Origin of the sequence: Nocardia sp. XZ_19_369 (assembly GCF_015355715.1) — a bacterium.
Taxonomy (GTDB): Bacteria; Actinomycetota; Actinomycetes; order Mycobacteriales; family Mycobacteriaceae; genus Nocardia.
The window spans coordinates 515176-572846 of sequence record NZ_JACVED010000004.1; the positions used below are offsets into that span (position 1 = coordinate 515176).

Here is a 57671-nt window from a genome sequence, read left to right on the forward strand (position 1 = left end):
CTGGCCATTTTCACCGGCTGCGTTGCCATCCAACGGCTTCGGCGGTCCGAAGGTCGGATCGACCGCGCCGCCGCGTTGGTCCTCGACGCGATGCGCGCCACCCCGGTCGTAACGAATCGCTCGGCGGACGCTGATATGCGTAACGAATCAGCGGATAGTAACGAAACCGGCGAGCCGCATTGCCCGGTATGCGACGCGCAGGTTCGGCACACCGGAACCGGCCGCCGCCCCCGCTACTGCTCGGCGGCGTGCCGCCAAAAAGCGCACCGCCAACGCGCCGCCGCCCGCCGGCCATGATCGACGGGACATAGCGGCGGGCCGAGCGGCTTGTCACCGACGCTATGTCCCGTTGATCGTGAAGGGATACCGGGGCTGTGATTTGAATCGCTTTGTCTGGGGACGGGACCGGATGGCACATAAGTGACACGTGCCATCAGCGGTCGTGGCCCGGATGGGCGGGCTTACAAGAGGTCGCTGACGTCGTTGGGGACGTCTACTGCGTACTTACGCAGGATGTCCATCGAGATCACTTCCAGGGCGTTTTCGTGCGTGGCGGCCAGCACTACGGGTGCGGCGACACCGTCCTCATGCGCGTGTAGCCACCGCACGGCCACCACGCACCACCGGTCTCCTGGCTGCAAGCCCGGAAAGTTGTTCTCCGGGCGCGGCGTACTCAGATCGTTGCCGATAGAGGCCTGGTGCTCCAGGAATTCGGCCGTGACGACGGTGCACACGGTGTGGCTACCGAGATCCTCCGGCCCGGTGCTGCAGCAGCCGTCCCGGTAGAAGCCGGTGAGAGGATCGGTGCCGCACTCTTCCAGCGGCCCCCCAAGCACGTTTCGATCGGTCACGTCGCCGATCCTATTGCCACCTCGCGAGAAGTTCCGCAGGACAAGAAATCTCGGGGGTTGTGTCTCTGCGCCGGGGCGGCGTGGTAAAGCGGGTCGGTCCGTTCTGCAAGGATGGGCGCGTGAGTGCCGAAGCCTGGATCCTGATCGCCGTGGCCGCTGCCCTGCTGCTCGTGGTGCTTGTCGTCGGTTTTGTCCGATACAAGCGCTCGCGGGTGTCACTGACGCCGCCAGCCGCCGACAAAGAGCTGACCGACAAGTCGGGTGGCTATGCGGCGCCCGGTGGATTCAGTTTCAGTCAGGGTGGCACCGCGACCAAGCCCGAGCCGTTGCCGGTCGAGCGGACCGACACCGACGGCCAGCCGCACATCGGTGACGACGCGGCCATCCCGCGGGACGCGCCGAAGCGGGGGATCACCAATGTTCCGCTGCCGGAGGCCGACATTGTCGAGGCGCCGGAAACCGAGTCGGCCGCCGATGCCGCAGCGGACACGGAAACCGCGCCGCAGGGGACAGCCGGTTCGGTGGACGCCGGCACGGTCGAACCCGAAACCGCACCGGCCGAGCCGAGTGCTGCGTCCGCAGGTTCGAGCCCTGCGGCTGCCGAATCTGACACCGCGTCTACAGCGGCCGAAGCCGAGGCCGAAACCGCCGCCGCTGAATCCGGCACCGTGCCTGTCGAATCCGGCACGGCGCCTGCTGAGCCGGGCGCCGCCCCCGCCGCACCCGACACCGCCGCCGGTGCCGAATCCCCCATCCCGCTCGAAGACATCGACCCCACCGCAGGCCGCCTCGTCCGCCTGCGCGGCCGCCTGTCCCGCTCCCAGAACGCGGTCGGCAAGAGCCTGCTCGGCCTGCTCGGCGGCGGCGACCTCGACGACGAGTCGTGGGAAGAGGTCGAGGACACCCTGGTGCTCGCCGACCTCGGCACCGCGAGCACGGCCGCCGTGGTGGCCCGGCTGCGCGCCGAGATGGCCTCCCGCAGTGTCCGCACCCCCGAGGCGGCCCGCGCGGTGCTGCGCGACGTGTTGATCGAGGCGCTGCGCCCCGAACTCGACCGCTCGATCCGTGCCCTGCCGCACGCCGACCACCCGTCGATCCTGCTCGTCGTCGGCGTGAACGGCACCGGAAAGACCACCACCACCGGCAAACTCGCGCGTGTGCTCGTCGCCGACGGCCGTCGCGTGCTGCTCGGCGCGGCCGACACCTTCCGCGCCGCCGCCGCCGACCAACTGCAGACCTGGGGTGAGCGCGTCGGCGCCGACACCATCCGCGGCAAGGAATCCGCCGACCCGGCCGCCGTCGCCTTCGACGCGGTCACCGCGGGCATCGAGCGCGGCGTCGATGCCGTCCTCATCGATACCGCAGGCCGCCTGCACACCAAGACCGGCCTGATGGACGAGCTGGGCAAGGTCAAGCGCGTCGTAGAGAAGAAGGCCGCCGTCGACGAGGTGCTGCTCGTGCTCGACGCGACCGTCGGCCAGAACGGCCTGATGCAGGCCCGCGTCTTCGCCGAGGTGGTCGACATCACCGGCGTGGTGCTCACCAAGCTCGACGGCACCGCCAAGGGCGGCATCGTCTTCCAGGTCCAGCACGAGCTCGGTGTCCCGGTGAAACTGGTCGGCCTGGGCGAGGGCGCCGACGACTTGGCCCCCTTCGAACCCGGCGCGTTCGTGGACGCACTGCTCGGCTGAGTCACGCTGTCAGCGCCCGGTAGGGGAGCCCGCTCTCTCCACTACCGGGCGCCGTCGCGATCCTGCGTGAGAGTTCCGCCGTAATCCACCCTCGGCGCAGCGAATCGTCGGATGACCCGCACCCGCGACGAAATACTTCTCCGCGCCCGTGGTGTTTGCGGCGAAACGCATCGAAAACGGAATGTTTGCTAGCTCTACTCGCCAGTAGCCGCAAATCCCTTTTGTCCGGAGTCGCCTTCCGACCGGCGCGAAAACTTGCCCGGTAAACCACGAAACGTGGAAGCAACACAACTGGCCCATCCGTTCACGCAGGCGAAACACGCCAGCTCTGTGGATGAAACACCAAGTGAGGACCCTTCTGTGCAGGTCCATTTGCCGGAGTCGGCAGGGCCCGAGATGAGGAGGACTTCAAGGTGGCATTTCCCCTTACCGGTGCACCGGACACCGGTGACACCGCATGGATGCTGGCGAGCTCAGCGCTCGTATTGTTGATGACGCCCGGTCTGGCATTCTTCTACGGCGGCATGGTCCGTTCGAAGAACGTGCTGAACATGATCATGATGAGCGTCAGCGCCATGGGCCTCGTCGGCGTGCTCTGGTCGCTGTACGGATACTCGATGGCATTCGGTGACAACAAGTTCGGCGTTATCGGCGATCCCGCGCAGTTCTTCGGACTGAAGGGACTCATCGGTGGTAACGCGGTAGCGGAGGTCAAGGACGCCAGTGGCACCGTCACCACGGCGGCCACCGACATCCCGCTGCTCGGCACGATTCCGATGACGGTGTTCGTCGCGTTCCAGCTGATGTTCGCCATCATCACGGTTGCCCTCATCTCGGGCGCGGTCGCCGACCGCCTGAAGTTCGGTTCCTGGCTGCTGTTCGCCGGCATCTGGGTCACCGTCGTCTACTTCCCGGTCGCGCACTGGGTGTTCGACTTCGACGCCAAGGACGCCGATGGCAACGTCATCCACGAGGGCGGCTGGATCGCCAACAAGCTGATGGCGGTCGACTTCGCCGGTGGTACCGCGGTGCACATCAACGCCGGTGCCGCCGCGCTCGCCCTGGTGCTGGTGCTCGGCAAGCGCAAGGGCTGGCCGACCACCCCGTTCCGCCCGCACAACCTGCCGTTCGTCATGCTCGGCGCAGGTCTGCTGTGGTTCGGCTGGTTCGGCTTCAACGCCGGCTCCGCGCTCACCTCGGGCGGCCTGGCCGGCTCCACCTTCGTCATCACCGCCATCGCGACGGCGGCGGGCCTGCTGGCCTGGATCCTGGTGGAGAAGTTCCGCGACGGTAAGCCGACCTCGCTCGGCGCGGCCTCGGGCATCGTGGCCGGTCTGGTCGCGATCACCCCGGCCTGCTCCTCGGTGAACGTGCTCGGCGCGCTCGCCATCGGTGGCGTCGCCGGCGCGCTGTGTGCCCTCGCGGTGGGCCTGAAGTACAAGTTCGGCTTCGACGACTCGCTCGACGTGGTCGGCGTGCACCTGGTCGGCGGCATCGTCGGCACCTTGATGATCGGCCTGGTCGCCGCGCCCGAGACCGGTGCGGCCAAGACCGGCCTGTTCTACGGCGGCGGCATCGACCAGCTGTGGCGTCAGGCGGTGGGCGCCGGTGTGGTGCTTGCCTTCTCCTTCATCGCCAGCCTGATCATTGCCTATATCGTGAAGTTCACCATTGGGCTGCGCGCGAGCGACGAAGCCGAGTCGGTGGGCTTGGACGAGTCCGAGCACGCGGAAACCGCCTACGATTTCGCCGCTGTGGGCAACACGGCACGTTCGGCCGTCAAGGAGGCATGACGAACATGAAACTGATCACCGCAATCGTCAAACCGTTCACACTCGAGGACGTCAAGACCGGGCTCGAGCAGGCGGGCGTGCTCGGCATGACTGTCAGCGAAGTCCAGGGTTACGGCCGCCAGAAGGGCCATACCGAGGTCTACCGCGGTGCGGAGTACTCCGTGGATTTCGTGCCCAAGGTGCGGGTCGAGGTGGTCGTCGACGACGCGTCTGTGGAGAAGGTCGTCGAGGTGATCGTGGAGGCCTCGCGCACCGGCAAGATCGGTGACGGCAAGGTCTGGGTGACGCCGGTCGACACGATCATCCGAGTGCGGACCGGCGAACGCGGTACCGACGCTCTGTAGGACAGATATCGATCGAGCGGCGGCCCCGCCTCCCACCGGCGTACCGGTCGGGGCGGGGCCGCAGCGCATGGATGGGCGGTGGGTTGTGGGTAGTGACGAGCACGGCGGTGACCGAACGGTGGCCGGGGACGGCAACGGCGGCAAGGTATCCAATGGAGCGGCCGATCTGGTCCGCGCTCGAACCCAACTGCTCGACGGCGGCATGCCACGCAATCCGCGCCTCGATGCCGAGTCCCTGCGGCAAGCCCTGGTCGACCTCTACGAACTGTGGCTGACCAGTAAAGGCACCGAACTCGGCATCACCAGGGACAGCGGCCTCGCCGTCGTCGCGGTGGGCGGGCTCGGCCGCCGGGAGATGCTGCCGTACTCCGATCTGGACCTGGTGCTGCTGCACGACGACGTGGACCCGGCCAGGGTCGCCGAGGTCGCCGATCAGCTCTGGTATCCGCTGTGGGACGCCCACATCAAGCTCGATCACAGCGTGCGGACCGTCCCGCAGGCGCTGCGGGTGGCGTCCGACGATCTCATCGCCGCGCTCGGCATGCTGGAGGCCAGGCACATCGTCGGCGACCAGGATCTGAGCGATCTGCTGATCGGCGGGGTGCGCCGGGAATGGCGGACCGGCATCCGCACCCGCTTCGACGATCTGATCGCCCAGGCCGAGGCGCGCTGGCAGCGCAGCGGCGAGATCGCGCACCGCGCCGAACCCGACCTGAAGAACGGGCGCGGCGGCCTGCGCGACATCCAGCTGCTCGATGCCCTCGCCATCGCCCAATTGACCGATGCCATGCCGGGACTCGGCCCCGAGGTGCCCGGTGGTGGTCTGCGCCAAGCACATCGGCGTTTGCTGGATGTTCGCACCGAGCTGCACCGAGTGGCCGGTCGAGCCCGCGACCAGCTGCGCGCCCAGGATGCCGACGAGATCGGCGCGGCGCTGCGCATCGGCGACCGATTCGATCTGGCGCGCACGCTCAGCGACTCCGCGCGCACGGTGAGCTACTCGGTGGACGTCGGATTGCGTACTGCGGCAAACGCTTTGCCGCGCCGCGGTCTGGCCCGGCTGCGCCGCATGCCGGTGCGCCGACCACTCGATGAGGGGGTGGTCGAGCACGCGGGCGAGGTGGTGCTGGCCAGGGACGCGCGGCCGCAGCGCGACCCCGGGCTCATCCTGCGGGTGGCGTCCGCCTCGGCGCAGACCGGGCTGCCGATGTCGGCGACCACGCTGAACCGGCTCTCCGAAGACGCCCCCGAACTGCGCGAGCCGTGGCCCAAGGACGCCCTCAACGACCTGCTGGTGCTGCTCGGCGCGGGCCGCGGCGCCATCGACGCGATCGAGGCGCTCGACCGAACGGGCTTGTGGGGCAGGCTGCTTCCGGAATGGGGTGCCGTCCGCGACCTGCCGCCACGCGACGCGCTGCACACCTGGACCGTCGACCGTCATCTGATGGAGACGGTGTCCTACGCCAGCGCGATGAGCACCCGCGTCGCCCGGCCGGACCTGCTCGCCCTCGGCGCGCTGCTGCACGACATCGGCAAGGGCCGCGCGGGCGACCACAGCGTCGTCGGCGCGGAACTGGCCACCCACATCGGCCGCCGGCTCGGCCTCTGGCCGTCGGATGTGCGCACGCTGAGCGCCATGGTGCGCCATCACCTGCTGCTCCCGGACACCGCGACCCGCCGCGACCTGGCCGACCCGGCCACCGTCCAGCGCGTGGTCGACCTGCTCGACGGCGACCCGGAACTGCTGGAACTGCTGCACACCCTCGCCGAGGCGGATTCGCTGGCCACCGGCCCCGGTGTCTGGGGCGACTGGAAGGCCTCGCTCATCGGCGACCTCGTGCGCCGCTGCCGCCTGGTGATGGCAGGCGGCGAGCTACCCGAGCCCGAACCGATCGCGCCGGAACTGGTCGCCAAGGCCGCGTCGGGCGGCGTGCACGTCGAATTGAAGCCGGGGGAGGGCAAGTACATCTACACGGTCACGGTGATCGCGCCGGACGCCGCGGGCCTGCTTTCCGACGCCGCCGGGGTGCTCGCGCTGCACTCGCTGCGGGTGCTCTCAGCCTCGCTCGGCGTCGAAGGTGCTTCCGCCATCGACACCTTCGTGGTGTCGCCGAAGTTCGGTGACCCGCCGGATGCCGGACTGTTGCGCCAGGAACTCATTCGCGCCATCGCCGGTGACCTGGACGTCGCGGCGGTGCTGACGAAGCGCGAGCGCGAGGCCGGTGGCATCGGACCCGGCCAGTACGCCCAGGCACAACCGAGGGTGCTCTGGTCCGGCACCTCAGTGCCCGGTCAGGTGCTGCTCGAGCTGCGCGCCGAGGACCGGATCGGCGTATTGAGCAGGCTCGCCGCCGCATTGGAGGCCTGCGGAGCCGATGTGCGCTGGGCAAAGGTGGTGACGATGGGCTCGGCGGTCGTCGACACCTTCTGCGTCGACCTCGGCAGCGAGGACACCCCGGATCGCCGTGCGGCCATCGAGAAGGCGATGCTCGCGGTCGTGCCGCGGCCCGCGCCGAAGAAGCCGGAGAACGGAATGCCGGGTCCGGAGATCATCGGTTCCTGACCGGTACCTGCGGTAACCAATCTGTTGCACGTGATTTGCTGGAACCCATATCTCGAGGCCCCCTCACGTTCTAGTATCAGAGCGTCTGGCTATCGCTAGCATGAGGGGAGCACGTCGGTGGCAATTGAAGTTGTTTCGGCGTCGATGATGACGAGCGACGAGACCACGCATATGGCGCGGTGCGTCGGCGGAGATCGCTGGGTGGTTTCCTGGCTACCGGGTCGCACATTGTCCGGACAACAGGCTGTGACCGCCATGACCATCGCCTCCACGGTCGCCAACTCACGAATCCCCACGACCACGGAATGGGCCATTCTCGACGACCTGGCCCTCGAACTGGGATTGACCGCCCGCGAGGCGGTCTACATGGTGGCCCAGGAAAATCACGACTATCGCAAGACCGTCAAACCGCGTCGCCGTTCCCTCGAATAGGCACGCCGCTCGAGTGGGAATCATCTCGACCGGGAAGCGAAGCGGCCCGGTCGATTTCTCGCGTGTTCACGCAGAGCGCGAATGCGCGGGACCGCCCCGTGCGCGGCCAGGCCGGTGATCCCATTACCCTGGGAGACAATTGACGTCCCCCGAGATCAGGAGCGCGATCGGTGTTCGAATCCCTGTCCGACCGGCTTACCGGTGCCCTCAAGGATCTGCGCGGTAAGGGGCGTCTGTCACCGGCCGACATCGACGCCACCTGTCGCGAGATCCGGCTAGCCCTGCTCGAAGCCGACGTCGCGCTGCCGGTGGTGCGCGGTTTCATCGCCCGGATCAAGGAGCGGGCCAAGGGCGCCGAGGTCTCCGCGGCGCTGAATCCGGCCCAGCAGGTCGTCAAGATCGTCAACGAGGAACTCGTCGGGATCCTCGGCGGCGAGACCCGGCGGATCACCCTGGCGAAGACCCCGCCGACCGTGATCATGCTCGCCGGTCTGCAGGGTGCCGGTAAGACGACCCTCGCGGGCAAGCTCGCCAAATGGCTGAAGGGACAAGGACATCAGCCGTTGCTGGTGGCCTGCGACCTGCAGCGTCCCGGCGCCGTCACGCAGCTGCAGGTGGTCGGTGAGCGCGCGGGCGTGCCCGTGTTCGCCCCGCACGGCGGCACCTCCATCGGCGGTGGCGACAACGCGCTCGGCGTCAGCGCCGCCGATCCGGTCGTGGTCGCCCGCGACGGTATCGAAGAGGCCCGCGCCAAGCAGTACGACGTGGTCATCGTCGACACCGCCGGTCGTCTCGGCATCGACGAAGAACTGATGCGCCAGGCCGCGGGCATCCGCGACGCCGTGCAGCCGGACGAGACGCTGTTCGTGCTCGACGCGATGATCGGTCAGGACGCGGTCAGCACCGCCGAGGCCTTCCGCGACGGCGTCGGCTTCACCGGTGTCGTGCTCACCAAGCTCGACGGCGACGCCCGCGGTGGCGCCGCGCTGTCGGTGCGCGAGGTGACCGGCGCGCCGATCATGTTCGCCTCCACCGGTGAGAAGCTCGAGGACTTCGACGTCTTCCACCCGGACCGGATGGCCAGCCGCATCCTCGGCATGGGCGACGTCCTCAGCCTGATCGAGCACGCCGAGCAGATCTACGACCAGGAACAGGCCGAGGAAGCCGCCCGCAAGATCGGCAGCGGCGAGATGACGCTCGAGGACTTCCTCGATCAGATGCTCGCCATCCGCAAGATGGGCCCGATCGGCAACCTGCTCGGCATGCTGCCCGGTGCGGGCCAGATGAAGGACGCGCTCGCCGCCGTCGACGACAAGTCGCTGGACCGGGTGCAGGCCATCATCCGCGGCATGACCCCGGCCGAACGGGCCAACCCGAAGATCATCAACGCCTCCCGCAGGCTGCGCATCGCCAACGGCTCCGGCGTGCAGGTCTCCGAGGTCAACCAGCTCGTCGACCGCTTCTTCGAGGCGAAGAAGATGATGGCGATGATGGGCCGTCAGATGGGCATGCCCGGCTCGCGGCGCGCCAACAACAAAAAAGGCAAGAAGGGCAAGAAGGGTGGCCGCGGCCCCACGCCGCCGAAGGTGCGCGGTGGTATGCCCGGCCTGCCCGCGGGAATGCCGGGGATGCCCGCCGGAATGCCGGACCTCTCCAACATGCCCGCCGGACTGGACCAGTTGCCGCCCGGACTCGAAGGGTTCGACTTGTCGAAGTTGAAGTTCCCGAAGAAGTAGATGTTTTTTCGCCGCCCCGCACCGAGATCGCCGGTGCGGGGCGGTGTTCTGTGCACGGCTCTGCCCGCGGTCGGATTCGATGCGTGACTGTCAGGGGGCGTGGACGTTAGGTTGGAGGCAGCCGACGTCGTCTGGAGGTTGCTGTGCATCTGCGAGGTGTGGTTCTCCCCGGGGAGGAAGTCCGCGATCTGTGGGTGCGGGACGGGCTGGTGTCGTTCGAACCGGTGCCCGGCGCTGAAACACTGTGCCGCACAGGGTGGATCGTGCCCGGCCTGGTCGACGCGCACTGCCACGTCGGGATCCGCTACGGCGGCGGCGACGAGGATCACGACGGCGCCATCGCACAGGCCGAGACCGAACGCGACGCCGGTGCGCTGCTGCTGCGCGACGCCGGCTCGCCCATCGATACCCGGTTCATCGATGAGCACGAGGAACTGCCGCGGATCATCCGCGCGGGCCGCCACATCGCCCGCCCGCGCCGCTACATCCGCGAGCTGGGCATCGAACTCGACGACGAGCGCGACCTGCCGGAGATCGTCGCCGAACAGGCCCGCTTCGGCGACGGCTGGGTGAAGATCGTCGGCGACTGGATCGATCGCTCCGTCGGCGACCTGCGTCCGCTGTGGAGCGACGCCATCCTCAAGGAGGCGATCGCCGCCGCCCATGCCAATGGTGCCCGCGTCACCGCCCACGTCTTCGGCGAGGACGCGCTACCCGGCCTGATCGACGCGGGCATCGACTGCCTCGAGCACGGCACCGGACTCACCGACGACACCATCGAGATGATGGTCGAGCACGGCACCGCGCTCGTGCCGACCCTCGTCAATATCGACACCTTCCCCGAAATCGCCGACAGCGCAGGCAAATTCCCCACCTACGCCGCGCACATGCGCGACCTGCACCGCCGGGTCCGCGGCACCGTGGCCAACGCCCACGACGCGGGCGTGCCGATCTTCGCGGGCACCGACGCGGGCGGATCGATCCGGCACGGTCGTATCGCCGACGAGATCACCGCCCTGTCCGGAGCCGGTCTGTCCGCGCACGACGCTCTCGGCGCCGCTTCCTGGAATGCCCGCACGTGGCTCGGTCGTCCCAGCATCGAACACGGTGCCCCCGCGGACTTCGTTGTCTACCAAGAGGATCCGCGCACCCACCCCGAAACCCTCACCACCCCGTATGCGGTAATCCTGCGCGGCCGCTTGTATGCCGACCACACGCCCGTCGCCGGCCACCGGTAGCCGACCGGAATCCCGCGGTGCGATTACCGCCACCATTTTCCCGTGATCATGATCGCGTCTCGGGTGCCCGCGTAGGGTCACGGGATATGAGCATTCGCCTCGGTTATCAGATGCCCAACTTCAGTTACGGCACGCCAGTTCGCGAGTTGTTCCCGACCGTTGTCGCGCAGGCCACGGAGGCGGAGGCGGCCGGGTTCGACACGGTGTTCGTGATGGACCATTTCTATCAGTTGCCCGGCCTCGGTGAACCGGAAGATCCGATGCTGGAGGCCTATACCGCGCTCGCCGGAATCGCCGCGGCGACGGAGCGAATTCAATTGTCCGCGTTGGTGACCGGCAATACCTACCGCAATCCGGCTTTGCTCGCGAAGACCGTCACCACGCTCGATCTGGTCAGTGCCGGTCGCGCGATTCTCGGCATCGGCGCGGGCTGGTTCGAGCTGGAGCACAAGTCCTATGGCTTCGAATTCGGTACCTTCACCGAGCGTTTCGAGCGGCTCGGCGAGGCGTTGCAGATCATCGAGCCGATGCTGCGCGGCAAGCGTTCCACCTTCGACGGCAAGTGGTATCGCACCGACGACGCCATCAACGAGCCGCGGCTGCGCGACGATCTACCGATCATGCTCGGCGGCGCGGGGGAGAAGAAGACCTTCGCGCTGGCCGCTCGCCATGCCGATCACCTCAACATCATCTGCAATGCCTCGGAGCTGCCGCGGAAGATGGCGGCGCTGCATCAGCGCTGCGCCGAGATCGGCCGTGATCCGGCCACGCTGGAGGTCAGTTACCTGTGCTTCCTGATGGTCGACGAGGACGGCGACCAGGCGCGCGAACAGCAACGGGACTTCTTGCGCAGCATCGATATCGATCTGTCCACGCTGTCCGAGGAGGAACGCGAGCAGACCGTCGCCGACCGTCAGTTCGTCGGCACCCCCGACGAGGTTGCCGAACAGTTGCAGGCCAGGGTGCTCGACCACGGGGTGCAGGGCATCATCGTGAACATGGTGACGAACGGCCACGAGCCCGGCGCGGTCGAACTCGCCGGACGCGCCCTTGCTCCGCTGGTCCGCTGAGTATCGAAGGCCCTGAAAAGCGTTGGGGCGCGAAAACTTTTCGGCTCGATAGAATTGGTCTTGTGACGACGACCACACCGCGGCGCGCGTCCTACGGCTTCGACGCGCCGCCGGTCATGCTCACGTTGGGTGTTCTCGCGGTCGGCTTCCTCGCGGCCGCCGTCGGCAACGCGGTGGTCGGCAATGCCGCACCGGCCTGGCTGACCCTGCTGGGCGGCCTCGCCATGGCCACGCAGTTCGCACTGTTCCTGCACGCGACCCGGCGCGGAAAGTTCCGCGCCTGGGAGCGCTTGCTCGACGATCTCCGGTTGCGCGGCGACGAGCGCCTGCTCGACCTGGGCTGCGGTCGCGGCGCGGTGCTGCTGGCCGCTGCCAAGCGCCTGCCGAAAGGTCGCGCGGTCGGCATCGACCTGTGGCGCTCGGTCGACCAGTCCGGCAACAGTCTCGCAACCACCGAGCGGAACGCCGTGGCCGAAAACGTCGCCGACCGCATCGAATTGCACACCGGTGACATGACCGCCCTGCCGTTCCGCGACGGCGAATTCGACGTGATCGTCTCCAGCCTCGCCATCCACAACATCAAAGCCCCCGCGCGCCGGGCCGCCGCCGTGCGCGAGGCACTGCGCGTGCTGCGCCCCGGCGGGCACCTCGTGCTGGTCGACATCGGCCGGACCGGCGAATACGAGTCCACGTTGTCTGCGAACGGGGCGGAGACGCTCACCGCGCGCACCCTCGGCTGGCAGCTGTGGTGGGGCGGGCCCTGGACGAAGACGCACGCGCTCACTGCCGAGGCGCCGCCCGCGACTTGAGCGCGAGGGACGGCGGAATTCCGCGGCACCGATGAATTCCGTTGGCGCGGCACGTCTTCAATAGAAGATGCATTCCCGACCGGCAGGAGCAGCGATGCGGGAGCTGATAGTGACCGAGAACATCACCCTGGACGGCGTGATCGAGGCCGCGGACTGGTTCGCCGTGGCCAACGCCGAAGGGGTGGATCAGTCCGACCTCACGGCGGTGCTGGGCACGCACATGGCGAACTCCGACGCGGTGCTGTTCGGCCGGGTCTCCTTCGAGGAGATGCGCGGGTACTGGCCGAAGCAGACCGACGACCCGACCGGTGTCACCGACCACCTGAACACAGCGACGAAATACGTCGTGTCCAGCACCCTGGAAGACCCCGAGTGGGAGAACACGGTGATCCTGCGCGGTGTGGCCGAGCTCCGCGCGGTGCGTGAGCAGCCGGGCAAGGACATCGTCGCGACCGGCAGCATCCAGCTGGTGCACACCCTCATCGCCGCTGATCTGGTCGACGAGTACCGTCTGTTCGTCTACCCGGTGGTCCAGGGCACGGGCCGGCGTTTGTTCGCCGATGCCGCGCGTATCCCGTCGTTGTGCCTCGTAGAGACGCACCCGTTCACATCCGGGGTGGTGCTGCTGCGTTACCGGCGGCCGTAGCGAGCCGGTGCCTCTCTCCAGGGTGCGATTTCTGGGGAGGATGACCCATCTGGCACAATGAACAACCGTCCTTCCGGACAAGTGTCAGCCCGTCTCCGGTTACGTACCGCGCGGCGGTCACACACTCCATGCGCTAAACCGGGCTCGCAGACCGTGCGGGTCGCTGAATTGCGCCGTGACCAACCTACGAAAGAGGCAGAACAAGCATGGCTGTTCGCATCAAGCTCACCCGCCTGGGCAAGATCCGCAACCCGCAGTACCGCATCGTCGTCGCCGACGCGCGCACCCGCCGGGACGGCCGGTCCATCGAGTCCATCGGCCTGTACCACCCGAAGGAAGAGCCGTCGCTCATCGAGATCGATTCCGAGCGCGCTCAGTACTGGCTGAGTGTCGGCGCGCAGCCGACCGAGCCCGTCCAGCGCCTGCTGGAGATCACCGGCGACTGGCAGAAGTTCAAGGGCCTGCCGGGCACCGAGGGCACCCTGAAGACCAAGGCCGAGAAGACGTCCAAGCTGGACCTGTTCAACGCCGCGCTGGCCGCCGCCGACAACGGCCCGACCAACGAGGCCGTCACCCCGAAGAAGAAGGCCGCCAAGAAGGAAGAGGCCGCTGAGGCCCCTGCCGCTACCGAGGCCTCCGAGTAATGAGCGCCGTCGTCGCCGATGCTGTCGAACATTTGGTTCGCGGCATCGTCGCCAATCCCGATGACGTCCGCGTCGAGCTGATCACCGGCCGCCGCGGACGCACCGTCGAGGTGCACGTGCACCCCGACGACCTGGGCAAGGTGATCGGTCGCGGCGGTCGTACCGCGACCGCGCTGCGCACCCTCGTCGCCGGCATCGGCGGCCGGGGCATCCGGGTCGACGTGGTCGACACCGATCAGTAGATGGAACTTGTCGTAGGACGGGTCGCCAAGTCGCACGGCGTGCGCGGTGAACTGGTCGTCGAGATACGCACCGATGATCCCGCGGCCCGGTTCGCGCCGGGCAGCACGCTGCGCGGTCGGCTGCCGCGATCCACGGAAGTCCGCGACTTCACCGTGGAGTCGGCCCGAGAGCACTCGGGCCGGCTTCTGGTGTTTCTCGCCGGTGTCGCCGACCGGGACGCGGCCGCCGCATTGCGCGGCACACTGTTCGTGGTGGACAGCGAAGAGCTGCCGCCGTCCGACGACCCGGACGAGTACTACGACCACGAACTCGAGGGGCTGACCGTCCAGCTCACCGACGAGACTGTGGTCGGCACCGTGCGCGAAGTACTGCATTCCGCTGCGGGAGAACTGCTTTCGGTGACCGCCGCGGAAGACGGCCGGGAGATCCTGATCCCCTTCGTCACCGCCATCGTGCCAACGGTGTCCCTCGCGGACCGGCTGATCGTCATCGATCCGCCCGAAGGACTCCTCGATCCGGAATGAGGTCGGCGTGAAACTCGATGTCGTCACGATCTTCCCGGAATACCTGGAGCCACTGCGAACGGCGTTGCTGGGCAAGGCAATCGACAAGGGCCTGCTCGCGCTGGACGTGCACGACCTGCGCCGATGGACCCACGACGTGCACAAGTCCGTCGACGATTCGCCCTATGGCGGCGGTCCGGGCATGGTCATGAAGCCGACCGTCTGGGGTGACGCCCTCGACGAGGTCTGCCCCGACGACGCGCTGCTGGTCGTCCCCACACCCGCCGGTGTGCCGTTCACCCAGGAGACCGCGCACCGCTGGGCCGCCGAAGACCACCTCGTTTTCGCCTGCGGCCGCTACGAAGGCATCGATCAGCGCGTCTTCGACGACGCCGCCCGCCGAGTCCGCGTCGAAGAGGTCAGCATCGGCGACTACGTCCTCATCGGTGGCGAGGCCGCCGTGCTCGTCATGGCCGAAGCCGTCGTCCGCCTGCTGCCGGGTGTTCTCGGCAATCAGCAATCCCACCAAGAGGATTCGTTCTCCGACGGCCTGCTCGAAGGCCCCAGCTATACCCGCCCCGTCGTCTGGCGCGACCTCGAGGTCCCCTCGGTGCTGCTGTCCGGCGACCACGCCAAGGTGGCCGCCTGGCGCCACGAGCAATCCGTCGAGCGCACCCGCGCCCGCCGCCCGGACCTGCTTCCCGGCACCGACTGAAGGTGCTCTCGCGTCGAGAGCACCTGTCTACGGCAGTAATCCGTGCCGACGTGCGGTGACCACGGCTTCGTGGCGGGTGTGCGCGTCCAGCTTGGTCATGGCGTTGCGGAGGTAGCTCTTGATGGTCTCCGGCCCGACCGAGAGGCGTTGGGCGGCTTCCTGATTGGTGCAGCCGAGCGCGATCTGGGCGAGCACGTCCAACTCCCGCCGAGACAGATGCGGTGCATCTGTGGCCGGGTCGCCGACCATCACGCGCGTCAAACGTTCGCAGACGGTGTGTAGACGATTGCGGAGGTGGTCGTCGGCCGAGTGGACCATGCCGCGCAGTTCGGCGTGGATGTCGCGCAGCTCCTCGGCCATGGCGGGTGCGGTGTCGGAGGCCGGGTTGGTCGCCTCGAGCAGCCGCAGGCGCCGGTCCACCTCATCGCGGATGGCGATCTCGGTGGCCAGCCGGCGACCGGCCTGCACGACGAGGTCGGCGGTGCGATCGCCCAGCGGGCTCGCGCCACGCGTCGCCGCGTAGAGCACCGCGCGCGAGCGCTGGCCGACCACCACCGGCACCGCGACGATCGAGCGCAGCCCTTCGCCGGAGACCGGTCCGTCGTAGTGGTGGGTGATGCTGGAGGTGTTGAAGTAATCCGAGACCGAGGCGGGGCGGCCGGAATCCATCACGCGCCCACCGAGACCCGAGGTGCGCAGCACCGAGAGTCCGCGCAGGCCGTTGGTCAGGGTGCCGACGAATTCTGATAGCAGCAGTGCATCACCGTGCACTTCGCCGCCGAACGCCACCGGCACCCGCGCCGTGCCCGCTACCCAGCGGATTTCGGCGCGCAAGGCGTCGGCGTCGCGTGGACGCAACAGTGAACTGTGGGTCATGGGACTCACCCCTTTTCGGGGGTAGTGGGTGATCGATGTGACCCACATCCTATTGGGTGAGCGGGATCATGATGAGGAGTGGCGGAAATGGGCACCGACCTGACTGCGCGGGTGCGCGAACTGCTGGACATGTACGACCGGCCCGACGCGTGCGCGGCGGACCTGCTGTGTGACCGGCATCCGGCGGATGCGATCGCCTTCACCATCGTCGATCGCGACCTGTCCTCGATCGATCTCACCTACGGCGAACTGCGTGAACGTTCAACGCGTTTCGCCACCGGCCTGGCCCAACTGGGGATCCAGCAGGGCGACCGGGTGGCGACATTGATGGGGAAATCCACCGATCTGGTGGTGGCATTGCTCGGGATCTGGCGTCGGGGTGCGGTGCATGTTCCGTTGTTCACCGCGTTCGCGCCGCCGGCGATCGCGTTCCGGCTGGAGGCGAGCGGCACCTCGATCGTCATCGCCGATGCCGATCAAGCGGCCAAACTGGCGCCCGGCCCCGACCTGCCCGCCGACCCGCCGTGGCAGCTCATCGTCAGCGGTGACGCGCCCGAGGGCACGCTGGGCATGCTGGATCTGCTCGCCGAAGACGCGCAGCACGAACCGGCGGCGGTGATCGGCGGCGACGGTCTGCTGGTCGAGCTGTTCACCAGCGGCACCACCGGAACGCCCAAGGGCGTGCCGATTCCGTTGCGCGCACTCGCGTCGTTCCAGGCGTATCAGGAGTTCGCGCTGGACGTGCGTGCGGACGACGTCTTCTGGAACGCGGCCGATCCGGGCTGGGCCTATGGCCTCTACTGGGCGATCATGGCGCCGCTGGCCAGCGGTGTGCGTGGCATCCTGTTGCACGCCGCGTTCTCGCCGACGCTCACCTGGCAGGTGCTGGGACGCTTCGGCGTCACCAACTTCACCGCCGCCCCGACGGTCTATCGCGCACTGCGCGCCGACAGCGCCGGGGCGTCGATGCATGCCGCACTGCGGCGCGCCTCGTCCGCCGGTGAACCGCTGACCCCCGAGGTGGTCGCGTGGTCGCAGGAGCATCTGGGTGTCGCGGTGCGCGACCATTACGGGCAGACCGAGCACGGCATGCTGATCTGCAACTCCTGGCACGAGGCGCTCGACGCCGAGGTCCCGGCCGGCTCGATGGGCCGGGCGCTGCCCGGGTGGACGTGTGCGGTGCTGTCCGATGACAGCGACACCATCGCGCCCACCGGCGAGCTCGGCCGGGTGGCCATCGACACCGAAAACAGCCCGCTGCTCTGGTTTCTCGGCTATCTCAACGCCCCGGAGCGCACCGCACAGCGCTACACCTCCGACGGTCGCTGGTACCTCACCGGCGACGCGGGCTCGCAGGATGAGAACGGTTTCTTCCGCTTCTCCGCGCGCGACGACGACGTGATCATCATGGCCGGTTACCGGATCGGCCCGTTCGAGGTGGAGAGCGTGCTGGTGTTGCACGACCAGGTCGCCGAGGCGGCGGTGGTCGGCATGCCCGACGAGCTGCGCGGTGAGGTGCTCGAGGCGTTCGTGGTGTTGCGCGACGGGTTCGCCGGTAGCGTCGAGCTGGAGGCCGAGCTGCAGGATCTGGTGAAGAAGAAGTTCGCCGCCCACGCCTACCCGCGCACGGTGCACTTCGTGGAGAGTCTGCCGAAGACGCCGAGCGGCAAGGTGCAGCGATATGTGCTGCGGCAGAAGGGAAACAAGTGATGGCGCTGCCGAGTTACGCGTCCGGCACCTCGGAGACCCCGCTGCTCGGTGACACCATCGGCGGCAATCTCGACCGCACCGTCGCCGCCTACCCGGACCGGGAAGCGTTGGTGGACAAGCCCACCGATCGGCGCTGGACCTACCGCGAGCTCGGCGCCGCGATCGACGCGCTGGCCAGCGGACTGGCCGCGCGCGGCATCGGCAAGGGCGACCGGGTCGGCATCTGGGCACCCAACTGCGCCGAATGGTTCTTCGTGCAGTACGCGACGGCGAAGATCGGCGCGATCCTGGTCAATATCAATCCCGCCTACCGCACCAGCGAGCTGGAATACGTGCTGTGCCAGGCGGGTGTGCGGGTACTGGTCGCGGCGCCGGAGTTCAAGACGTCGAACTATGTCGCGATGATCGAGGAGGTCCGGCCGAACTGCCCGGCACTGGAGCAGGTGCTGGTGCTCGGTACGCCGGAATGGGATGAGCTGGCCGGCACCGCGATCGACGCGGATCGGTTGGCCGTGCTGGGCGCGGAACTGTCCATCGACGATCCGATCAACATTCAATACACCTCGGGGACAACAGGTTTCCCCAAGGGCGCCACACTGAGCCACCACAACATCCTGAACAACGGCTTCTTCGTCGGCGAACTGTGCGGCTACACCGACCAGGACCGGATCTGCGTGCCGGTGCCGTTCTACCACTGCTTCGGCATGGTCATGGGCAATCTGGCCAGCACGAGTCACGGTGCGGCGGTGGTGATTCCGGCACCGGCGTTCGATCCGGTGGCGACCCTGGCCGCCGTCGAGTCCGAACGCTGCACCTCGCTCTACGGTGTGCCGACCATGTTCATCGCACTGCTCACCGAATTGGATTCCGCCACACCGGATCTGTCGAGCTTGCGCACCGGCATCATGGCGGGCTCGCCGTGTCCCGTCGAGGTGATGAAGCGGGTCATCGACCGGATGGGCATGCACGAGGTGTGCATCTGTTACGGCATGACCGAGACCTCGCCGGTGTCCACTCAGACCCGCCGCGACGACGGCATCGACCGCCGTACCGCGACCGTCGGCCGGGTCGGCCCGCACCTCGAGGTCAAGATCGTCGATCCGGCAACGGGTCTCACGGTGCCGCGCGGCGAGCCGGGCGAACTCTGCACCCGCGGCTACTCGGTGATGCTCGGCTACTGGAACGACCAGGCCAAGTCCACCGAGGCGATCGACACCGCCCGCTGGATGCACACCGGCGACATCGGCGTGATGGACGACGACGGCTATCTGGCGATCACCGGCCGCATCAAGGACATGGTCATCCGCGGCGGCGAGAACGTCTACCCGCGCGAGATCGAGGAGTTCCTCTACACCCATCCCGACATCCTGGATGCGCAGGTGATCGGCGTGCCCGACCCGAAATACGGTGAGGAGCTGATGGCTTGGGTCCGGATGCGCGACGGTGCGGCACCGTTGGACGCCGAGGCCGTGCGCGCGTTCTGCGCGGGCAAGCTGGCGCACTTCAAGATTCCGCGCTATGTGCACGTGGTCGAGGAGTTTCCGATGACCGTTACCGGCAAAATTCGCAAGGCGGAGATGCGTGAATTGTCACGTGGGCTCCTGGGTTTGCCACAGGAAGTCTGATATCGCTGCTGGTGAGAGACGTTAACGTAGCGGATGCCCCGAATTGTGTGGTCATGTGAGTTGCCGGTGATCCACATATGGTGGAACAAGGTCATTTTCGGGGATTGACAAATCTGATATCGAAAGGTCTTGCATGTCCATCAGTTCGTTATCACGTGTCCTGGCTGGCGTTTTCGTCGGCGCCGCACCACTGCTCATGGTCGCACCGGCCGCCTCCGCGGCGCCGAACAGCCCCTACGAATGCTCGGGTATTTACCTGACAAGTGATGGTTCCGCGGAAGTGGAGTCGTGCATTTATGCGGAGAACGGCGTGCCGAGGGCATTCGGTGGAATCACCTTCAAAAACGATTCCATCAATTCGAAGAATTGCACCATGGTGGTGACCGTCGTGGATAAAGACGCATACGCCAACGGGGGCACCGATGAGCACGTCGCCACCAGCGGGCCATTTCCTTGCACCAATGGCAGGTACCCCTCCCCGCCGTTGACCGTGGATCAGGCCCTGTCGAAGCCGGGACATCGGTATGTCAGCTTCACCGAGGTCACCAAGGACGGCAACGGGATCATCCGGATGTACAGCCCGGAATTGATCTTGCCGTAGGCAATTGGGTCCAGTTGCGCGAACCACCGAACCAGGCCGAGCGTGCTCGGCCTGGTTCGGTGCGTCGTGCCGAAGACCGGGACCAGCGGTGACACGGCACGTGCGACCCGGTTCCACTGGGTGCGGGCCCCGTGTCGGGTGGTCCCGGTAGTGTCTGCGGACGTGACGACAGCGCCCGAGACTGTAAGTGCAGAGTCCGACCCCGCCGTGCTCCCATCCGCGACGCCCCTCGGTGTCGCGAGCCAGGCGAGTGTGAACCGTCGTATCGCCGACGAACTCGCGGTGCGGGAGAGCCAGGTGCGTGCCACCGTCGAGCTACTCGACGCCGGCTCGACCGTGCCGTTCATCGCGCGATACCGCAAGGAAGTCACCGGCGGCCTCGACGATGCGCAGCTGCGCCTGCTCGACGAGCGTCTGCACTACATCCGCGAGCTCGACGAGCGCCGCGGCGCCATCCTCGAATCCATCCGCGGCCAGGGCAAACTCGACGACGCGCTGCACCAGCAGATCATGCTCGCCGAGACCAAGGCCCGGCTCGAGGACATCTACCTGCCGTACAAGCCGAAGCGGCGCACCAAGGCGCAGATCGCGCGCGAGGCGGGCCACGAGCCGGTCGCCGACGCGCTGATCAACGACCCGACCACCGATCCCGCGCAGTACAACGCCGAGCAGCTCGACGGCGCGCGGTCGATCCTGGTCGAGCGGTTCGCCGAAGACGCCGACCTGGTCGGTGAGCTGCGCGAGCTGATGTGGAACCGCGGCCAGGTCCGGTCGACCGTGCGCGCGGGCAAGGAGGAGGCCGGCGCCAAGTTCGCCGACTACTTCGAGTTCAACGAGCCGTTCACCAAGCTGCCCTCGCACCGCATCCTCGCGCTGCTGCGCGGTGAGAAGGAAGACGTGCTGTCGCTCCATCTCGAGCCGGACACCGAAGAACTCGAGCCGGGCGAACGCTCGATTTACGAGGGACGCATCGCCGTCAAGTTCGGCATCGCCGACAAGGGCCGCGCCGCCGACACGTGGCTGCTGGACACCGTGCGCTGGGCGTGGCGGACCAAACTGCAAGTGAGCCTTGGCATCGACACCAGGATGCGGCTGCGGCAGGCAGCCGAGAAGGACGCCGTCGACGTGTTCGCGGCGAACCTGCGCGACCTGCTGCTCGCCGCGCCGGCCGGCACCCGCACCACCATGGGTTTGGACCCCGGCTACCGGACCGGCGTGAAGGTGGCCGTCGTCGACGCCACCGGCAAGGCGGTCGCCACCGAGGTGATCTACCCGCACAAGCCGCAGGGGCAGACCGAGAAGTCCCTCGCCGTGCTCGGCGCGCTGGTCGCCCGCTTCGGGGTCGAGCTCATCGCCATCGGCAACGGCACCGCCTCGCGGGAGACCGATGCCCTTGCCACCGAACTCATTTCGCGCATTCCGGAGAACAAGCCGACCAAGATCGTGGTGTCCGAGGCGGGCGCGTCGGTGTACTCCGCCTCCGCCTACGCCACCCAGGAACTGCCCGACATGGACGTGTCGCTGCGCGGCGCGGTGTCGATCGCGCGCCGCCTGCAGGACCCGTTGGCCGAACTGGTGAAGATCGATCCGAAGTCGATCGGCGTCGGCCAGTACCAGCACGACGTGTCCGAGACGCTGCTGGCGCGTTCGCTGGGTGCGGTGGTCGAGGACGCGGTGAACGCGGTCGGCGTCGACGTGAACACCGCCTCGGTGCCGCTGCTGTCGCGGGTGTCCGGCATCGCCGGTTCGGTGGCGGAAAGCATTGTGGCGCACCGGGATCAGAACGGGCCGTTCCGTAGCCGGACCGCGCTGCTCGAGGTACCTCGGCTCGGGCCCAAGGCGTTCGAACAGTGCGCGGGCTTCCTGCGGATTCGCGGCGGTGACGACCCGCTGGACACCTCCGCGGTGCACCCCGAGGCGTACCCGGTGGTCCGGCGGATCATGGAGAAGACCAGCCGCGACATCACCGAGGTCATCGGCAACACGACCGTGCTGCGCTCGCTGCGCGCCGACGAGTTCACCGACGAACGCTTCGGTCTGCCGACCGTCACCGACATCATCAGCGAGCTCGAGAAGCCCGGCCGCGACCCGCGACCGGAGTTCAAGACCGCGGAATTCGCCGCGGGCGTGGAGAAGGTCGCCGACCTCGAGCCCGGCATGGTGCTCGAAGGGGTCGTCACGAACGTCGCCGCGTTCGGCGCGTTCGTCGACATCGGTGTGCACCAGGACGGGCTCGTGCACGTTTCGGCGATGTCGCACAACTTCATCAAGGATCCGCGCGAGGTGGTGAACACCGGTGACGTGGTCAAGGTGAAGGTGCTCGAGGTCGACGTCGCCAGGCAGCGCATCGGATTGTCGCTGCGGCTGGACGACGAGCCGGGCGTCGCCGCCAAGGGCGAACGAGGCGAGAACCGGCAGCGTGGCCAAGGTGAGCGCAAGGGTGGCGCGCCGGAGCGGCAGAATGGGCAGGGCAAGAACCAGCAGGGCCGCAATCAAGGTCAGCGGAACCAGGGCCAGGCTCGCGGCGGTGGCAATCAGCGCCGCAACGCGCCCGCGCCGACCGGTTCGATGGCGGATGCGTTGCGCCGGGCGGGTTTCGGGCAGTAGTTCGGACGGAGGATTCAGGCGGCCATGCGACGGTGGCTCAGTGAGGATGTGATCGCGCAGGGCAGGCTCCCGCTGCTGTGCTTCCTTCTAGGGTTCATCGTCGGCTTCCTGTTGATCCGGCTCAGCGTCCGGCTGATTCGGAAACAGGTGCGCTGGTGGCCGGGCAACGTGCGGTCCGGCGGGGTGCACATTCACCACATGGTGTTCGGGGTGATCCTGGTGCTGGCGTCCGGCGTCGGCATGGTCACCCAGTACCAGACCGCCGACACCACCACGGCCGCCGTGCTCGCCGCCGCCTTCGGTGTCGGTGCCGCGCTCACCCTCGACGAATTCGCGCTGATCTTCTATCTGCGCGACGTGTACTGGGAGGAGCAGGGACGCACCTCGGTCGACGCGGTGTTCGTCGCGCTCGCGGTAACCGGGTTGCTACTGCTGGGTTTTCACCCGCTGTGGTTGCTGGACATCAACGACTTCCGCAGCGACCCGAGCATCGAGGTCCGGGTGTTCGTGGTCGCCTTCGCCGTGGTGAACCTCGGGCTCGCGGCCATGGTCATCGCCAAGGGCAAGATCTGGACCGGCCTGTTCGGCATGTTCTTCCTGCCGTTGCTCGTGGTGGGTGCGCTCCGCCTCAGCAGGCCGGGCGCGCCCTGGGCCCGCTGGCGTTACGCCGACCGCCGGCGCCTCATGTACCGCGCCATCGTCCGCGAACGCCGCTACCGCCGCCCTGTCATCCGCGCCAAAATCTTCGTCCAAGACCTGGTCGCCGGTAAACCCGACGTCGAACATGTCCGCACCGCCGCCGAAGCCGAGCTGACCCGCACCGTGGTGCCCGCCCCACCCGCACCCCACCGCCACCACTTGTCCCTGTTCTCCTCGGACCATGAGCCGGTGGCGGACACACCTGACGCCGAGCCGGTGGTCCACGCGCCTGACCGTGAGTGAGTGCCGGTTACGACCTGATCCGGCCCGCTGAAGCCCGGCCATGGGGGCCGATTTTTCCGGCGACCCCCTGATCTGGCACAATACTCAGGTTGCCCTGGGTGATCGTGGACCAGGCGCATCCCCTTGAATCGGAGCATGAACCGGCCGAGCACGCGATGTGCCGCCAGGGTCCTCTGTTCGCGCGAACCCATAAGGATGGAAATGAACACCCTTGACTTCGTCGACGAGAAGTCGCTGCGCAGCGACGTCCCCGACTTCCGGCCGGGCGACACCCTCAATGTGCACGTAAAGGTCATCGAAGGCTCGAAGGAGCGCATCCAGGTCTTCAAGGGCGTCGTCATCCGACGCCAGGGCGGCGGCATCCGCGAGACCTTCACGGTCCGCAAGGTGTCGTTCGGTGTCGGCGTGGAGCGCACCTTCCCGGTGCACACCCCGAACATCGACCACATCGAGGTCGTCACCCGCGGTGACGTCCGTCGCGCCAAGCTGTACTACCTGCGCGATCTGCGCGGCAAGGCCGCCAAGATCAAGGAAAAGCGCTGAGCTGACCTGTCGCGCCCCGCGCGGCACGTCGTGGCTGTCGCCACGCAGAGCTATCTCGAATAGCCCGATATCTCCGGATGTCGGGCTATTCGCTTGTTCGGTGCCGGGTAATTCGGCCGAATTGCCGATGGTCGAATCGGAGCGGCCATATGCAGCGAATTGCTGATGGCATGGCACTCGTATTCGACGGCGCGGCGCTCCACTGCCGCACCCGTTCCGCGAATCGGCCCCGCCGTCGAATCGGCCACGGACTCGAAACGATCTTGCCAGGTAGCGGCCCTGAGCGGCGGCGTTCGTGCGGTCCACGCCGGTCGCGCCGGTTGACCGGACGCCGCCGGATGTGCTGAAATCCGTTCCGACGGAGCAGGACTGAGCCGTTCACCAGGGGGTGGGGGATTCGCATATCGCTGACGTCTCGACGCGTGAGCTCGATTCGTCGCAGTGCAATTCGGCTGTCGCTAGTGATCGATCAGTGCTGGATTCTGTCCAGGATCGGCAAACAAACAAGCCGAGACTGTCGAAGGTGAATTCAGGGAAGGGGAATGATCAATGGTTTCGAAACTCATCAGCACGGTAGCGGTGGCGGGGGCTTTGCTGGCAATGCCCGCGGTGGCCGGGCTCGCGTCCGCCTACCCGGGTGGGAACAATCCGCACGGCCCGTACGACACCTTCGAGTCCTGCAATACCGACCGGTGGAGCGCCGATCGGGAAGTCAACGGCGTGGTCTACGACTGCTACGTCGGCGACGGGAGCAACGGCACGATCAGCGGCAAGTACTACTTCACGATCATGTGGCACTGAGCCCGCATCGTCGGCGGACCGCGGTAGTCGCGGGGTGACCTGACCGGCAACGGACCTCCGAGTCGAGTTCGCGCTGTTCAGCAGCGCCTCGCTCGGGGGTCCTGCCATGTCGGCACGAAACTCTGTCGGGTGAGCCGGGCACGCCGGTGCCTAGGGCATGATCAACCGAGGGTAGTACCGAAGGTCGCGTCAGTGGACATGAACCTGTACTCCACTGCAGCACCCCCAATGAGCGGGCTAATCTAGTCCGCGTGGCAGACGAAAGCGGGTCGATTGCGGTGTCCGGGTCGGACGACGAAGGAAACCGTCCGCGCAGCAGGCGGCGCGGAAAGCAGCGCAAACAGCGACCGTTCTGGCAGGAGCTGCCGATCCTGGTCGTGATCGCGGCGGTGATCGCAGCCCTCATGGTCACGTTCATCGGGCGCCCGTACGTGATTCCGTCCCAGTCGATGGAGACCACCCTGCACGGCTGCGCCGGTTGCACGGGCGACCGCATCTACGTGCAGAAACTCAGCTACTACTGGGGTGATCCGAAGCCGGGCGACGTCGTCGTGTTCGTCGGACCGCCCTCCTGGAACGACACCTACCGATCGATCCGATCGGACAACGCCGCCGTGCGCGGCGTGCAGAACTTCTTCTCGTTCTTCGGCCTGGTGCCCCCGGACGAGAACGACCTGGTCAAACGCGTGATCGCGGTCGGCGGGCAGACCGTCGAATGCTGTGATCCGCAGGGGCGGGTCATCGTCGACGGCAAGCCGCTGGACGAGCCTTATGCCCGCTACATCGTCCCGTATACCCCCGGCCAGCCCTTCGGCGCCGGTGGCGGGCGCGAGTTCAAGCCGGTGAAGGTGCCCGAGGGGCATCTGTGGGTGATGGGCGACAACCGCAACGAGTCGCGGGATTCGCGTGCCCACATCAAGGACGAACTCCAAGGCACCGTGCCGGTGGACAACGTCCGCGGCAAGGCCGTCTTCAAGATCTGGCCGCCCGGGCGGATCGGTCCGGTGCGTTCGGAGAACGCCCAGGAAAACTAGACCATCAGCGGCCGCAGCATAATTGGACGGTGGGGCAGGGTCGAGTGGTACAGAGCAATGGGTGGCCGCCGCGCGTGGTGATGCGCAAGGCCAGTGGGTTGCGCACGCTGGAAGCGGCGTTGATCCGGAGCGGGCTCGGCCCGGTGGCCGGCGTCGACGAGGCGGGCCGCGGACCGTGTGCGGGACCGCTGGTCGTCGCAGCGTGCCTGCTGGCGCCGAAGGCCTACGACAAGCTGGCCGGGCTCGATGATTCGAAGAAGCTCACCGAGCCCGTCCGGGAAGAGCTGTATCCGATCATCACCCGGCTGTCGCTGGCCTGGAACGTGGTGGTGATCCCGTCCTGGGAGATCGATTCGATCGGCATCCACGTCGCCAATATCGAAGGCATGCGGCGCGCGGTCGCCGGACTCGGTCAGCCGCCTGGATATGTGCTGACCGACGGGTTCCGGGTGCCGGGCATTCCGGCGCCGTCACTGCCGGTGATCGGCGGTGACGCGGCCGCGGCCTGCATCGCCGCCGCCAGCATCCTGGCCAAGGTCACCAGGGACCGGATGATGGTCGAGCTCGACGCGCGATTCCCCGGCTACGGTTTCGCATCCCACAAGGGCTACAACACGCCCGACCACATCGCCGCGTTGAACCGCCTCGGCCCCAGCGACGAACACCGGCGTTCCTGGCGCAATGTGCGGGAGGCGGCGGGCTTGCGGCCGGTCGCCACGGTGGCCGAGGAGGCCGACGCGGTACTCGCGGGCGAGGTCGACCCGGTGATGTCCGAGGAGTTCCAAGTCGTGCGTCCGGATAGCCGAGTGGCTACCGGCGCTACCCATGCGCGATGATGTCAGCACACGACGCAACGCGGCGAGAAGGAGGACGTCCCACCCGATGAGTGCCGAGGACCTCGAGAAGTACGAAACCGAGATGGAGCTCTCGCTGTACCGAGAGTACAAAGACATCGTCGGTCAGTTCTCGTACGTGGTGGAGACCGAGCGCCGTTTCTATCTGGCCAACTCCGTGGAGCTGCGCCCGCAAAACGCCGACGGTGAGGTGTATTTCGAGGTTCGGATGAGCGACGCCTGGGTGTGGGACATGTACCGCCCGGCCCGCTTCGTCAAGCACGTCCGAGTGATCACCTTCAAGGACGTCAACATCGAAGAGCTCGAGAAGCCGGACCTGCGCCTGCCGGAGTAACCGGCCGGCTCGGCCCACTGCCCGCGGTGCCTGTGCACCGCGAGTTGTCCACAGGGTCTCGGCTATCAACAGGTTTTGTCTTTGCCCAGGTCGAGGCCCGAAGGCGCGGTGCCCGGGCGGGGACGCTGACCGAGTGACAGACACAAGGGCGCTCGGCGCGTACGGCGAGAAACTGGCGGCACGGTACCTGCAGGCCGCGGGGATGGAGATCGTCAGCAGAAACTGGCGATGCAGATACGGCGAACTGGACCTGATCGCCAGGGACGCCGACGTCACCGCATTCGTGGAGGTCAAGACCCGGTCCGGGCTCGGGTTCGGGATACCGGCCGAATCGGTCACCTTCACCAAACAGCAGCGCATTCGACGGCTCGCCCTGCTGTGGCTGGCCGAGCAGGACGGGCCGTGGCGGCACATCCGGTTCGACGTCGTCTCGGTGCTCCTGATCCGCGGACAAAAGCCGCAGATCGATCATCTCCAGGCGGTGTTCTGATGGCCCTCGGCCGGGCTCATTCGGTCGCGGTCACCGGGGTGGACGGTCTGCTGGTCGAGATCGAAGCCGACATCGGACAGGGGCTGCCCTCGGTGCACCTGGTCGGCCTGCCGGATACGGCCCTGCAGGAATCGCGGGACCGGGTGCGCTCGGCCGTGGCGAACTCGGGGGAGAAGTGGCCGGACGGGCGGGTGATTCTGGCGCTGTCGCCTGCGACGCTGCCCAAGATCGGCAGCGTTTACGATCTGGCCCTGGCCATCGCGGTGCTCGACGCGTCGGGTGCGGTTCCGTCGGAGCGGCTGGCGAAGACGGTGCTGCTCGGTGAGCTCGCGCTGGACGGCCGGGTCCGGCGGGTGCGCGGCGTCCTGCCCGCGGTGATCGCGGCCCGCAATGCGGGGTGGCCTGCGGTCGTGGTGCCGGAAGCGGCGATGGCCGAAGCCGGATTGGTCGCCGGGGTGGAGGTTTTCGGGGCGCCCAGCCTGCGCATGGTGGTGGCGTGGTTGCGTGGTGAAGGCACGCTTCCCGAACCGAGCGGCCAGCTGCCCGATCCGGTGCGCTCCGGCGGTGATCTGAGCGAGGTGGTCGGGCAGGACGAAGCCCGTTGGGCACTGGAGGTGGCCGCGGCCGGCGGGCACCATCTGCTGCTCACCGGTCCGCCGGGGATCGGGAAGACCATGCTGGCGCAGCGTCTTCCGGGGCTGTTGCCACCGCTCTCGGAGTCCGAATCGTTGGAGGTGACCGCCATCCATTCGATGGCGGGCGTGCTGTCCGGGGATCATCCGCTCATCACGATGCCGCCGTTCGTCGCACCACACCACTCGACGTCGGTGACCGCGATGGTCGGCGGCGGCTCGGGCACCGCACGGCCGGGTGCGGTGAGCAGAGCGCACCGCGGCGTGCTGTTCCTCGACGAATGCGCCGAGATCGGGGCCAAGGTCCTGGAGGCGATGCGAACTCCGTTGGAAGAGGGCGAGGTTCGCATTGCCCGCCGCGACGGCGTCGCCCGATATCCGGCGCGGTTCCAGCTGGTGCTCGCGGCCAACCCCTGCCCGTGCGCACCGGCGCGGGACGTCGACTGCATCTGCGCGCCGCTCGCCCGGCGCCGCTATCTCGGGAAACTGTCCGGGCCGCTGATGGATCGCATCGACATCTGGGTGCAGATGCGCGGTCAGTCCGGTGCCGCGTTCAGTACCGACGAGGCCGAGAGCAGCGCGGTGGTGCGCGAGCGGGTCGCCGTGGCCCGGCAGGCGGCGGTGCGGCGCTGGCAGGAGTTCGGCTGGCTGAACAACGCCGAAGTCCCCGGACATATTCTGCGCCAGCGATTCCGGCTACCGCGCGAGGCGATCGCTCCGGTCGAGACGGCGCTGCGTCTCGGTCGAATGTCGGCGCGCGGAGCCGACCGTGCCATCAGAGTGGCGTGGACAATCGCCGATTTGCGTGGTGCGGAGCTGCCGACCTCGCAGGATGTGCTGGCGGCATTGAACTTTCGTCAGCGGGGTGCGCAGTGAGTGCTGGGCAGGTCACGCGAACGGGTGATGGTGCGGCGTCGCTTCCGGGGGGCGACGGTGGAGAACTTCTGGTGGCCGGTGCGGAGGGGTGTTCCGCGCCAATCGATCTCGACGCCTATGAGCGGCGGTTGGCGTGGGTGTATCTGTCCCGCGTGGTGAACGGGCCGTGTGCGGCGCTGTCGGCCTTGATCGAGTCGGTGGGCGTGCTCGAGGCGGCACGGGCCGTGCGCGAGTGCGACCTGCCTGCGTCGCTGCGTGGGCCCACCGAGCAGCGGCGGGGGATGGATTCGGCCGCAAGGGATCTCGATACGATCGAGCGGATGGGTGGTCGCGTCGTCACACCCGAGGATCCCGAGTGGCCTGCGTGGCGGCTACTGGGACTTGCCCAACTCGATGCCGAACGCGACCGGGACGGCGCGGTGCCGCTCGTGCTGTGGGTGCGCGGCCCGCTGTCGTTGCTGGAGTCGAGCGACCGCGCGCTCGCGGTCGTCGGCGCACGATGCAGCAGTGGGTACGGAAATCAGGTCACCGGCGAGATCGCGGGCGACCTGGCGGCCCAAGGCTGGACCATCGTGTCCGGCGCGGCCTTCGGGATCGACGGGATGGCGCATCGCGCGGCACTGGCCGTAGGCGGACGCACCATCGCGGTGCTGGCCTGCGGCGTCGACCGGCCGTACCCCGCACAACACGATCGGCTGCTGGCCGAGATCGCCGAGACCGGCCTGGTGGTCAGCGAATATCCCCCAGGAACCACCGCCCACAAGCACCAATTCCTGGCCCGCAACCGACTGGTCGCCGCATTGGCCGACGGCGTCCTGGTAGTCGAGGCGGGATTGCGCAGCGGCGCGCGCAACACGGTGAAATGGGCACGGCGCCTCAACCGTCCGGCGCTGGCCGTCCCCGGCCCGGTCACCTCGGCCGCATCCGTCGGCTGCCATCGGATGATCCGCGACGGGGAAGCGCTACTCGTCACGCGCCCCGAAGAGGTCATCGATGAGGCGGGCCCCCTCCACCTGCCCCTGCCCGGCGTCGCCGGTCGGGACGACCAGCGTGAAGAAGCCTTGTCGGGCGATGAAGCGCTCGTCTTCGCGGCTATGCCGGAGATCGGTTCTCGCCTGCCCCGTGAACTCGCGAACTATGCCGGACTACCTCTGCCGGTCGTTCGCGCGGCACTGCCCGCGCTCGAACTGGCAGGCCTGGTTACCGCCGACGCGGATGGCTGGCGACGAACAACGACGTACGGCAAGTAGTGGAATCTCAGCCCTATCAGGAAGGATGTCCCGATGTATGGTACTGGTACCATAACCAGCATGGCTCTCAAGAAGACTACGGTCATGGTCGACGAGGATGACCTCGCGATCATCAAGGCGGCCGCTGCGCGCGAAGGCCGTCCAGAGTCCGAATATTTCCGCGAGGCGTTTCACATCGCGGCACTGCGCGCCAAGCGGTGGGAAGACGACGACTGGGATATCCCGGAGCTCGACTTCGGTCGTGAAGTGACCAAAGACGACATCAAGAAGGCTGTATCGGACGCGATCGCCGACAAGCTGTGATCGTCATCGCCGACACGTCGGGGCTGGTTGCCGCCTTCAACAAGGTCGAGCGCGAGCACGTGGAGACCAAACGCTCGATGCAGCGCGCCGCACTGGTCGTCGCCTCGCCGCTGATACTGCACGAGATCGAGCACATCATCACCCGCGAGATGAACCGCTCGGCGGCGCATGGCATCAATGATTGGATCCTGGCGCAGGAACGCACCGGCAGATTTCTGGTTCCCGGAATCGGGTCCGGACTGATCCGTAAGGCGCGGCGGATTCAGAACCACTACATGTCGTTGTGTCTCGATCTCGCGGATGCATTGAATGTGGTGTTGGCGGCCGAGTTCGAGACCAACACGATGCTGACTCTGGATCGCCGGGATTTTCGGGCGATCCGGCCACTGACCGGCGCCAAGGCATTTCGCCTGCTTCCCGACGACCGCTGACTTGTCCACCCGGCGAGTGATTGAGCGACTCGGGTGGGACCGGCGCGGTGGCTTGCCAACGGGGACGACTGTCGGGACGGTGGTGGGATGGATGAGCTACCCGAGGATCTGGAAGCGCTGCTGACGGAGTACGGCAGGCATCTGCGGCTCGGGCGGAATCGGTCGGCGCACACGGTGCGCGCCTACCTGGGGGATGCGCGTTCGCTGCTGGCGCACCTTTATGCCAGATCGGCGGATTCCGCGGTGCGCGAACTGGATCTGCTGCTACTGCGGTCCTGGCTCGCGCAACAGTCGACGGCGGGGGTGGCGCGGACCACGATGGCGCGGCGGGCTTCTGCGGCGCGAACCTTCACCGCCTGGCTCACCCAGACCGGACGGCTGGCCGTCGATCCGGGATTGCGGCTCGGTTCGCCCAAAGCGCACCGGGTGTTGCCTGCCGTACTCGGCCAGCAGCAGGCGCTCGGCGTCATGGGTGCCGCGGAATCCGGTGCCGCGCAGCACGACCCGATGGCACTGCGCGACCGGCTGATCGTGGAACTGTTGTACTCCACCGGAATTCGGGTCAGCGAGTTGTGCGGCCTGGACATCGACGACGTCGACCGCGAACGCCGGGTGGTTCGGGTGCTGGGCAAGGGCAACAAGGAACGCTCTGCGCCCTTCGGTATCCCCGCCGACGAGGCGATCGGCCACTGGCTGCAGCACGGCCGCGCGGCCTTCGCGACCGCCGAGTCCGGACGGGCACTGCTGCTCGGCCGCCGCGGCAAACGCCTCGACCAACGTCAGGCCAGAACCGTTGTCCATGAGGTGGTTTCGTCCATCCCGGGTGCCCCCGATATGGGCCCGCACGGTCTACGCCACACCGCCGCCACCCACCTGCTCGAGGGCGGTGCGGACCTCCGCGTCGTGCAGGAACTCCTCGGCCACGCCAGCATGGCCACCACCCAGCTCTACACCCATGTCTCCATCGAACGTCTCAAGAAGGTGCACGACCAAGCTCACCCCCGCGCCTGAAGTGCGACGATCAGCCGCCGGCGAGTGGCAGCTGGGGTGCGGTGGCCGCACTGGTCCCGCTCGCAAGGAACGGGACCAGCTCTGCGAGCAACGCATTCACCGATCCCGCTTCTCCAGTACGCGGCGTTCGTCACCCGTATTGCCCACGCTTGTTTCAGGACTCGCACTCCCTGTCGCCGGCGGACGAGCCGGACATCGTGGGGTTGTTGCGGGGCGGCCTGTGTGCTGCCAGGCGCTCGGCCGGATCCGCTGACGGAGGCGGAGGCGGCGCAGATCGACCACCGCCGCCTCCACCACGAAGAGTGCGGATCCCGAGATGTAGTGCGGATCCCTATGGGATCAGCCGACCTCCACCGTGTCCGCCTGCGGCAGTCCGGCCGACGGTTTCCGCGTCCGCAGCAACGTCACGCCGAGTATCGCGGCCGCAACGCAGAAGCCCGCGCTGATCCACGAACCGGTCGACATGGCGGTGGTGAACGCATCCTTCGCGGCTTCACCGAAGCCGAGTTGAAAAGCGGCACCGATGGATTCACGTGCAGCGTCGGGTGCGTCCGTCGGCATGTGATCGGTGAACACGCCGGCGAGCACGCTGCCGAGGATGGCGATGCTGATCGCCATACCGACCTGCTGCAACGTGTCGTTCATGGCCGAACCGACACCGGCGTGCTCGAGCGGAATGGCGCTCATGATCGAGGTGTAGGCGGCGGGGCCGGCCAATCCGCCACCGATGCCCATGACCAGCATGCTGACCAGGATCCACAGATATCCCTCGCCGACCGCGAGAATCGCGAACGCTCCCGCCATGATCAGCAACCCCGAGACGATCAGCGCCTTGTTGCTGATCTTCTTGCCCAAGGTCGCGCCGAGCCCGTTGCACACCGCGGCGGCCACCGCATACGGCAGCAGCGCCAGCCCGGCTTTCATCGGCCCGTAGCCGAGCACGAACTGCAGGTACTGGGTGAGCATCAGCATCACCGCGCCCATTCCGAACACCATCAGCAACAACGTGAACGCGGTACCGGTGAAGTCCCGATTGCGGAACACCGCCAGCGGCAACATTGGATGCTCCGACCGGCTCTCCCACACCACGAACCCGATCGCGGTCACCACCGCTAGCACGATCATGCCGATATTCCACTCGCGTTCGATGATCACGTAGACCGTCGACACCAGCGCGACGATGGACAGCAGCACGCCGACCAGGTCGACCGGCCGCTGCTCACCGGTGGACTCCGGCATCAGCACCAGCGCGGCCACGATAGCGAGCACCGCTACCGGGATATTGAGCAGGAACACCGACCCCCACCAATAGTGTTGCAGCAGTAGGCCACCCAGCGTCGGCCCGGCCACGATGCCGACCATCGAGACGGTCGACCAGGCGGCCATCGCCTTGCGCCGTTCGTCCTCGGCGAAGGTGGTCATCAGGATGGACAGGGTCGACGGCATCAGCAGCGAACCGCCGATGCCCATCGCCACGCGCGCGGCGACGACATGCCATGGCTCGGTGGCGAGCACCGCGACCAGCGATGCGACGCCGAAGACGGCGAGGCCGTAGATCAGCATCCGTCGCCTGCCGAATCGGTCGGACAGGCTGCCCGCGGTGAGCAGGAGTCCGGCGAAGACCAGCACGTAGGCGTCCAGGATCCACTGCACGTCCGACGGTGTGGCACCCAGTTCCCGGATCAGCGACGGGATAGCGAGATTGAGCACGGTGCTGTCGAGCATCAGCACCAGCAAGGACAGGCAAAGGACCCCCAGAATCCACCAACGGCGAGGGTCTCGTACAACGTTCGATTCCACTCGAACAGCGTACGAGAGACTCGAACAATGTGCGAGTGAATATAGGATCGACACGTGACCAAGCAGTTCACCTCGGTATGGATCCGCGAACCCCGTCAGCCGAAGACGTCGGGTTTACGCCTCGATCAGATCATCGGCGCCGCCGTCGAACTCCTCGACGCCGAAGGGCTCGAGTCCTTGAGCATGCGCAAGATCGGCGCCAAGCTCGGCGCGGGCGCCACCAGCCTCTACTGGTACGTGGCCAACAAAGATGAACTGCTGGAGTGGGTCCTCGACGAGTTCTGGGGCATGGTGCAGGTCCCGGAACCCGAGCAGGCGCCGTGGCGTGAGGTGCTGACGACGTTCGCCTACAATTTCCGCGCCGCGCTGCGCGAACATCCGTGGGGCGCGACCCTGATCGGGCAGCTACCCAGTCTCGGGCCGAATGCGTTGCGGCTCACCGACCAGCTGCGTCGCGCGTACGTCGGCGCGGGCTTCCGCGGCGTCGATATCTACTTCGCCAGTGGCACGGTGATGTCCTACGTGCTCGGGGTGGTGACACCGGAGATCGCCTGGCGGAAGACATATGGCGACATGGAGATCGATAGGGACATGATCGTGCAAACGATGGAAGGCGTGGCCGAGGACTATCCCGAACTGCTCGCGGACTATCAGGAGGCGACGCCGGAGGACACCGAGGTCTCGCGAGCGATGGCGTTCGACTTCGGTTTGCTGTGTTTGCTCGACGGTCTCCAGCACCGTCTGCGTGGTTTTCCCGAGGGGGCGGGGCCTCCCTCCGAGGATTAAGGCATCGTCAATCGTCGGCATTCGGGCCGTTGCGGAGGCCGCCTTGTTAAACTGAAACGAGTTCTAGTTTATGGACTCGATGGTCCAGCGAAACGGTGCGCTCCACGGCTCGAAGCGGGTGCGCGGGAAGGCGTTCGGGTGAGCACCCATACCGTCCTCGGCCAGGAAGTTCACATGCCGGTTCGTATCCGGCTCGCCCACGCTTTCATGGCTACCTATCTGGTTCCCGCCGACGCTGCGCAGCAGTTGGTCGACTACTCCGGGCTGCGAGTGCTGCGGCTACCGGGCGGCCGTGCGATGTGCTCGCTCGTTTTCGTCGAGTATGTCGACGGTGATCTCGGCCCGTACCACGAGTTCGGCGTCTCCTTCATGGTCCGGCACCACACCGCTGCTCCGGCCGGCCGGTTCGGCGATGTCCGGGCCTTGGCGACGAATCAAGCGGGAGTTTTCATCCATCGACTGCCGGTCGACGGCGAGTTCACGCTCGCGGCGGGCCGCGGAATCTGGGGATTCCCCAAGGAACTCGCCGATTTCAGCGTGCGTCACGACACGGAAATCCGGCATGGTGCGCTGCGCCAGGACAGTGAGCTCATCGTCGACCTGACCGTTCGTCAGGGCCTTCGCACGCCGGAACGCCGAAACACTGCCTCCTCGTTCGATGCCTACTCGCACATAGACGGCGTCACTCGGTGCACGCCTTGGCGGATGGAGCCGTCGGGCATGCGCGCCCGCCCGGGCGGGGCCACGCTGTCCCTCGGCAACCACCCCATCGCCGACGAACTGAAGTCACTGCGCCTGCCCCGTCGCGCTCTCATGACATCCAGCATCGCCCGGTTGGCGATGACCTTCGAGGATGCCGTTCCGGTGTAGGCCACCACAGCGCGACCTTGTCGATAACCGCATGATCACGGCCTCGCGCGGTTCGTGGACGCCCTGAGAAGGGCCGGTTAGTGTGACGTAGCGGATTGTTTGCTCGCATAGTGTGACGTAGCGGACTATCGCTCACAGCCCGAACCGACCTGTGTGGGAGAGGTGCCCGTGAACTCCGACGACCAGCGCGAGGTGCTGGATCCAGGCGACAGCCTGGCGGAATCACGTGGAGTCGTGGCTGAGATGTGGGGCAAGTTCCGGGCGATGCACGGCCCGCAACACATTCTGGACGGTGCCGCTCCGGCGATCGGATTTTTGATCGGGTACTCGGCAGCCGGTGCGGAGGTCGGTGTTTTCGTCGCCATCCTGATCGCAGTCGTGCTGGGCGCTGTGCGGCTGATGCGCGGCGATTCGGTGCGGGTGGTTGCGGGCGCGGTGCTGATAATCCTGGTGTTCTCGCTGTTCGTTGAGATCACCGGGGAGGGGCGCGGTTTCTATCTGCCCGAAGTAGCGTTGAGTGTCGTGATGACGGTGCTGTTCGGCGCGACATTGCTCACCGGAAAGCCGCTCAGCTACACGGTGAGCCGCAGGATCCGGCTCGAACCGGCCGAGCCCGCCGACGCGGCGGCCCGGCTGCGCCTGCATCGCCGGATCACCCTCGCCTGGTTCGTGTTCTGGGCGGCGCACGTGGCGGTGATGGTGCCGCTGTATCTGGCCGACAAGGTGGTCCTGCTCGGCACCTTCGCCCTGGTCTTCGGCAAGCCCGCGCTGGTCGTCATGCTCGCGTTGACCTGGTTGTGGGTGCGCAGCAAGGCCGCGGTCCGAGCCGGGGCGGCATGACGCTGCCGAGCCCCGATGCCGTGTCGGAGGACGGGGAAGAAGAGGTCGACTACCGCTTCACCCTCGCCAACGAACGCACGTTCTTGGCGTGGATGCGCACGTCGCTCGGCCTGCTCGCCGGTGGTGTCGCGGTGCACACATTGGTGCAGCCGTTCCGGATGGGCGGCGCGCGGCGCGCACTCGCGCTGAGTTGCCTGGTGCTCGCGGTGATCGTCGCGGTGGGCGCGTATGTGCATTGGCGCCGAGTCGGTGTGGCGATGCGGCGGGGGCGTCCGCTGCCGGACACGGTGATGGTGCCGATCCTGTCCGCGGGCATCGCTGTCGTTTCGGTGCTCGCGGGTGTCGCGGTGTTGCTGCGATGAGCGGCGCCGGGCTCGCCGCGGAACGCACCGCCTTGGCGTGGCGACGGACAGCGGTGGCCGCGATGATCACCGCCGCACTGTTCCTGAACCATGCTGTGACCAGCGGGTGGCGTCCCGCGATGATCGCGCCCATCGGTGCCGCGATCGCCATGGCCGCGCTGGCAGGCCTGAGTTACCTGCGCAACCGCAGTTTGCACCAGGGCGACTATGGCCACGGCAGACGGGTCGTCGCCGCGACGACCGTGGCGGTGGTGGTCGTCGCAGGTCTCGCGGCAGCTATCCAGTTCACCGATCCATCGCCCTAAATCCGTACCGGCACAGCGACTTTGTACCGACTCTCAGGAGGATGACATGAGCGAACGACGCGAGCGGATCGTGTGTCGGCGGGTCTGGCGCATATCGGAGCCGAGTGTCAGCGAGGCGCGGGCATGAGCGATCGAACTGAGCAAATCGTGCGAGCGCGTGCGGCGCAGGCGGGAGCCGAGTGCGAGCGAGGTGCGGGCATGGGTCAGCGAAATGCACGGATTGTGTCGGCGCGAGGGAGGTATGCCGGAGGCGAGTGTCAGCGAGGTGTGAGTACGAGCGATCGGAGTGAGCGGAGCGTGTGGCGCACATCGGAGCCGAGTGTCAGCGAGGTGCGGGCATGAGCGAACGACGCGAGCGGATCATGTGCCGGCGCGCAGGACGCATGCTTGTGCAGGGCGCTAGCGAGGTGCGGGCATGAGCACAGCGACCGAGCCGAGCGATTTCATTGTTGCCGAGCAGCGGCGTGCGGCCGCCGCGATGCCGTTCGCCGACACCGCCGATCTCGCGGACGCCGACCGCGGGTTCATCGCCGCGCCGGAGTCCGGCGTGGTGACCGCCGCCGATGGAAGTGTGGTGTGGGACAACGATTCCTACAGCTTCTTGCGCGGATCCTGTCCCGCGTCGGTCAATCCCAGCCTGTGGCGGCAGTCCGGTCTGGTCATGAAGCAGGGGCTGTACGAGGTCACGGCTGGGATCTATCAGATCCGGGGGTTCGACCTGTCGAACATGACCCTCGTCGAGGGCAAAACCGGTGTGCTGGTTATAGATCCGCTTATTACCGCGGAGACCGCCGCCGCCGGTCTGGCGCTCTATCGTGCGCATCGAGGCGATCGTCCGGTGACCGGCGTCATCTATACCCATTCGCACGTCGATCATTTCGGCGGCGTGCTGGGGGTTACCAGCACCGACGATGTCGCGGCCGGCCGCTGTCCAATTCTTGCCCCGGCGGGTTTCTTGGAGCATGCAGTGGCTGAAAACGTTTACGCGGGAACCGCAATGGCGCGACGAGCGGGCTACATGTACGGCGCGGTGCTGCCGCGTGGGCCGCTCGGGGCGGTGGGCGCCGGTCTCGGTCAGACGAGTTCGATCGGCACGATCACCCTGATCCCGCCGACCGTGGACATCACCGCGACCGGGCAGGAAGAAACGGTCGACGGGATCAGGATCGTCTTCCAGGTCACCCCCGGCACCGAAGCGCCCGCCGAAATGAACTTCTACTTTCCGGAGCACCGCGCGCTGTGCATGGCCGAAAACGCCACGCACACACTGCACAACCTGCTCACGCTGCGCGGCGCCCTGGTGCGCGACCCGCACGTCTGGGCGAAGTACCTGACCGAGGCGATCAACCTGTACGCGCGCCGGTCCGATGTGGTGTTCGCCTCCCATCACTGGCCCACCTGGGGCACCGACCGGCTGGTGGAATTCCTTGCGCTGCAACGTGATCTATACGGGTACCTGAACGACCAGACCCTGCGCCTGCTGAACCAGGGCTACGTCGGCACCGAGATCGCCGAAATGCTCACGCTGCCAACGGCTATCGAGGGCAGCTGGCATACGCACGGGTACTACGGGTCGGTCAGCCACAACGTCAAGGCCATCTACCAGCGGTACATGGGCTGGTTCGACGGCAACCCGGCGCATCTGTGGGAGCATCCACCGGTCGAATCCGCTGTTCGCCATGTGGAATTCATGGGCGGTGCCGAGGAGGTGCTGCGCAAGGCGCAGGAGTCCTACGATGCGGGTGACTACCGCTGGGTGGCTCAGGTGGTCAACTACGTGATCTTCGCCGATCCCACCAATGATGCCGCGAAAGCGTTGCAGGCCAGCACCTTCGAGCAACTCGGCTACGGCGCGGAGAACGCCACCTGGCGCAACTTCTACCTCAGCGGCGCCTACGAACTGCGCTACGGCTCGTTCGGCACGCCGACCAAGGCCACCTCGCCGACCATGCTCGCCGCGCTGACCGTCGACCAGATCTTCGACGCCATGGCGCTGCGTGTCGACGGGCCGAAGGCGTGGAATCAGCGGGTCGTCGCGGAGTGGCAGATCAGCGACGAGGATCGGGTGCACCGCCTCGAACTGCGCAACGGGCGGCTGACCCACTACGACCGGCCCGACGGGGTGCAGCTGCCCGAGCCGGATGCGACCTTCACGCTGAGCAAGGCGACGCTCATCCGAGTGCTGTTGGGAGGCGAGGATTTCGGCGTCGCCGCGGCCGCGGGCGACATCCTCATCGACGGTGATGTCACCAAACTGGCCGAGCTCGTCGGCGTATTCGACGCGCCGGACCCCGACTTCTCCATCGTCACGCCGCGCGGCACGGTCGGGTAACCCGCCCGCGAAAATTGTTCGACTCCGCGAACGCCTCTCCTTACGGTGGTGATCATGTCAACCGAACCGTCGACCGATCCCTTGCGTGCGCGCCTGCGCGCCGCACTGCCCGTGGCGATGAAATCCCGGGACCGCCAGGCGATCACCGCCCTGCGGTCCACGCTGGGTGCCATCGACAATGCGGAGGCGGTGGATGTCGGTGAGCATCGGGCGGGTGCCGTGGAGGGGAGTGCGGTGGGCCTGGGCGTCGCCGAGGTTGCCCGGCGCGAGCTGACCGAGGGGGACATCGAACAGATCGTGCGCGCGGAGATCGCCGAACGCCACACCGTCGCCGAGGAATACGACAGGGTCGGGCGAGCGGAGCAGGCCGAGGAGCTGCGGGTGCAGGCCAGGGTGTTGGCGGACCTGCTCTAGAACCGCAGCCGACGGACGTCGGTTGCCCCTGTGCGTCAGGGCGTGGTGGGCAGGGTCTTGATGTACCGCCCGGCGACGAAGCGCTGGATCAGGCGAGCTGCCGGACCGCCCAGCCGGGTGTACCAGGTCGCCGGGCGAGAGAACGCGGTCACCACTCCGTATACGGCGTCGTCGGCCGGGTCGTACTCGACGGAGAACAACTCCTCGCCGCTCTCCGGATGCCCCGGCAGTGTGCCGTACGCGAAGCCGCGCTGGTTCGGCGCGGCCAGCACGTACACCACTCGGCACGGCGCGGTGATGGCCAACGGACCGATGCCGAGCCGCACCGTCAGGCGAGTGCCAGGCTCGGCCGTGGGGGTCGACGCCTCGTGAAAGATGCCGGTGCCCTTCTGCATCCGATACTCCAGGATCGCCACCGCTGCGTGCTCGAACAGCGCCCGACCGTGCCCGATCTGCCGCCGTAACCGAAACCCGTGGTACCCAGCAGGCAGCTCGCTGCTCGTGGCACCGACTTCGGAATAGGTGAACGGCGGATCGCTGGGCCCATGCTCCATGCCTTGATCTTCACCCCGGTCGGCCCGGTTGGGAAGCATTACGCGGCGTCGGTTTCGACACGCCGAGCGCCCAGCCCTACGCAACCGGTCTCAGACAGAGCGGGCGCTCAAATGTCCTCGGTCGACGTCGGAGCTGTAGTGGCTGCGTCTCGTTCAGCCCACCGGTGCACCGCGTCGATGAGCAACGCGGGCAGGGTGTCTCGGTGCCGGTCGATGATCTCTTGGGGTCCGATCAGCGAGATCGTGGCGACGACGCGACCGTGTTCGGAGATCGGCGCGACCACGGCATCGGTATCGGGGAACAGCGGTCCGTGCGGGCCGATGAGGTAGCCGTCGCGGCGGATGTTGTCGAGCTCGTTGCTGAGTTCGAGCACGGCACGCGGCTGGTCACCCTGGTGACCGGCGAGGTATTCCAGGCGTTCGTCCTCGGGGAGGTGGGCCAACAGCAGCCGACCGGCCGCGAGTTCGTGCAGCGGTAACCGCAGATAGCGCCGGGCCGTATAGGCGAGCGGTCCGGTGCCGGGGCCGTCGCCGAGCACGGCGTCGATGTAGACCGCGCAATCCCCGACGCGAATCGCGGTCACCGCCGCGAGTCCCGTGGCTCGGTGCAGCGCCGTCAGATCGCTGTGCCGAACGGTCTCCAGTGGTCGATGCCCGGCGCGCAGGGCAAGTACGAAGGGCGCCGGGCCGAGGGTGTACCTGCGGTCTTCTTCGACCAAGTAGCCGATCGCGACCAGCCCGTTTACCAGGCTTTGCGTCGAGGACACCGGTGCCTGGACGCGCACCGCCAGCTCGGTGAGACCGATCGGCGCGCGAGCCAGTGCGGCGACGTCGAGGATGGCGGCTACTCGATCCAGCATGCGGTGATGAGGGCGTCGCATGCGCCGTATGCCTTCTTCGCGCATTCGATCCTCCGATCTGCGCGCGCAGGTTTTACGTGACTACGTAGTAGTTGATCATATTGCGTAGCTGGTTGCGCGGGGATAGCTTGGGATTGGACCATTCAGAGAATTGGGACACGCGGCAGGAGGCGCGACAATGCTTGATTTCGATACTGTGGCAGCGCCGGATTCTGCGTTGACGCGGGCAGCGACCGATTTATTGCTCGCGACGTCACCGCAGACATTGGTCAATCATTGTTATCGCGTATACCAGTGGGGTGCGGTATTGGGAGACCGGCGCGCGTGGCGGATCGACCCGGAACTCTATTTTCTCGGGAGCGCGCTGCACGATCTGGGCTTGACCGCGCGCTTCGACGGACGGGAGGGGTTCGAGATCCAGGGTGCAGTGGCTGCCGCGGAGTTCCTTCTGGAGCAAGGCTATCCGGAGAAGCGGATCGAACTCGTGCGGGAGGCGATCCGATTGCACATCGACCTGGAGACCTACCAGGATCCACGGCCGGAAGTGGCGTTGCTGTCGATGGCCGCAGGGCTGGACACGGGCGGGTACCGCTACAAAGAGATAGATCCCGCGTTCATGGACGTGGTGCTGAAATCATGGCCGCGCCTCGAGTTTCGGAAGTGGCTGCTGAAAGCCTGTCGGGCCGAGGCCGAGCGCAAGCCGGCGTCCAAGGTCGCGGAGTGGATAACGTCCGGTCGATTGCACGACAACTCGGGCAATCCGCCGTTTACCGAATGAAATATATCCAGCGATAACGATCTCTACGAGTGGCGCCCATGTTCGGCGTCCGCTGAATCAGTGATTGCTATGAGGTGTCTCGATGAAGATTGTTGTAGCGCAACCGTCGGAGACACGACTGGCACGTGCGTCAACTGAACTTTTGCTGTCATGCGCCCCGCCTGTACTCGTTAACCACTGTCAACGTGCGTTCCAATTCGCATGGCGGCTCGGCGAGGTTCGGGGATGGACGGTGGATCGAGAATTGCTGTACATCTCCACGATGCTGCACGATTTGGGACTCACGAAGCGGTTCGACGGACCTGCTGGGTTCGAGATGGAAGGCGCAGACGCTGCAGCACGATTCCTGCGCGAACGCGACTACCCCGAGGATCGGATCCGCACGGTGTACGACGCGATCGCATTGCACCTGGATATGGAACGGGAACCGCATGAGCCTCCGGAGGTCCGGCTGTGCGCGTCGGGCAGCGGCGTCGACACGCACGCCCTACGGATCGACGAGGTAGGACCGGAATTCGTAGCTGCGGTGGTCGATGCCTGGCCACGCCTCGGATTCCGTAACTGGTTGAGACAGGAATGTCGTGCCCGGGCTGTGGACAAACCTGATTCCAAGATTGCCAGGTGGTTCGACATGGGAAGAATGCCCGAAGGTATGGGGCATCCGACCTTCACCGAATAGCAGGCGAAACCTTCTGACCAGCAACTTTCCCTCACTACTCGGGCATCGCGGTGCGCGTGGACTGCGTGGATGTCGGCGACCTGAGCCGGATCTTCGGCGAGCGCGGTGAATCACGCTGCGCCGCAGTGCTTACCGCGCCGGTGTGGTTACCGCGCCGGTGTCGTGGAGCGCGGGTGCCTTCGGAATCGCCTTGCCGTCGGTCGGCATGATCGAACGCGCCAAGCCGCCCCTACCAGCACAGCGGCGAGTCGTCTCACGAAGGCACAACCGGTTTCAGGCGTAGCGGAACGAGGTGCAGCAAACCCAAAGGATCCAAGTACTCCCGTCGGCGCCGACCACCACCTTCGTTCCTCAATCCCCAATGCAGACACGTCCCACACCCTTCGTGCCCGGCCTCCAGCGTGCCGATCCGGTCGCCGCGCCCGACCCGGCGTCCAACCGAAACTTCGGCCCGCACAGGCTCATACGTGGTCCGCAACCCACCCGGATGATCGATCGACACCACCATCTTGTCCGCCACCGTCCCGGCGAACACCACGATCCCGTCGCCAGCGGCCAGCACCCCCTGCCCGGGCGCACCAGCCAGATCCACGCCTCGATGCCCCGGCAGCCAGTTCTGCGCAGGCTTGTCGAACCGCTTCAACACGGCCGGCCGAGGCTGCAACGGCCAGTTGAACCCACAGACCGGCGCGGCCGTCGAGACCGGTTCCATGCAGATCAGCACCATCAACACGAGACCGATCAGAACGACGGCGCGGCGTGCCCTGTTGCTCCCGATCACGCCGGGTCAATCGGTTGCGACCGGCGGCAAAGCCAGCGAGGCAGGCGAGACGAGCCCGCAGAACTCGGAATCGCTCGGCGACATGAAAAACGGTGCAGGACAGACATATTCGCAGAACTCCGGGTCGAGCGGAGATAACGCCAACGGACCGACACCGGATCCCATGTCCTGCGCCGCCCGCTCGTCCGTGACGCGCAACGGCGCCGGGCGCACCAACCCGCCCGATCCGCAGGACGAACCCGTGCACGTCGCGAGCGAGGCGACCATGTCCTGCGCCGCCCGCTCGTCCGTGACGCGCAACGGCGCCGGACGCACCAACCCGCAGAACGAACCAGTGCACGTCGCGAGCGCGCCGGCCGTGTCCTGCGGCGCTCCTTCGTCGGCGACGCGTACCGGTGCCGGGTGCACGAATCCGCAGGATGAATCTGTGCACGCCGTGAGCGGGGCTCCCATGCCCTGTGGCGCCGGTTCACCCTCGGCTCGTACCGATGTCGGCTGAACCATCGTCGGCCGAACCATCCCGCAGAGCGCTCCTCGGCACGTCGCCAGCGGTCGGCCCGCGGCATGCGACCACCTCAACCACTCCCGCTCACAGACCAATCCCGCGCATCCCGCGCGCACGGACTGCAAATCCTGCGGCACTCCACCCACCACAACAGTGGCAACCCGCGCAGGCGGCCCGAGCCCACCCGCCGCAACCGGCGGCGCTGTCAACACGGCGAGCGCAAAGAAAAGCGGTATGACCAGCGTCATCATGGACGAGATCGGTTTCGAAGGCATGCCACAAAGCCTCATCCGACCGAACCCATCCCGGAACCCCCACTACCCCGAATGTGGACAACTTTCTCGACTGTGGACATCCCCCGTTCCATAGTCTCAACCACCACCGCGTACCCCCTGACAGGCCGATTTAGTAGCTGGCCTGGAACCCGATAGACTGATCGAGCGGTCTGTGCCTGCATAGACCGACTTCGCGCGCCACCCCGTGCTTGTTCGCAACGGCGCTGTTCGAATCGAGCTCATCATCCATCGATTCGCGACGGTGTCTGTGCGGAGCAGGGAGTCGTCGGCTGGTCCCCACCTTCGCGGTCGGGTCCGACGGTTCGGAGGCGCCAGGGCAGTGGATCACCGATTCACTGCGTCAACCGGCAAACGAAAGAGAGATACGGGAGCTATGGCTGTCGTAACAATGAAGCAGCTGCTGGACAGCGGCGCGCACTTCGGACACCAGACACGGCGCTGGAACCCGAAGATGAAGCGGTTCATCTTCACCGACCGCAACGGCATCTACATCATCGACCTGCAGCAGACGCTGACCTACATCGACAAGGCCTACGAGTTCGTCAAGGAGACCGTTGCCCACGGTGGCACCGTTCTCTTCGTCGGCACCAAGAAGCAGGCCCAGGAGTCGATCGCGGCCGAGGCGACTCGCGTCGGGATGCCCTACGTCAACCAGCGCTGGCTGGGTGGCATGCTCACCAACTTCTCCACCGTGCACAAGCGCCTGCAGCGCCTCAAGGAGCTCGAGGCGATGGAGCAGACCGGTGGTTTCGAGGGTCGCACCAAGAAGGAAATCCTCATGCTCACGCGTGAGATGACCAAGCTGGATCGCACCCTCGGTGGTATCCGCGACATGGCCAAGGTGCCCTCGGCCATCTGGGTCGTCGACACCAACAAGGAGCACATCGCCGTCGGCGAGGCGCGCAAGCTGAACATCCCGGTCATCGCGATCCTGGACACCAACTGCGACCCCGACCTGGTCGACTACCCGATCCCGGGTAACGACGACGCGATCCGTTCCGCCGCACTGCTGACCAAGGTCGTCGCCTCCGCGGTGGCCGAGGGCGTGCAGGCGCGGGCCGGTCTGTCCTCCGGCGACGACAAGCCGGAGTCGGGCGCGGGTGAGCCGCTGGCCGAGTGGGAGCAGGAGCTGCTCGCGTCGGCCGCACCGGCCGCCGAAGCCGCTGCCGAGACCCCGGCCGAGGCCCCTGCCGAGGCTGCCGCCGAGGCCGCCCCCGCCGAGGCTCCGGTGGAGACCCCGGCCGAGGCCTGAGTCTTCTCAACCCACGGCGGCGTGCGCCGGTAGCCTGCGTAACCACGTAGGGACAGCGAACGCCGCCGTTCAGGCACTGTTCCGGCGGTGATCACGATCGCGTGCGATGGTGATCACCGCTGCCCAGTATTCAAGTACTTTCTCCGAAGGAGGCTCGCCCCCGATGGCGAACTACACCGCTGCCGACGTGAAGCGGCTCCGGGAGCTCACCGGCTCCGGGATGATGGATTGTAAGAACGCGCTGGCCGAGACCGACGGCGATTTCGACAAGGCCGTCGAGATCCTGCGCATCAAGGGCGCCAAGGACGTCGGCAAGCGTGCCGAGCGCACCACCGCCGAGGGCCTGGTCACCGCCAAGGGTGGCGTCATGCTCGAGATCAACTCCGAGACCGACTTCGTCGCCAAGAACGCGGAGTTCCAGGCGCTGGCCGACCAGATCGTGGCTGCCGCCGCGACCGCCAAGCCGGCCGACCTGGACGCGCTCAAGGCGCTCGACCTCGGCGGCCAGACCGCCGACGAGGCCGTGCAGGCGCTGGCCGCCAAGATCGGCGAGAAGCTCGAGCTGCGTCGGGTGATCTCGCTCGACGGCCCGGTCGCCACCTACCTGCACAAGCGTGCCTCGGATCTGCCGCCCGCTGTCGGCGTGCTGATCGAGTACCAGGGCGAGGGTGACGCCGCGGCTGATGCCGCTCGTGCCGCCGCCATGCAGGTTGCCGCGCTCAAGGCGAAGTACGTGACCCGCGACGAGGTTCCGGCCGACATCGTGGAGAACGAGCGCCGCATCGCCGAGCAGACCGCTCGCGAAGAGGGCAAGCCCGAAGCCGCACTGCCGAAGATCACCGAGGGCCGCGTCAACGGCTTCTTCAAGGATGTCGTGCTGCTGGAGCAGTCGTCGGTCACCGATTCGAAGAAGACCGTCAAGGCGCTGCTGGACGAGGCCGGGGTCACCGTTACCCGCTTCGCCCGCTTCGAGGTCGGCTCGAACTGATCGTGCCCCGCAAGGTCGTCCCGGCAACCGCTGGGATCCAGACGCGGGACCTGGTCTGAATGCCGTCCAATGGCTACATAGAGCAGACCCCTCGTCGACCGATATACCGGTTGACGGGGGGTCTTCCTATGCCGCCGAGCACACATAGGGCAGGATAGGGGCCGCTCCGTGTTGAGGAGCCTTTCCGAGCTGCCGAATTCTTTGACGCACTTGCCTGCCGAGAACACGTTGACCGCCGAAGGAGAAGAACACCCATGACGGACCCGGGGAACGACCGCCCAGGATATCGCCGGGTGCTTCTGAAATTGGGTGGCGAGATGTTCGGCGGCGGCCGCGTCGGCCTCGACCCCGATGTGGTGGAGACGGTTGCGGAGCAGATCGCCGAGGTGGTCGCCACCGGCGTGCAGGTGGCCGTGGTGATCGGCGGCGGCAACTTCTTCCGCGGCGCCGAGCTCGAGGAGCGCGGCATGGAACGGGCCCGCTCGGATTACATGGGCATGCTCGGCACCGTGATGAACAGCCTTGCGCTGCAAGACTTTCTGCAGAAGCAGGGCATCGAGACCCGGGTGCAGACCGCGATCACCATGGGCCAGGTCGCCGAGCCCTACCTCCCGCTGCGCGCCAAGCGGCACCTGGAGAAGGGCCGCGTGGTGATCTTCGGCGCGGGTATGGGCATGCCGTATTTCTCCACCGACACCACGGCCGCCCAGCGAGCTCTGGAGATCGGTGCCGAGGTGGTGCTGATGGCCAAGGCGGTCGACGGGGTGTTCACCGCCGACCCCAAGGTCGACGAGGACGCCACCATGTACTCCGAGATCACCCACAAAGAGGTCATCGAACAGGGCCTCAAGGTCGCCGACGCGACGGCCTTCAGCCTCTGTATGGACAACCAGATGCCGATGCTGGTGTTCAATTTGTTGACCAAGGGCAATATCGCCCGAGCGGTCGCCGGTGAGAAGATCGGCACATTGGTTCGGTCCTGACCCCGCGACCCGCGGATCATGACGATGACGACGCTGTGGAGGAAACGGTCGTGATTGAAGAAGCGCTCTTCGACGCCGAGGAGAAGATGGAAAAGGCTGTCACGGTAGCGAAGGACGATCTCGCAGGCATCCGCACCGGACGTGCCAACCCGGGGATGTTCACTCGAATCGTCGTGGACTACTACGGCTCGCTCACCCCCATCACCCAGATGTCCAGCATTACGGTGCCGGAGCCGCGCATGGTCGTGATCAAGCCGTACGAGCAGGCACAGCTCGGCGCGATCGAGACCGCGATCCGCAACTCCGATCTCGGTGTCAATCCCACCAACAACGGTGACATCATTCGGATTTCGGTACCGCAGCTCACCGAGGAGCGCCGCCGCGAACTGGCCAAGCAGGCCAAGGGCAAGGGGGAGGACGCGAAGGTGTCGATCCGCAATGTCCGCCGCAAAGCCATGGACGAACTGTCGCGCATCCAGAAGGATGGCGAGGCGGGCGAGGACGAGGTCGGGCGTGCCGAAAAGGACCTCGACAAGACCACCGCCAAGTATGTCGGCCAGATCGACGAACTGGTCAAACACAAGGAAGCCGAACTGCTCGAGGTCTGACGCCGGTGGCGTGAGCGATGGGCACCGGGAATGCCGCCGATGGGACACCGCAGCACGCGCCCGCCCGGGCGGGGGACGAACGGAACGACGAGTTGAGCGACGGGACAATCGTGGCCGAGAACGCCGCCGCGACCGGTGCGGCTGAGGAGCCGAGGCCGGTGAACGGCACAGCTGAAGTGAGGCAGGAGCACGTGCGCGATGCGGGAGCGTCGGGGCACGAGCCGTTAGCCTCCGCTGCGGCGTCCGGTCACGACGCTTCGGCCGATGGTGACGGTTCGGCCGCCCGTCTCGACGGTGCCACGGGGCAGCAACCTCAGACCTCCGAGGCGTCCGTGTGGGCATCGAATGACGCGGGCGCCGAACAGGCTCCGGCTGCCTCGGCGGCCGAGCACGATCCGGAGGCGCACGGCCCCAACGCGGTGCTCGCCGCTCCGCCCGCGCCCGGCTCCCGCGCGGGCCGGAATCTGCCCGCGGCGCTCGCGGTCGGATTCGGTCTCGGTCTCTCGCTCATCGCGATTCTGCTGTTCGTGCCGAAGGTGTTCATCGGTGTCGTCGGTGTGGCCGTGGGCGTGGCGACCTGGGAGGTCGCCAAACGTCTCCGCGAAGCCGACGTCCTGGTGCCGCGCATCCCGCTGATTGTCGGCGGGCAGGCCGTGTTCTGGCTCGGTTGGCCCTACGGGGCCAGCGGGGTCGCGGGCGCGTTCGCAGGCACCGCGCTCACCTGCATGGTGTGGCGCCTGTTCGATCACGGCTTGCAGACCGCGCCGCGAAACTTCCTGCGCGACACCGCCATCGCCATCTTCACGCTGGCCTGGATCCCGCTGCTCGCCTCGTTCGCGACGCTGCTGCTGCTCGAACCGGACGGCAATCTGCGGGTGCTGACCTTCATGATCCTGGTCGTCTGCTCCGACGTCGGCGGTTACGTGGCAGGCGTGCTGTTCGGCAGGCATCCGATGGTGCCGTCGATCAGCCCGAAGAAATCCTGGGAGGGTTTCGGCGGCTCACTGGTCTTCACCGTCATCGGCGGCCTGCTCACCGTTACCCTGCTGCTGGAAGCCAACTCGATGATCGGCGTCGTCCTCGGCGTCGGCCTCGTCCTCGTCGCCACCTGCGGCGACCTCATCGAATCCCAGATCAAACGCGAACTCGGCATCAAGGACATGGGCACTCTGCTGCCCGGTCACGGCGGCATCATGGACCGCCTCGACTCCATGCTCCCGTCGGCCTTCGTCTCCTGGTTGGTTCTCTCAACCCTGCTCTGACCTGCGACTATAAATTCTTGCCACCCCGTCGGCAAAAATTTATACTCGCAGGATGTCCGAAGACAAGCTGTCGCGTGCCGAGGTGGCTGTGCTGTCGTTTCTGCTCGGCAGCCCTGCTGCTCAGCGGCAGGTCGGCATCGCGGAAGCAACCGGCGTGACGCAGGCACGAGTGTCGCAAATCCTGGCTGCCGCTGATGCGTTCGGCTGGACCGAACGCGGCCCGGACGGCTGGCAGGTGCGACGCCCGCGCGAGCTGTTCGAGCGTCTTGTCGCCGCCCGTCCGCCCAAGGTCGACGTCATCGAATCCTGGTACAGCCTCGACACCATGCAGAGGCAGATCGAGCTGGCGCTGGAACACGCCTCAGTTCAACAAGTCTCGCTGCAGGTCTGCGGCGATTGGGCAGCGGACCGGGTCGCGCCGTGGCGAATCCCGGACATCGTCTATCTGCACGCCGACGGGCACTTGGACCTGCAAGCAGCAGGTTTCGTCCCGGTGGAAACGAGTCCCGCCGATGCGACCATCGTGGTGAACGTCGGCAAGCTCGCGCCCGGATTGCGGCTCGACCCGGCGATCGCCACAGCGATGGGTGGGCCGCCTGCGCAAGCATGGCCGCTCGCACCTATCACCGAGATTGCCCGGCACCTGCTCACCGGCGACGGGCCCGATACTGCCGAAGCCGTAGCCGAACTCGAACAACGCTTCCTCGCCGCCCGCAGCGAGCTCGAGCGCGTTGCATGATCGAGCTGGAGGTTTTCAGCGGTTCGCGGGCCGAGGATGGTGCGTATCTGGCGCTGGCCGACGCCGCGGCCGCCGGTGCCGCTCTGGAGTCGTGGGCGGTGATCGGCGGGCACATGGTGAATCTCCATGTGCTGCGCAGCGGGGTGTCGGTCCCGTTGCGTGCGACCAGAGATGCTGATCTCGCCGTAGAGCTGGTCACCATCCGGGACGGGGTCCTGCTGGATCGATTGCGCCGCATGGGCTATGACAATCCACGTGCGGGCAACCGATTCGAGCGCTCGGTCGGTGGAACTGCCGCAACGATTGATCTGTTGGCACCGTCGTTCACCAACCGGCATGTCCCCGATCTCGATGCGGGACCGATCGCCGTGGACGGCATCCCGGCGCTGCACGTGGTGTTGGCTCGAGAGCCGGTATGGATTGCTTTGAGTGCCGAGCTGATCGACGGCACCCGGACATCCGCCGTCGTCGCGATCCCGGACATCGCGACGGCCATCTGCATCAAGGTCTTCGCTTACTTGCACCGCTTCACTCCGCGTGATGCCGAAGACATCGCACGACTGCTCGAATGCGGATACGCGGATCGGGCATCCTGGCCCAGCGGAACCACTTTCACCGAGGCGCTCGATCTGTTGCGTGAGCACTTCGACCAGCCGGGGCACGCGCTGCGGAGGTGCGCCGGAAATCCGGCGCGCACCCGTGCCCTCGTTCGTGCTCTCACGCCGTGACGGTCCGCTGTCTCCGCCAAGCGTGATGAGCTACCTCTTCGCGACGCGGCGGAGTTGCAGGATGCGCAGGCCGCCGACCAGAGCCATCACCAGCGCGCCGCCGATGACCGACAGCAGCACTAAGACGCCCAGCGGCAACGAGAAGTGCCAGAAAAACAGGCCGACCTCGACCCGATCCAGGTTCTGCAGGATGAAGACCAGCAGGATGATCAGGATGAGGGCGCCCGCGATCAGACTCATCCAGGTGGTGCCGGTGCGCGTGGACAGCGATTGGCGGTGCTTGGTCGGGGCGGTGCTCGGCGGGGTGGTGGCCGGCGGCGGGGCGGTCGGCGGCGTCGGCGCCGTGCGCTCGTCCGTCAGATCCGGATCGGGCTCAGGCAGGTGCTCAGCATTGGTGGACATATTCCGATCATTGCCCACTGCTATGGCAGTTACACGTATTTCCTGGCGACAAACCGGCCATGTCGGAACTGCCGCGTGCGGGCGAGTGTGCGCCACATTCGCCCAGATGGGAGAATGGCGGAACTATGACCGTCTCCCTGCCCCTCGTTTTCGATGCTCCGCGCCGTGGCCTGCCGCCCCGGCACCTCGCCGACCTCGACGCCGAGGGCAGGCGGGCAGCCATCGAGGAGCTGGGACTGCCGAAGTTCCGCGCCGACCAGATCGCCCGCCAGTACTACGGCAGGTTGCAGGCCGACCCGGCCCAGATGACCGACCTGCCCGCGCCCGTGCGCGAAAAAATCGGCGAGGCGCTGTTCCCCCCGCTGATGTCGGTGGTGAAGCACGTCGCCTGCGATGCGGGCGAAACCCGAAAGACGTTGTGGCGAGCGGGCGACGGGACCCTCCTGGAGAGCGTCCTCATGCGCTACCCCGACCGCGCCACCCTCTGCATCTCCAGCCAAGCAGGCTGCGGCATGGCTTGTCCGTTCTGCGCGACCGGCCAGGGCGGACTGAACCGCAACCTGTCCACCGCTGAGATCGTCGACCAGGTTCGCGCCGCGGCAGCAGCGATGCGCGACGGTGAGGTCGCGGGCGGGCCGGGCCGGCTGTCCAACATCGTCTTCATGGGCATGGGCGAACCGCTGGCCAACTACAAGCGGGTCGTCGCCGCGGTCCGCCGCATCACCTCCCCGCCGCCGGACGGTTTCGGTATTTCCCAGCGCAACGTGGTCGTCTCGACCGTCGGATTGGCCCCCGCCATCCGCAAACTGGCCGACGAAGACCTCTCGGTCACCCTCGCCGTCTCCCTGCACACCCCCGACGACGAACTCCGCAACACCCTCGTCCCGGTGAACAACCGCTGGCCGATCGCTGAAGTGCTCGACGCGGCCCGCTACTACGCCGACAAGTCCGGTCGCCGAGTCTCCATCGAGTACGCGCTGATTCGTGACATCAACGACCAGGGCTGGCGCGCCGACATGCTCGGGCAAAAGCTGCACAAGGCGTTGGGTTCCCGCGTGCACGTCAACGTGATTCCGTTGAACCCGACGCCGGGTAGCAAGTGGGATGCCAGCCCGAAACCTGTTGAGGCCGAGTTCGTTCGGCGCGTGAACGCCCAAGGCGTGCCGTGCACCGTCCGCGATACCCGCGGCCAGGAAATCGCCGCAGCCTGCGGACAGCTCGCCGCCGAAGGCTGAGGTTCCGACCGCCCTGTTGGTCCGGGGTGCGTCAATGCGCTGGCTGTCCGACGAAAATCGAGCTCTCACGAGGGTGACGACCAACCCTGAGGCGGCCGTGATCCATGCAGATTTGTCGGCTGTGCACATGGCCATCGGCCTCAACCATGTGGATCGACTTGCTCGAGCATGCGAACTCCTAGCGCGCCAGCGAATGCGAAACCTACAACAAGAAACCCATAGCTGCGTTTTGGTGATTAAAAGTAAGCTATGGTGATCTCAAGTAGCTTTTCAATCGAGAAAGCACACTATGAACTGGCCATCGCACCGCATCGAGGAACGTGCTTGGAACCCTCGCCAACGGCAGGGTTCGCGGGCTGACCGTACCCTCGAGCGGATCGCGGTGGCGATCCCGCCTCGCATCGGCGACCTCGCGTACGACCCCACCGGGTCCGTAGCTCGCGCGCACGAAGCGGCGATCATCGCCATTGCCCGTCTGGAGGCGGGATTCGGGGAGCACCTGGCGCCGCTGGCGGATTTCCTTCTGCGCAGCGAATCTGTCGCCTCCTCGAAGATCGAGCACATCGATGCGGGCTGGCGCGCGTTTGGTAAAGCGATAGCGGGTGGGAAAGCCAGCGTCGAGGCGCAGTCGCAGCTCGCGGCGGTCAAAGCGCTGATCGCGATGGTCGATACGGCGGGGAGGGGACCCGTCACGATCGACCATCTTCTGGCAGCACATCAACTGCTGATGGCTCCTGACTTCTACTCGGCGCGGGATTCGGGCCAGCTGCGCGACGTGCAGAACTGGATCGGGGGTAGTGACTACACACCCGTTGGCGCGGCGTACATTCCGCCGCCCGCCGAGTTGGTTGCCGAGCTGATGGAGGACCTGCTTGTCTTCGTCAATCGCAACGATCTGCCGATCCTCGCGCAGGCTGCCATTGCGCATGCCCAGTTCGAGTCCATTCATCCGTTCACCGACGGCAACGGCCGAATCGGACGCGCACTGATCAGCGCAGTCCTGCGCCGTCGCGAGCTGACCCATCGGGTCACTGTGCCGTTGGCTTCGGCGATGCTGGCCGACACCGCCCGATACTTCGCCCAGCTCGGTGCCTATCGTGAAGGACGGGTGGATACATTCGTCGAGTACGTCGCAGTGGGCGCGCTCCATGCCAGCGAGGCGGCTCAGGAATCAGCCCGCGCACTGGCGGCATTGCCGGCGCGCTGGCGCGAGCTCGCTCGGCCTCGGGCGAACTCTGCGGACGAGACGCTGCTCGCCGCGCTGCTGGACGCACCGATCTTCAACGCGGACACCGCCCAACGCATCGCGGGGACCACCGATGCGAGCACCTATCGCGCGCTGGGCAGGCTGACTGAGGTCGGCGTCCTCGAGGTCCTGTCGGAAAGTAAGCGCAATCGGGTCTGGGCCGCCGTCGATGTCCTTGCCGAGTTGGACGCGCTCAGTGTGGCCATCGGTAAACGCACAACCGAACATTTGTAGCGACTCGGCAGGCTTGGGAGACAAGGTGTTTCGGGTGTACTACTGACTGCGCACAGGAGTTGGATCAAGGCGCCGACGGTGCCATCAGTGGTGACGAGGGTGTGCTGGTTGGTTCTACCCGGGCAAGTGTCTGAGGTCGGTCGTACAAGAGTGGTCGCTTGGTTGGTGGACGTGGCGGGATGTGCGTGAGATGCTTTCGCGATTCGATCGCGGGGGACGCGACGTGAGCCAAGGGGGAGTCGAAGTGGATTGCTTTGTTGGACCATCGCCTGCGCTGAATACCGCACCGGTGGAAGACCGTCGGCAATGTGCGGCGGGCTTGTCTGCGAATCGGTCAGCCGGTGACGCGCTGCATCCCGAGCGGTCGCAGCGGTCGGGCAGGCCGGCTCCGCGTCGCATGCTGCGTGCTGGGCACCTCGGGTCGCGTCTTGTTGACGAATCGGATAGCGAGGCAAAGGAATTCGCTCATCGAGTGGTGCGATTCGCCTTGGAGGTACTCGATTGTCATCGACCGGTCGCGCAGCTCGGCGCCATTGCCGACTCGTCGGTGGTGTCGGTGGTGCGCACAGTGATCAAGGGTGGTTTTGTGCCCGGCGCTGAACTGGGCACGGCGGTACTGAGCCGGGTCGACGTCGTGATGGTCAACGGTGCTGCTGCGGAGGTGTGCGCCTCGTACGACCGAGGACACCGTCATTTCGCGCTTGCCGCACGCATTGCCCGCACTCGCGGCGGCTGGCGGCTGACCGCTCTCCGCGTGCTGTGACAGCAACTCGAATCCGGTGTGGCCGCGCCGCTGCTTCGGTAACCTGCGTGACCCGCCCAGCCGATAGGGATCAGGCGCGGTCCGCTTGCGATCTCAGACTGTACGTACGCCGGGGAGATTCAAGTATTTCGGCCGGAAGATCGCCGCCGCCTGCGGACAGCTCGCCCCGGTGCGGGAGCTGCCGGACTGCTCTGCCACTCACCACGCTGCTAGATGCACCGGGATGGTGATGCCGACTGGGTAAGGTCGGTTCGTGCCGAAACCGCTTGCAACCGGAAACGCGCTGGGGCGCAGTTACGGGGGGCAGTCCGCCGAGCAGCGCTCGGCCGCCCGGCGGAAACGGTTGATGGCGGCAGCTCTCGACCTGTTCGGAACGGTGGGCTACGCCAATTCGCCGATTGAAACCCTGTGTGTCGAGTCGAGCGTCTCCACCAGGAGTTTCTACGACGACATCGGCAGTCGCGAGGCGTTGCTCATCGCCCTAGTGGACAGCATCACCGCAAGCGCCGCGACGAAGGCCGCCGAGGCGTGGGCTGCGTCCGCCGACCAATCGGTCGCCGTCCGGCTCGAGCGGGCGTTCTCGGCCTACCTGCAGGTGACCTGTGCGGATCACCGTTCGGCGCGAGTGTGCTACGTCGAAGTCATCGGTGTGAGCCAGGCGGTGGAGAACTGGCGGCAGGGCTGGCGAGATCGGGTCGTCGACCTCTTCGAGCGTGAGGCCGAACGGTTGGTGGAAAAAGGACTGATCCACGCCCGTGACTTTCGCATCTTCGCCCTCGCGATGATCGGCGCGGTGAACTCGCTGGGGCAGGTATGGGCCGTGGACGGCGTTCGCGGCGAGCTGTCGATCGACATTGTCGCCGCCGAGTTGGCTGGTCTCGCCACCGCGGGTCTCGAGCGCAGGTAACGACTCGGCCGCGTCGAGGCAACCGCGTAGATGTGCGAATTGCATTGATTTGGGCCTGGTAAAAACCGAACTCTGTCAGATCTGGTAAGACGTCTTGTAACATAGCTGTACATTAGCTATATATAAGAGGAAGCCAATCTGATAGGAGCCTGGGGTGCCGAAACATCGCAATGTAATCCGCCGAGTGGCCGGTGTACTTGTTATCGCTGCCGGGCCGGGACTGGCCGTGGCCTGCGGTGATGACACGCCGGCGCCGGTCGGCCCGACAAGTAGTTCCCCGGTCACGTCGAGTATCGGCACGACCGTCCCTCGCAGTCTCGGACCATCGCCCGTACTGCCATCCGCCACGCCGATGTTCACGCCGGTCTCGCCACCGACCCACGCCGAGACGACTCGCCCGGAGCGGCCACCGGCAACCGTTGAGCCGGGCCAGCCGAAGCCGGAACTCCCACCCGCGCAACAAGAAGCACCGCCCGAGCTGCCTCCGATGCCTTTCGAGCCCAAGCCCGGTTACTGACGCCCGCCGCCATCCTTCGACCCCTGAGGAGAAGACATGCGTCGATCGACGAGAGCATTTGCCCTATTGCTGGCAGTGACGTCTACTTCTGTCCTCGGGGGGATGAGAGCAACGGCGGAACCGGTGGCGAACAACGGCACTCAGGTCGTTGTGCTCGGAGATTCGTTCACTGCCAATTCGCTGGAGATTGGGACCAGCGGAGCAGACCGATGCTCGCGCAGCGCGACCTCGTGGCCGAGTCAGTTGGCGCGCTCGATGGACCGTAGTTTCCTCGATTTTTCCTGTTCTGGCGCGGTGATCGACACCGGACGGAACTGGAGTCTGGCGTACGAGGCCAAGAAGGCCGCCGAGGCCGGCGCTTTCGGCTCTGGAACGGACGCGGTGCTTCTGCAGTTCGGTCTGAACGACGACTGGGGCATCGGCATGCCGCTGATCGATGCGCTGATCCACTGCGTCGCCGATCTCATTCGGGGATGTGACCGAGATGCCGTCGTGCAGAACCGGTTTGCTGACCCAGGTAAGGTGACCGCGCAGCGATACGCGGACCGCATCTCCCAAGTCGTCACATACATTCAGTACTACGCTCCGAACGCGCGGATCGTGCTTGTCGGCTATCCGGAGCTACTGAATCTGGACAGCGCCGCTGCGTGCATCGACATTCTCGGCGTGCCGCTGCTGGTTCAGCCGCGCGCGGCGGCACTGGTCGATTACCTGCAGAGCCTGGGCCGTGCGCAAGCCGGGGCCGCTGAGCTTTTGGGGATCGACTACTTCGATACCGCCGCGGTGTCGCGCGGTCACGGCCTGTGTACCCCGGATCCGTGGGTCAACGGTCTCGGTAATCCGCGTGCCGACCTGCTCGGCATCCCTGGGCACCCGTCCGCCAGGGGTGACGCGAGCACCGCTGCGGAACTCAAAAGTCAACTGGGACTTTAGGGGTCGGCGTGGATACCGAAACCGGTCGGTCTCGGATGGACAGCGACCCGGCGACACCTCGGCACGCGGTGAAGCTCCCGTCGCTGACCGGCATGCGTTGGTGGGCTGCCGGGGCGGTGTTCGTGCTGCACACCATGGTCTTCCTGCCCGTCTACCCCTTCCAGAAGAGCGGACTGTTCGCAACGATCCACGGGTTCATACCGATGCAACTGGGTTCGGCGGGAGTCACCTTCTTCTTCGTATTGTCAGGGTTCATCATGTACTGGACCCGCCGTCCGGGAGATACTGCAGCGAACTTCTTGAAGCGGCGTGCTTTCAAGATCTATCCATCGCATATTGTGGCGGTACTCGCCTTGCTCGTTATTGCGCCCGTCCCGATATCGCGGCTGACGGTGTGGTTGCCGGATCTGTTGCTGATCCATGCGTGGGTGCCTAATTGGACCACCCTGGGGGGACTCAATGTGCCGTCATGGTCCTTGGCATCCGAGGTACTGTTCTATCTGTCGTTCCCATT

At 66.6% G+C, this 57671-nt stretch carries 61 protein-coding genes (2 of these 61 only partly in view); 53 read left to right on the forward strand and 8 right to left on the reverse strand.

Annotated elements, in window-relative coordinates:
• Positions 1-297, forward strand: partial view of a TetR/AcrR family transcriptional regulator gene (locus IBX18_RS17670; RefSeq protein ID WP_194834709.1) — the 3' end only. The gene continues 582 nt to the left of window position 1, outside the view; only the last 297 of its 879 coding nucleotides appear in the window; its start codon lies off the left edge, out of view; it ends in the stop codon at positions 295-297.
• 164 nt (positions 298-461) lie between these two features.
• Here IBX18_RS17670 and IBX18_RS17675 read toward each other — a convergent pair whose 3' ends face one another.
• On the reverse strand, positions 462-851 hold the full coding sequence (locus tag IBX18_RS17675) for a DUF2237 family protein (protein WP_040737431.1): 390 nt from the start codon (positions 849-851) through the stop codon (positions 462-464).
• A gap of 119 nt (positions 852-970) precedes the next feature.
• Between IBX18_RS17675 and ftsY the strand changes: the two genes are divergently transcribed.
• The 14 genes from ftsY to trmD all read left to right on the forward strand — a co-directional run bounded on the left by ftsY (position 971) and on the right by trmD (position 15278).
• On the forward strand, positions 971-2542 hold the full coding sequence (ftsY, locus tag IBX18_RS17680) for a signal recognition particle-docking protein FtsY (RefSeq protein WP_194834710.1): 1572 nt from the start codon (positions 971-973) through the stop codon (positions 2540-2542).
• A 413-nt stretch (positions 2543-2955) separates the two neighbouring features.
• Complete coding sequence (locus IBX18_RS17685; RefSeq protein WP_306796300.1) at positions 2956-4335, forward strand: ammonium transporter; 1380 nt, start codon at positions 2956-2958, stop codon at positions 4333-4335.
• Positions 4336-4340: 5 nt separating this feature from the next.
• On the forward strand, positions 4341-4679 hold the full coding sequence (locus tag IBX18_RS17690; protein ID WP_107660780.1) for a P-II family nitrogen regulator: 339 nt from the start codon (positions 4341-4343) through the stop codon (positions 4677-4679).
• A gap of 85 nt (positions 4680-4764) precedes the next feature.
• A complete protein-coding gene (locus IBX18_RS17695) occupies positions 4765-7242 on the forward strand; it encodes a [protein-PII] uridylyltransferase (protein WP_373889199.1) in 2478 nt (825 codons plus the stop codon).
• Positions 7243-7359: 117 nt separating this feature from the next.
• Positions 7360-7674 carry a hypothetical protein gene (locus tag IBX18_RS17700; RefSeq protein WP_306796301.1) on the forward strand — a complete coding sequence of 105 codons (315 nt, stop codon included), beginning with the start codon at positions 7360-7362 and terminating at the stop codon, positions 7672-7674.
• 170 nt (positions 7675-7844) lie between these two features.
• The gene (gene ffh, locus IBX18_RS17705) at positions 7845-9410 is read left to right on the forward strand and encodes a signal recognition particle protein (RefSeq protein ID WP_194834711.1); all 1566 of its coding nucleotides are present in this window, start codon (positions 7845-7847) and stop codon (positions 9408-9410) included.
• A 143-nt stretch (positions 9411-9553) separates the two neighbouring features.
• On the forward strand, positions 9554-10648 hold the full coding sequence (locus tag IBX18_RS17710; RefSeq protein ID WP_194834712.1) for an amidohydrolase family protein: 1095 nt from the start codon (positions 9554-9556) through the stop codon (positions 10646-10648).
• A gap of 86 nt (positions 10649-10734) precedes the next feature.
• The gene (locus IBX18_RS17715; protein WP_194834713.1) at positions 10735-11718 is read left to right on the forward strand and encodes an LLM class F420-dependent oxidoreductase; all 984 of its coding nucleotides are present in this window, start codon (positions 10735-10737) and stop codon (positions 11716-11718) included.
• 62 nt (positions 11719-11780) lie between these two features.
• Positions 11781-12527: a class I SAM-dependent methyltransferase gene (locus tag IBX18_RS17720; RefSeq protein ID WP_306796302.1), complete on the forward strand. Its 747-nt coding sequence runs from the start codon at positions 11781-11783 to the stop codon at positions 12525-12527.
• A gap of 94 nt (positions 12528-12621) precedes the next feature.
• Positions 12622-13173, forward strand: a complete 552-nt coding sequence (locus IBX18_RS17725; RefSeq protein WP_194834714.1) for a dihydrofolate reductase family protein — start codon at positions 12622-12624, stop codon at positions 13171-13173.
• Between the two features lie 206 nt (positions 13174-13379).
• Entirely contained in the window at positions 13380-13817 is a 438-nt protein-coding gene (gene rpsP, locus IBX18_RS17730) for a 30S ribosomal protein S16 (RefSeq protein WP_194834715.1), read from the forward strand.
• Positions 13817-14059 carry an RNA-binding protein gene (locus IBX18_RS17735; protein WP_011210690.1) on the forward strand — a complete coding sequence of 81 codons (243 nt, stop codon included), beginning with the start codon at positions 13817-13819 and terminating at the stop codon, positions 14057-14059. The genes rpsP and IBX18_RS17735 overlap by 1 nt, the downstream gene beginning before the upstream one ends.
• Positions 14060-14584 (forward strand): ribosome maturation factor RimM, encoded by a 525-nt coding sequence (gene rimM / locus IBX18_RS17740; protein WP_194834716.1) that lies wholly within the window; start codon positions 14060-14062, stop codon positions 14582-14584. It abuts the gene before it with no gap.
• Positions 14585-14591: 7 nt separating this feature from the next.
• On the forward strand, positions 14592-15278 hold the full coding sequence (trmD, locus tag IBX18_RS17745) for a tRNA (guanosine(37)-N1)-methyltransferase TrmD (RefSeq protein ID WP_194834717.1): 687 nt from the start codon (positions 14592-14594) through the stop codon (positions 15276-15278).
• Between the two features lie 27 nt (positions 15279-15305).
• Here trmD and IBX18_RS17750 read toward each other — a convergent pair whose 3' ends face one another.
• Positions 15306-16154 (reverse strand): LuxR C-terminal-related transcriptional regulator, encoded by an 849-nt coding sequence (locus IBX18_RS17750; RefSeq protein ID WP_107658387.1) that lies wholly within the window; start codon positions 16152-16154, stop codon positions 15306-15308.
• A gap of 87 nt (positions 16155-16241) precedes the next feature.
• Between IBX18_RS17750 and IBX18_RS17755 the strand changes: the two genes are divergently transcribed.
• The 16 genes from IBX18_RS17755 (at position 16242) to IBX18_RS17830 (ending at position 32198) form a co-directional block, all read left to right on the forward strand.
• The gene (locus tag IBX18_RS17755) at positions 16242-17864 is read left to right on the forward strand and encodes an AMP-binding protein (protein WP_194834718.1); all 1623 of its coding nucleotides are present in this window, start codon (positions 16242-16244) and stop codon (positions 17862-17864) included.
• Complete coding sequence (locus IBX18_RS17760) at positions 17864-19489, forward strand: AMP-binding protein (protein WP_194834719.1); 1626 nt, start codon at positions 17864-17866, stop codon at positions 19487-19489. Before IBX18_RS17755 ends, IBX18_RS17760 begins: the two co-directional genes overlap by 1 nt.
• Before the next feature lie 133 nt (positions 19490-19622).
• Positions 19623-20090, forward strand: coding sequence for a hypothetical protein (locus IBX18_RS17765; protein ID WP_194834720.1), 468 nt, complete (start codon positions 19623-19625; stop codon positions 20088-20090).
• A gap of 207 nt (positions 20091-20297) precedes the next feature.
• A complete protein-coding gene (locus IBX18_RS17770) occupies positions 20298-22697 on the forward strand; it encodes a Tex family protein (RefSeq protein ID WP_194834942.1) in 2400 nt (799 codons plus the stop codon).
• Positions 22698-22721: 24 nt separating this feature from the next.
• Positions 22722-23639, forward strand: a complete 918-nt coding sequence (locus IBX18_RS17775; RefSeq protein ID WP_107658382.1) for a hypothetical protein — start codon at positions 22722-22724, stop codon at positions 23637-23639.
• 201 nt (positions 23640-23840) lie between these two features.
• On the forward strand, positions 23841-24182 hold the full coding sequence (gene rplS, locus IBX18_RS17780) for a 50S ribosomal protein L19 (protein WP_029893064.1): 342 nt from the start codon (positions 23841-23843) through the stop codon (positions 24180-24182).
• Between the two features lie 549 nt (positions 24183-24731).
• Positions 24732-24983 carry a hypothetical protein gene (locus IBX18_RS17785; RefSeq protein ID WP_194834721.1) on the forward strand — a complete coding sequence of 84 codons (252 nt, stop codon included), beginning with the start codon at positions 24732-24734 and terminating at the stop codon, positions 24981-24983.
• A gap of 251 nt (positions 24984-25234) precedes the next feature.
• Entirely contained in the window at positions 25235-26017 is a 783-nt protein-coding gene (gene lepB / locus IBX18_RS17790) for a signal peptidase I (RefSeq protein WP_370465358.1), read from the forward strand.
• A 29-nt stretch (positions 26018-26046) separates the two neighbouring features.
• Positions 26047-26853: a ribonuclease HII gene (locus IBX18_RS17795; protein WP_373889200.1), complete on the forward strand. Its 807-nt coding sequence runs from the start codon at positions 26047-26049 to the stop codon at positions 26851-26853.
• 46 nt (positions 26854-26899) lie between these two features.
• The gene (locus IBX18_RS17800; RefSeq protein WP_011210678.1) at positions 26900-27205 is read left to right on the forward strand and encodes a DUF2469 domain-containing protein; all 306 of its coding nucleotides are present in this window, start codon (positions 26900-26902) and stop codon (positions 27203-27205) included.
• Positions 27206-27338: 133 nt separating this feature from the next.
• Positions 27339-27695 (forward strand): YraN family protein, encoded by a 357-nt coding sequence (locus IBX18_RS17805; RefSeq protein WP_194834722.1) that lies wholly within the window; start codon positions 27339-27341, stop codon positions 27693-27695.
• Positions 27695-29203 (forward strand): YifB family Mg chelatase-like AAA ATPase, encoded by a 1509-nt coding sequence (locus IBX18_RS17810; protein ID WP_194834723.1) that lies wholly within the window; start codon positions 27695-27697, stop codon positions 29201-29203. Before IBX18_RS17805 ends, IBX18_RS17810 begins: the two co-directional genes overlap by 1 nt.
• A gap of 71 nt (positions 29204-29274) precedes the next feature.
• Complete coding sequence (dprA, locus tag IBX18_RS17815; RefSeq protein WP_306796303.1) at positions 29275-30453, forward strand: DNA-processing protein DprA; 1179 nt, start codon at positions 29275-29277, stop codon at positions 30451-30453.
• Between the two features lie 84 nt (positions 30454-30537).
• Positions 30538-30756 carry a CopG family transcriptional regulator gene (locus IBX18_RS17820; protein WP_228541272.1) on the forward strand — a complete coding sequence of 73 codons (219 nt, stop codon included), beginning with the start codon at positions 30538-30540 and terminating at the stop codon, positions 30754-30756.
• Entirely contained in the window at positions 30753-31187 is a 435-nt protein-coding gene (locus IBX18_RS17825; RefSeq protein ID WP_194834724.1) for a PIN domain-containing protein, read from the forward strand. The genes IBX18_RS17820 and IBX18_RS17825 overlap by 4 nt, the downstream gene beginning before the upstream one ends.
• An 87-nt stretch (positions 31188-31274) precedes the next feature.
• Positions 31275-32198 (forward strand): tyrosine recombinase XerC, encoded by a 924-nt coding sequence (locus IBX18_RS17830; protein WP_107658377.1) that lies wholly within the window; start codon positions 31275-31277, stop codon positions 32196-32198.
• A 339-nt stretch (positions 32199-32537) separates the two neighbouring features.
• Here the strand turns inward: IBX18_RS17830 and IBX18_RS17835 are convergent, their stop codons facing one another.
• A complete protein-coding gene (locus tag IBX18_RS17835; RefSeq protein WP_306796304.1) occupies positions 32538-33998 on the reverse strand; it encodes an MFS transporter in 1461 nt (486 codons plus the stop codon).
• Between the two features lie 54 nt (positions 33999-34052).
• On the opposite strand from IBX18_RS17835, the gene IBX18_RS17840 reads away from it, so the two are divergent.
• From IBX18_RS17840 to IBX18_RS17870, 7 genes are all read left to right on the forward strand, one after another.
• A complete protein-coding gene (locus tag IBX18_RS17840) occupies positions 34053-34784 on the forward strand; it encodes a TetR/AcrR family transcriptional regulator (RefSeq protein ID WP_194834725.1) in 732 nt (243 codons plus the stop codon).
• Positions 34785-34922: 138 nt separating this feature from the next.
• Positions 34923-35654, forward strand: a complete 732-nt coding sequence (locus IBX18_RS17845; protein ID WP_194834726.1) for an acetoacetate decarboxylase family protein — start codon at positions 34923-34925, stop codon at positions 35652-35654.
• 168 nt (positions 35655-35822) lie between these two features.
• The gene (locus IBX18_RS17850) at positions 35823-36494 is read left to right on the forward strand and encodes a DUF3159 domain-containing protein (RefSeq protein ID WP_194834727.1); all 672 of its coding nucleotides are present in this window, start codon (positions 35823-35825) and stop codon (positions 36492-36494) included.
• Entirely contained in the window at positions 36491-36856 is a 366-nt protein-coding gene (locus IBX18_RS17855; RefSeq protein ID WP_194834728.1) for a YidH family protein, read from the forward strand. The genes IBX18_RS17850 and IBX18_RS17855 overlap by 4 nt, the downstream gene beginning before the upstream one ends.
• Positions 36853-37161 (forward strand): DUF202 domain-containing protein, encoded by a 309-nt coding sequence (locus tag IBX18_RS17860; protein ID WP_194834729.1) that lies wholly within the window; start codon positions 36853-36855, stop codon positions 37159-37161. Before IBX18_RS17855 ends, IBX18_RS17860 begins: the two co-directional genes overlap by 4 nt.
• Before the next feature lie 415 nt (positions 37162-37576).
• Complete coding sequence (locus tag IBX18_RS17865; RefSeq protein ID WP_194834730.1) at positions 37577-39493, forward strand: alkyl/aryl-sulfatase; 1917 nt, start codon at positions 37577-37579, stop codon at positions 39491-39493.
• A 54-nt stretch (positions 39494-39547) separates the two neighbouring features.
• The gene (locus IBX18_RS17870) at positions 39548-39907 is read left to right on the forward strand and encodes a hypothetical protein (protein WP_194834731.1); all 360 of its coding nucleotides are present in this window, start codon (positions 39548-39550) and stop codon (positions 39905-39907) included.
• Between the two features lie 35 nt (positions 39908-39942).
• On the opposite strand, the gene IBX18_RS17875 is transcribed toward IBX18_RS17870, so the two are convergent.
• Complete coding sequence (locus tag IBX18_RS17875) at positions 39943-40461, reverse strand: DUF1990 family protein (RefSeq protein WP_194834732.1); 519 nt, start codon at positions 40459-40461, stop codon at positions 39943-39945.
• A gap of 107 nt (positions 40462-40568) precedes the next feature.
• A complete protein-coding gene (locus IBX18_RS17880) occupies positions 40569-41321 on the reverse strand; it encodes an IclR family transcriptional regulator (RefSeq protein WP_194834733.1) in 753 nt (250 codons plus the stop codon).
• Between the two features lie 178 nt (positions 41322-41499).
• Here IBX18_RS17880 and IBX18_RS17885 point away from each other — a divergent pair, with 178 nt between their 5' ends.
• Together IBX18_RS17885 and IBX18_RS17890 are read left to right on the forward strand one after the other, a co-directional pair.
• Positions 41500-42099, forward strand: a complete 600-nt coding sequence (locus IBX18_RS17885) for an HD domain-containing protein (protein ID WP_194834734.1) — start codon at positions 41500-41502, stop codon at positions 42097-42099.
• 82 nt (positions 42100-42181) lie between these two features.
• Positions 42182-42778, forward strand: a complete 597-nt coding sequence (locus IBX18_RS17890) for an HD domain-containing protein (RefSeq protein ID WP_194834735.1) — start codon at positions 42182-42184, stop codon at positions 42776-42778.
• A 253-nt stretch (positions 42779-43031) separates the two neighbouring features.
• Here IBX18_RS17890 and IBX18_RS17895 read toward each other — a convergent pair whose 3' ends face one another.
• Positions 43032-43505, reverse strand: coding sequence for a M23 family metallopeptidase (locus IBX18_RS17895; protein WP_194834946.1), 474 nt, complete (start codon positions 43503-43505; stop codon positions 43032-43034).
• A 60-nt stretch (positions 43506-43565) separates the two neighbouring features.
• Positions 43566-43967 carry a hypothetical protein gene (locus IBX18_RS17900; protein ID WP_194834736.1) on the reverse strand — a complete coding sequence of 134 codons (402 nt, stop codon included), beginning with the start codon at positions 43965-43967 and terminating at the stop codon, positions 43566-43568.
• A 766-nt stretch (positions 43968-44733) separates the two neighbouring features.
• On the opposite strand from IBX18_RS17900, the gene rpsB reads away from it, so the two are divergent.
• From rpsB to IBX18_RS17935, 7 genes are all read left to right on the forward strand, one after another.
• Positions 44734-45612, forward strand: a complete 879-nt coding sequence (gene rpsB / locus IBX18_RS17905; RefSeq protein WP_135232424.1) for a 30S ribosomal protein S2 — start codon at positions 44734-44736, stop codon at positions 45610-45612.
• Positions 45613-45775: 163 nt separating this feature from the next.
• Positions 45776-46600 (forward strand): translation elongation factor Ts, encoded by an 825-nt coding sequence (tsf, locus tag IBX18_RS17910; RefSeq protein WP_107658366.1) that lies wholly within the window; start codon positions 45776-45778, stop codon positions 46598-46600.
• Between the two features lie 254 nt (positions 46601-46854).
• Positions 46855-47583, forward strand: coding sequence for a UMP kinase (gene pyrH / locus IBX18_RS17915; RefSeq protein WP_107658365.1), 729 nt, complete (start codon positions 46855-46857; stop codon positions 47581-47583).
• Positions 47584-47633: 50 nt separating this feature from the next.
• Entirely contained in the window at positions 47634-48191 is a 558-nt protein-coding gene (gene frr, locus IBX18_RS17920) for a ribosome recycling factor (protein WP_147129687.1), read from the forward strand.
• Between the two features lie 419 nt (positions 48192-48610).
• A complete protein-coding gene (locus IBX18_RS17925) occupies positions 48611-49453 on the forward strand; it encodes a phosphatidate cytidylyltransferase (protein ID WP_194834947.1) in 843 nt (280 codons plus the stop codon).
• A 52-nt stretch (positions 49454-49505) separates the two neighbouring features.
• Positions 49506-50192, forward strand: a complete 687-nt coding sequence (locus IBX18_RS17930) for a MarR family transcriptional regulator (RefSeq protein WP_194834737.1) — start codon at positions 49506-49508, stop codon at positions 50190-50192.
• Positions 50189-50920: a hypothetical protein gene (locus IBX18_RS17935; protein ID WP_194834738.1), complete on the forward strand. Its 732-nt coding sequence runs from the start codon at positions 50189-50191 to the stop codon at positions 50918-50920. Before IBX18_RS17930 ends, IBX18_RS17935 begins: the two co-directional genes overlap by 4 nt.
• Positions 50921-50950: 30 nt before the next feature.
• On the opposite strand, the gene IBX18_RS17940 is transcribed toward IBX18_RS17935, so the two are convergent.
• Positions 50951-51322 (reverse strand): lipopolysaccharide assembly LapA domain-containing protein, encoded by a 372-nt coding sequence (locus IBX18_RS17940; protein WP_194834739.1) that lies wholly within the window; start codon positions 51320-51322, stop codon positions 50951-50953.
• A 125-nt stretch (positions 51323-51447) separates the two neighbouring features.
• Here IBX18_RS17940 and rlmN point away from each other — a divergent pair, with 125 nt between their 5' ends.
• From rlmN to IBX18_RS17970, 6 genes are all read left to right on the forward strand, one after another.
• On the forward strand, positions 51448-52557 hold the full coding sequence (gene rlmN / locus IBX18_RS17945; protein ID WP_194834740.1) for a 23S rRNA (adenine(2503)-C(2))-methyltransferase RlmN: 1110 nt from the start codon (positions 51448-51450) through the stop codon (positions 52555-52557).
• Between the two features lie 289 nt (positions 52558-52846).
• Positions 52847-54037: a Fic family protein gene (locus tag IBX18_RS17950; protein ID WP_194834741.1), complete on the forward strand. Its 1191-nt coding sequence runs from the start codon at positions 52847-52849 to the stop codon at positions 54035-54037.
• A gap of 397 nt (positions 54038-54434) precedes the next feature.
• Complete coding sequence (locus tag IBX18_RS17955) at positions 54435-54800, forward strand: Rv3235 family protein (RefSeq protein WP_228541385.1); 366 nt, start codon at positions 54435-54437, stop codon at positions 54798-54800.
• Positions 54801-55053: 253 nt separating this feature from the next.
• Positions 55054-55707, forward strand: coding sequence for a TetR/AcrR family transcriptional regulator (locus IBX18_RS17960; RefSeq protein WP_306796305.1), 654 nt, complete (start codon positions 55054-55056; stop codon positions 55705-55707).
• A gap of 640 nt (positions 55708-56347) precedes the next feature.
• A complete protein-coding gene (locus tag IBX18_RS17965) occupies positions 56348-57157 on the forward strand; it encodes an SGNH/GDSL hydrolase family protein (protein ID WP_194834743.1) in 810 nt (269 codons plus the stop codon).
• A gap of 8 nt (positions 57158-57165) precedes the next feature.
• Positions 57166-57671, forward strand: partial view of an acyltransferase gene (locus IBX18_RS17970; protein WP_306796306.1) — the 5' portion only. It continues 760 nt past the right edge of the window; the window shows 506 of its 1266 coding nt (coding positions 1-506); it begins with the start codon at positions 57166-57168; its stop codon lies beyond the right edge, outside the window.

Excerpts from the sequence above, each read along its gene's own strand:
- IBX18_RS17690 (WP_107660780.1), top strand. The coding sequence starts at position 4,341 with ATGAAACTGATCACCGCAATCGTCAAACCGTTCACACTCGAGGACGTC.
- IBX18_RS17715 (WP_194834713.1), top strand. The coding sequence starts at position 10,735 with ATGAGCATTCGCCTCGGTTATCAGATGCCCAACTTCAGTTACGGCACG.
- IBX18_RS17725 (WP_194834714.1), top strand. The coding sequence starts at position 12,622 with ATGCGGGAGCTGATAGTGACCGAGAACATCACCCTGGACGGCGTGATC.
- rpsP (WP_194834715.1), top strand. The coding sequence starts at position 13,380 with ATGGCTGTTCGCATCAAGCTCACCCGCCTGGGCAAGATCCGCAACCCG.
- IBX18_RS17735 (WP_011210690.1), top strand. The coding sequence starts at position 13,817 with ATGAGCGCCGTCGTCGCCGATGCTGTCGAACATTTGGTTCGCGGCATC.
- rimM (WP_194834716.1), top strand. The coding sequence starts at position 14,060 with ATGGAACTTGTCGTAGGACGGGTCGCCAAGTCGCACGGCGTGCGCGGT.
- IBX18_RS17750 (WP_107658387.1), bottom strand. The coding sequence starts at position 16,154 with ATGACCCACAGTTCACTGTTGCGTCCACGCGACGCCGACGCCTTGCGC.
- IBX18_RS17755 (WP_194834718.1), top strand. The coding sequence starts at position 16,242 with ATGGGCACCGACCTGACTGCGCGGGTGCGCGAACTGCTGGACATGTAC.
- IBX18_RS17760 (WP_194834719.1), top strand. The coding sequence starts at position 17,864 with ATGGCGCTGCCGAGTTACGCGTCCGGCACCTCGGAGACCCCGCTGCTC.
- IBX18_RS17765 (WP_194834720.1), top strand. The coding sequence starts at position 19,623 with ATGTCCATCAGTTCGTTATCACGTGTCCTGGCTGGCGTTTTCGTCGGC.
- IBX18_RS17775 (WP_107658382.1), top strand. The coding sequence starts at position 22,722 with ATGCGACGGTGGCTCAGTGAGGATGTGATCGCGCAGGGCAGGCTCCCG.
- rplS (WP_029893064.1), top strand. The coding sequence starts at position 23,841 with ATGAACACCCTTGACTTCGTCGACGAGAAGTCGCTGCGCAGCGACGTC.
- IBX18_RS17785 (WP_194834721.1), top strand. The coding sequence starts at position 24,732 with ATGGTTTCGAAACTCATCAGCACGGTAGCGGTGGCGGGGGCTTTGCTG.
- IBX18_RS17800 (WP_011210678.1), top strand. The coding sequence starts at position 26,900 with ATGAGTGCCGAGGACCTCGAGAAGTACGAAACCGAGATGGAGCTCTCG.
- IBX18_RS17810 (WP_194834723.1), top strand. The coding sequence starts at position 27,695 with ATGGCCCTCGGCCGGGCTCATTCGGTCGCGGTCACCGGGGTGGACGGT.
- IBX18_RS17820 (WP_228541272.1), top strand. The coding sequence starts at position 30,538 with ATGGTCGACGAGGATGACCTCGCGATCATCAAGGCGGCCGCTGCGCGC.
- IBX18_RS17830 (WP_107658377.1), top strand. The coding sequence starts at position 31,275 with ATGGATGAGCTACCCGAGGATCTGGAAGCGCTGCTGACGGAGTACGGC.
- IBX18_RS17855 (WP_194834728.1), top strand. The coding sequence starts at position 36,491 with ATGACGCTGCCGAGCCCCGATGCCGTGTCGGAGGACGGGGAAGAAGAG.
- IBX18_RS17860 (WP_194834729.1), top strand. The coding sequence starts at position 36,853 with ATGAGCGGCGCCGGGCTCGCCGCGGAACGCACCGCCTTGGCGTGGCGA.
- IBX18_RS17865 (WP_194834730.1), top strand. The coding sequence starts at position 37,577 with ATGAGCACAGCGACCGAGCCGAGCGATTTCATTGTTGCCGAGCAGCGG.
- IBX18_RS17870 (WP_194834731.1), top strand. The coding sequence starts at position 39,548 with ATGTCAACCGAACCGTCGACCGATCCCTTGCGTGCGCGCCTGCGCGCC.
- IBX18_RS17875 (WP_194834732.1), bottom strand. The coding sequence starts at position 40,461 with ATGGAGCATGGGCCCAGCGATCCGCCGTTCACCTATTCCGAAGTCGGT.
- IBX18_RS17880 (WP_194834733.1), bottom strand. The coding sequence starts at position 41,321 with ATGCTGGATCGAGTAGCCGCCATCCTCGACGTCGCCGCACTGGCTCGC.
- IBX18_RS17885 (WP_194834734.1), top strand. The coding sequence starts at position 41,500 with ATGCTTGATTTCGATACTGTGGCAGCGCCGGATTCTGCGTTGACGCGG.
- IBX18_RS17890 (WP_194834735.1), top strand. The coding sequence starts at position 42,182 with ATGAAGATTGTTGTAGCGCAACCGTCGGAGACACGACTGGCACGTGCG.
- IBX18_RS17895 (WP_194834946.1), bottom strand. The coding sequence starts at position 43,505 with ATGGTGCTGATCTGCATGGAACCGGTCTCGACGGCCGCGCCGGTCTGT.
- rpsB (WP_135232424.1), top strand. The coding sequence starts at position 44,734 with ATGGCTGTCGTAACAATGAAGCAGCTGCTGGACAGCGGCGCGCACTTC.
- tsf (WP_107658366.1), top strand. The coding sequence starts at position 45,776 with ATGGCGAACTACACCGCTGCCGACGTGAAGCGGCTCCGGGAGCTCACC.
- pyrH (WP_107658365.1), top strand. The coding sequence starts at position 46,855 with ATGACGGACCCGGGGAACGACCGCCCAGGATATCGCCGGGTGCTTCTG.
- IBX18_RS17930 (WP_194834737.1), top strand. The coding sequence starts at position 49,506 with ATGTCCGAAGACAAGCTGTCGCGTGCCGAGGTGGCTGTGCTGTCGTTT.
- IBX18_RS17935 (WP_194834738.1), top strand. The coding sequence starts at position 50,189 with ATGATCGAGCTGGAGGTTTTCAGCGGTTCGCGGGCCGAGGATGGTGCG.
- IBX18_RS17940 (WP_194834739.1), bottom strand. The coding sequence starts at position 51,322 with ATGTCCACCAATGCTGAGCACCTGCCTGAGCCCGATCCGGATCTGACG.
- rlmN (WP_194834740.1), top strand. The coding sequence starts at position 51,448 with ATGACCGTCTCCCTGCCCCTCGTTTTCGATGCTCCGCGCCGTGGCCTG.
- IBX18_RS17950 (WP_194834741.1), top strand. The coding sequence starts at position 52,847 with ATGAACTGGCCATCGCACCGCATCGAGGAACGTGCTTGGAACCCTCGC.
- IBX18_RS17955 (WP_228541385.1), top strand. The coding sequence starts at position 54,435 with ATGCTGCGTGCTGGGCACCTCGGGTCGCGTCTTGTTGACGAATCGGAT.